Annotated in this window: 22 protein-coding genes; 13 read left to right on the top strand and 9 right to left on the bottom strand. The window is 61.8% G+C overall.

All coding sequences use genetic code 11. The annotated features are described in order from the left end of the window. Positions 1 to 418 precede the first annotated feature (418 nt). A complete protein-coding gene (locus KF708_16290) occupies positions 419 to 1,396 on the top strand; it encodes a hypothetical protein (protein ID MBX3414248.1) in 978 nt (325 codons plus the stop codon). A 33-nt stretch (positions 1,397 to 1,429) separates the two neighbouring features. Here the strand turns inward: KF708_16290 and KF708_16285 are convergent, their stop codons facing one another. From KF708_16285 to KF708_16270, 4 genes are all read right to left on the bottom strand, one after another. Continuing rightward, positions 1,430 to 3,628: a nitrate reductase gene (locus KF708_16285; GenBank protein MBX3414247.1), complete on the bottom strand. Its 2,199-nt coding sequence runs from the start codon at positions 3,626 to 3,628 to the stop codon at positions 1,430 to 1,432. A gap of 33 nt (positions 3,629 to 3,661) precedes the next feature. Beyond that, positions 3,662 to 5,410 (bottom strand): dimethyl sulfoxide reductase anchor subunit, encoded by a 1,749-nt coding sequence (locus KF708_16280; protein ID MBX3414246.1) that lies wholly within the window; start codon positions 5,408 to 5,410, stop codon positions 3,662 to 3,664. Beyond that, positions 5,407 to 8,241: a Rieske 2Fe-2S domain-containing protein gene (locus KF708_16275; GenBank protein MBX3414245.1), complete on the bottom strand. Its 2,835-nt coding sequence runs from the start codon at positions 8,239 to 8,241 to the stop codon at positions 5,407 to 5,409. The genes KF708_16280 and KF708_16275 overlap by 4 nt, the downstream gene beginning before the upstream one ends. Before the next feature lie 117 nt (positions 8,242 to 8,358). Then, positions 8,359 to 9,738: an MFS transporter gene (locus KF708_16270; GenBank protein ID MBX3414244.1), complete on the bottom strand. Its 1,380-nt coding sequence runs from the start codon at positions 9,736 to 9,738 to the stop codon at positions 8,359 to 8,361. 363 nt (positions 9,739 to 10,101) lie between these two features. Here KF708_16270 and KF708_16265 point away from each other — a divergent pair, with 363 nt between their 5' ends. From KF708_16265 to KF708_16245, 5 genes are all read left to right on the top strand, one after another. After that, on the top strand, positions 10,102 to 11,697 hold the full coding sequence (locus tag KF708_16265; protein MBX3414243.1) for a type IV pili methyl-accepting chemotaxis transducer N-terminal domain-containing protein: 1,596 nt from the start codon (positions 10,102 to 10,104) through the stop codon (positions 11,695 to 11,697). A gap of 13 nt (positions 11,698 to 11,710) precedes the next feature. Further along, positions 11,711 to 12,316, top strand: coding sequence for a response regulator transcription factor (locus KF708_16260; protein ID MBX3414242.1), 606 nt, complete (start codon positions 11,711 to 11,713; stop codon positions 12,314 to 12,316). A gap of 359 nt (positions 12,317 to 12,675) precedes the next feature. Next, positions 12,676 to 13,929, top strand: a complete 1,254-nt coding sequence (locus tag KF708_16255; GenBank protein ID MBX3414241.1) for a dicarboxylate/amino acid:cation symporter — start codon at positions 12,676 to 12,678, stop codon at positions 13,927 to 13,929. Positions 13,930 to 14,441: 512 nt separating this feature from the next. Then, on the top strand, positions 14,442 to 15,611 hold the full coding sequence (locus KF708_16250; GenBank protein ID MBX3414240.1) for a DUF1559 domain-containing protein: 1,170 nt from the start codon (positions 14,442 to 14,444) through the stop codon (positions 15,609 to 15,611). A 129-nt stretch (positions 15,612 to 15,740) separates the two neighbouring features. Then, positions 15,741 to 16,457 carry a hypothetical protein gene (locus KF708_16245; GenBank protein ID MBX3414239.1) on the top strand — a complete coding sequence of 239 codons (717 nt, stop codon included), beginning with the start codon at positions 15,741 to 15,743 and terminating at the stop codon, positions 16,455 to 16,457. 58 nt (positions 16,458 to 16,515) lie between these two features. On the opposite strand, the gene KF708_16240 is transcribed toward KF708_16245, so the two are convergent. Beyond that, positions 16,516 to 17,922, bottom strand: a complete 1,407-nt coding sequence (locus KF708_16240) for a sulfatase-like hydrolase/transferase (GenBank protein MBX3414238.1) — start codon at positions 17,920 to 17,922, stop codon at positions 16,516 to 16,518. Positions 17,923 to 18,182: 260 nt separating this feature from the next. Here KF708_16240 and KF708_16235 point away from each other — a divergent pair, with 260 nt between their 5' ends. The 4 genes from KF708_16235 (at position 18,183) to KF708_16220 (ending at position 21,049) form a co-directional block, all read left to right on the top strand. Further along, on the top strand, positions 18,183 to 18,491 hold the full coding sequence (locus tag KF708_16235; GenBank protein MBX3414237.1) for a hypothetical protein: 309 nt from the start codon (positions 18,183 to 18,185) through the stop codon (positions 18,489 to 18,491). A 103-nt stretch (positions 18,492 to 18,594) separates the two neighbouring features. Beyond that, positions 18,595 to 19,842 (top strand): tryptophan synthase subunit beta, encoded by a 1,248-nt coding sequence (gene trpB / locus KF708_16230; GenBank protein MBX3414236.1) that lies wholly within the window; start codon positions 18,595 to 18,597, stop codon positions 19,840 to 19,842. A 12-nt stretch (positions 19,843 to 19,854) separates the two neighbouring features. Continuing rightward, on the top strand, positions 19,855 to 20,661 hold the full coding sequence (gene trpA, locus KF708_16225) for a tryptophan synthase subunit alpha (protein MBX3414235.1): 807 nt from the start codon (positions 19,855 to 19,857) through the stop codon (positions 20,659 to 20,661). A gap of 25 nt (positions 20,662 to 20,686) precedes the next feature. Beyond that, on the top strand, positions 20,687 to 21,049 hold the full coding sequence (locus KF708_16220) for a DUF2185 domain-containing protein (GenBank protein ID MBX3414234.1): 363 nt from the start codon (positions 20,687 to 20,689) through the stop codon (positions 21,047 to 21,049). A 138-nt stretch (positions 21,050 to 21,187) separates the two neighbouring features. Here KF708_16220 and KF708_16215 read toward each other — a convergent pair whose 3' ends face one another. Continuing rightward, positions 21,188 to 21,478 carry a hypothetical protein gene (locus KF708_16215; GenBank protein MBX3414233.1) on the bottom strand — a complete coding sequence of 97 codons (291 nt, stop codon included), beginning with the start codon at positions 21,476 to 21,478 and terminating at the stop codon, positions 21,188 to 21,190. A 309-nt stretch (positions 21,479 to 21,787) separates the two neighbouring features. Between KF708_16215 and KF708_16210 the strand changes: the two genes are divergently transcribed. Together KF708_16210 and KF708_16205 are read left to right on the top strand one after the other, a co-directional pair. Continuing rightward, positions 21,788 to 22,327: a hypothetical protein gene (locus KF708_16210; protein ID MBX3414232.1), complete on the top strand. Its 540-nt coding sequence runs from the start codon at positions 21,788 to 21,790 to the stop codon at positions 22,325 to 22,327. A gap of 58 nt (positions 22,328 to 22,385) precedes the next feature. Further along, on the top strand, positions 22,386 to 22,706 hold the full coding sequence (locus KF708_16205; GenBank protein MBX3414231.1) for a type II toxin-antitoxin system ParD family antitoxin: 321 nt from the start codon (positions 22,386 to 22,388) through the stop codon (positions 22,704 to 22,706). Here the strand turns inward: KF708_16205 and KF708_16200 are convergent. After that, positions 22,703 to 23,917: an argininosuccinate synthase gene (locus KF708_16200; GenBank protein MBX3414230.1), complete on the bottom strand. Its 1,215-nt coding sequence runs from the start codon at positions 23,915 to 23,917 to the stop codon at positions 22,703 to 22,705. The genes KF708_16205 and KF708_16200 overlap by 4 nt on opposite strands. A gap of 311 nt (positions 23,918 to 24,228) precedes the next feature. On the opposite strand from KF708_16200, the gene KF708_16195 reads away from it, so the two are divergent. Continuing rightward, complete coding sequence (locus tag KF708_16195; protein MBX3414229.1) at positions 24,229 to 25,887, top strand: BBP7 family outer membrane beta-barrel protein; 1,659 nt, start codon at positions 24,229 to 24,231, stop codon at positions 25,885 to 25,887. A gap of 26 nt (positions 25,888 to 25,913) precedes the next feature. Here KF708_16195 and KF708_16190 read toward each other — a convergent pair whose 3' ends face one another. Both KF708_16190 and KF708_16185 read right to left on the bottom strand, forming a co-directional pair. Further along, positions 25,914 to 29,174: a hypothetical protein gene (locus KF708_16190; GenBank protein ID MBX3414228.1), complete on the bottom strand. Its 3,261-nt coding sequence runs from the start codon at positions 29,172 to 29,174 to the stop codon at positions 25,914 to 25,916. Positions 29,175 to 29,346: 172 nt separating this feature from the next. Beyond that, positions 29,347 to 40,128: a DVUA0089 family protein gene (locus KF708_16185; protein ID MBX3414227.1), complete on the bottom strand. Its 10,782-nt coding sequence runs from the start codon at positions 40,126 to 40,128 to the stop codon at positions 29,347 to 29,349. Positions 40,129 to 40,646: the final 518 nt, after the last annotated feature.

Raw genomic sequence — 40,646 nt, 5'->3', positions numbered from 1 at the left:
CGCGGGCGGTCACCATCTTGGCTGGTGACCGATGGTCGCCTGCGGTAGGCGAGGGGAGATTAGATGTGCCCGAGTGCGACTCACCTTTGGTATCGTCCATGCGATCTGCTCCGCTCGTCGTTTCGCACCAGGCAAGCTTTGTGTTCTGCATCGGTGATGTGTACCGTGCCATCTGTTATCGTATCGGCCACCATCCAAATCAGGTATCACCAACCGCAACAGAGGCGTGCAAGCGACGACCAGTCGCAGACCGATCGACGTGCCGGCTGGTGACCAGACGATGCTGGTGCTGCGCGTGGGTGAGTTACGAGGGGATGGGCAGAGTGGCGCGGCGCGGAATTGGGTTTGGTACGATTTGCCGTAGATTGAATTCAAGGCACTTTGACGCCTTTCGGCGATCAGCTTTTGAGGATATAGGATGGCGTATTCATTTTTGGAATTGGCGTTGGATGTACTCAGTAAGGCAAATAAGCCGCTGACGTACCAGGAGGTTTGGCAGTCTGCTGAGGAATCAGGTCTAACCGCAAAGCTCGGAACAGTTGGCAAAACGCCCTGGCAAAGCCTTGGTGCTCAGCTTTACGTCGACGTACGCGACAATGATTCATCGAAATTCATCAAAGTTGGAAAGCGTCCCGCCCGCTTTTTCATGAAGGAACGAAGCCAAGAAATCACCGAGGCACTTTTCTCCAAGATCGAGAATGCCGAGAAAAAGCTGGTTAACACCTCGCCTCCGTATAAAGAACGCGATCTTCATCCTGTGTTGACGTACTATGCTTCTGCATATCGGACGCTCAATCGAGGGCGAGAGGTCCTCACAAAAACCATTTACCATGAGAACGCCAAAAAGTCTGGCTATAGCGAGTGGACGTATCCGGATATGGTAGGGTTCTCGATACCACTTGAAGATTGGCAGACCGATGTCATCGCATTCAATGAATTGTCGGATAAAAATGCCCTAACGCTGTTTTCATTTGAATTAAAGCGGGAAATCAACAAGGCAACGTATCGAGAGGCGTACTTTCAAGCTGTTTCAAATTCGTCGTGGGCGCATCAAGGTTACTTGGTCGCAGCAAAAATTTCCCAAGACGATGATCTGCTCGCAGAACTCGAGCGTCTTGCCGCATCGTTCGGAATTGGAATTATTCAGCTCCAGTTGTCAGATTTGAGCGAATCTCAGGTCATCTATCCTGCTCGGGCCAAGGGCAACTTGGATTGGGAGACTATCAACAAGCTGTGTGAAGAGAACAAGGACTTCCAGACTTTTCTCCAAAGCGTAAGAATCGACGTCAATGCCCGTAAGCTGCATCGCACCGAATACGATACGGTGATCAAAGAAATCGATGCTTACCTACAAGAACACTTCCAAGGTTGGAGTTCGTCAACGAAGCCCCAGTGATTAGCAATTGAAGTATTCCATACCGGCGTGGTTTTATCGCACGTCCGCCCCTGTCCTCGCGCGTTCGATTCTTGCCGCACACGCTTTGTAGGCTGGCTGCGAGGAGTACGGATCGAACGCGGCGTCTGTCAGCAGATTCGTCACGTTGTAGTGCATGGGCACGAAGATTTGACCGGGCTGTACCGTGGGCGTGACGACCGCCTTGGCGCTCAAGCTGCCGCGTTGGGTGCTGACTCGGACTGTTTGGCCTGATTTGATGGCGAGGGTCGCCGCGTCGGTGGGGTTGATTTCTACGTAGACGGTTTGTGAGTAGAGCTTGGCCAGCACGGAGGACTTGCCGGTGCGGGTTTGCGTGTGCCACTGCGCGGCCGAGCCGCGGCCGGTGAGCAGCAGCAGCGGGTAGGCGTCGCTCGGTTGCTCGGGGATGGGGCGCGGCGCTTCGAAGCAGAAGCGGGCCTTGCCGTCGGCATGAAAGAAACGCCCGTCGGCGAAGAGGCGACGCTCGCCTGGGATGGCGTCGTTCGAATTAGCGCAGGGCCACTGGATACCCCCCGCGGCGTCGAGCTGCTCGTAGTCGTCGATGGCGGAGAAGTCGCAGGGCTGACCGGTGCTGAGCCGTTTCAGAATTTGGAAGACGGCGGCGGGGGAGGTCCACTCGCGGAACATTTTGCCGCAGCCCCAGGCCTCGGCAATGAGGCGGAAGATAGAAAAATCGGAGAGTGCCTCGCCCGGCGCTCGGGCCACCTTCTTGATGACCCCGATGCGACGCTCGGAGTTGATGAAGGTGCCTTCTTTTTCACCCCAACCCGCCGCCGGCAGAAACAGGTCGGCCAGGCGAGCGGTTTCCGTCGAATGGTACATGTCCTGCACGACGAGAAAATCGAGCCGGTCGAGCACGTCGTGCAACATCGACTGGTTGATCCACGAGTGGGCCGGGTTCGTGCAGACGACCCACAGGCCGCGAATCTGGCCGCGGAGGATGCCTTCGATGATCTGGTGGTAGGGGAGGCTTTTTTCTTGCGGGATGGCGCGCTCGTCGATATCCAGGATCTGCGCGACTTTGCGGCGATGGTCGGGATTGTGGAATTGATGGCCGCCGAGCAGGTTCGTCGTGTTGCTGAAGAGGCGCGAGCCCATCGCGTTGCACTGGCCCGTGATCGAGTTGGCGCCGGTACCGGGCCGCCCGATGTTGCCGGTCATGAGGGCGAGATTGATGATCGCCTGCGCGGTGCGGACCCCCTGGTGACTTTGGTTCACTCCCATCGTCCACCAGAACGAGACGCGCTGGCCTTCGTGTATCGTGCGAGCGAGATTTTCGATGTCGTCGGGGGCGAGGCCGGTGTCGCGAGAGACGCGGGCAAGGGTGTATTCCGCGGCAAACGCGCGAAACTCATCGAAGCCCGAGGTGTGTGCGGCAATGAAGTCGGCGTTGATCCAACCGCGCTCGATGAGCAAGCGCGCGACGCCGTAGAGCAGCGTCAGATCGGATTTCGGAAAACAGGCGAGGTGATGCGTGGCCGACTGCGCGGTCTCGGTGGCCCGGGGGTCGATGACGATGATCCGCGGCCGGTGCGGATTGCGCTGCACGCGTTCCCACATGATGGGATGCGCCAGGCAGGGATTGCTGCCGATGAACACCAGTACGTCCGATTCCTCGAAGTCGGCGTAGGTGTACGGCGGCGCGTCGAAACCGAACGATTCCTGGTAGGCCACGACCGCGGTGGCCATGCACTGCCGGGTATTGCCATCGCCATGCAGCATGCCCAGGCCGAACTTCGAGAGCGCGCCGAGAAAGGCGAGCTCCTCGGTCGGCATCTGGCCCGTGCCGAGAAACGCCACCGAGTGCGGACCGTACTGGCGCTGGATGGCCTTGATGCGACCGGTAAAAATGGCGAGGGCCTGCTTCCAGGTAGCGGGTTGCAGGCGTCCGGTGTCGTTCCGCACCAGCGGTGTCGTGGCACGATCGGAAGAAAGGAGCACGGAGAGAGCCTCCCAGCCTTTGGGACAGGCCATGCCAAGGTTCACGGGATAATCGACCGTGGGCGTGAGGCCGATCGCTTCGCCCCCGCGCAAATGCACGTCGAGCGAACATCCCGTCGAGCAGTATCCGCAGATGGTGCGCGTGGTCGCGTCGGGCTGCGCGCGCTCGGGAAGCAGCCCGAGGCCGAAGCGCGCCGGCTCGAGCAAGAGCTCGCGCGAGAGGGGCCCGTGACGATCGACTAGACGGGACATTTTAGTGGTCAGGGGTTAGTGGTCAGGGGGTAGCTAGCGGATTCTTCCTGGCATGCGGGGTGTGGCTACGGCGGCGAAGAAGAGGTAGCGTTCACACAGTTCGCCCGCGAGGCAGGCGGCGAAGAGCAGAGCGGTGAAGATCGCGATGGTCGCTGGATCGTGCGGGGCATCGGCTCGGTCGACGCGTTCGAGCAGCAGGATCGGCATGACGATTCCGCCGAGCAGGCCGCTGGCCAGACGCATCGTCGTGACGTTGGCCAAGGGCCCCGTCATGAGATAGGTCGAACGCTTGAGGGGCGTCATGGCCGGCGCGAACATGTGCCGCGCGAGGGAAAGTTCCCAGAGCAGCTTTCCGCCGGCGAACAGGATGAGGGCCGGACAGCAGGTCTCGCCGCACCAGGTGACAAGCCGCGCGTTCTCGGCCGAGGGGCGCACGATGGCGAGAATCGCCACGCTGAGCCAGACCGTGGCGGTGCCCAGCAGCGCCGCCGTGAAAAGAAAACGAATGCCGGTGCGCGAAAAACTCCAATATTCGCGGCCGAGCGTGGCGTAGATCATCACCGACGTGAAGATGGCCACGCCTCCCGAACCGACCACCGCCACGGCCAGCAGATCGAGCAGCCCGGGGTGAAATATTGCCTCGCGTTCCGGGAAGAGGGCCAGTCCGGCATAGGCGCAAGCCAACGCGGCAAACAGCCCGAAGGCGAGAATCTCGCGACTCATCCACGAATGTCGCAGGCCCAGCAGGGCGCGATAGGCATATCTTGGCCGGCCGAGATGAAACGTACTGGCGGCCAGCGCCACCAGGCCGAACATCAGCGCCATCGTGCCATGCAGGGGGCGCATTTCATTCGCCAGGGCCGGCTCGATCATCCGCTCGACCACGAGCCCCGCGGCAAAAGCGCCGACGGAAAGCTGCGTCAGCACCAACATCACCACCAGTGGCAGGTGCGGGTGCTGCGGACTGACTTCAAAATAGTCGACCGGCAGCATGTTGCGCGGAAAGGATCGTTTTGTCTTGTAGGTCGTCGTCGGAAAGGTGATCCGTGGGTCTGGCGCGGCGGGCAGAAAGATGGCGGCCTCGGCGTCTTCGCGCGCCGTGGCAACGTCGATCACGCGGATCGAGATCGCCTCGTGGGGGCAGGCCTGCACGCAGGCGGGGGCTTCGCCCACGGCGAGACGATTCGCGCACATGTCGCACTTGCGCACGATGCCTTTACCGGCATGATATTTCGGCACGTCATACGGACAGGCCAGCGTGCAATACTGGCAGCCGAAGCATTGATCGTCGAGGTGCCGCACGATGCCGGTAGCCGCATCCTTCTCGTAAGCGTTGACGGGGCAAGCGTTCAGGCAGGCAGGCGCGAGACAATGGTGACAGGCCGTCGTGACGTGTTGCAGCGCGGAAGCCGTGCGCGTGCCGCCGACGAGCAGGCCGACATCGCGCCAAGTCTCGCCCGGATCGAGGCCATTGCGCGTATGACACGCCGTGACGCAGGCCTGGCAGCCCGAGCAGCGGTCGAGGTCGACTTCGAAGGCATACTGCTGTCCCGGCCCCGGCGGCGCGGCGGGCATCAGCGAGCGGTAGTATTTTTCTGCTGCCGGGGCGCTGCTGGCGGCATGGTGCTGAGCGAAGCGTTCGACAGCCGTGAGTTCTTGTTGCTCGCGCAGAAGCTGATCGAGCAGACTCTCGCTCGCCGGGACCGGTTGCGGGGCACAGCACGTCCGTTCGAGGCCCGCGGCGCACATCGAATCGAGCGAGATGATCGGCAACGAACTCATAACCTGGCCAGCGTGGCGGCGTGAAATTGCTCGGTGTGGATGCGCTCGGGTAGCATGCCGGCAGCGAGCAGCCCGGCGGTCAGACGTTCCATAAAATCGTCGGGACCGCAAAGAAAGAAGCGGCTCGCCGCGGCATCGTGCGCGCAGGCCAGCAGCAGCTCGATATCGACCCGGCCGCAGTTGCCTTGCCAGTCTGCCTCGGGACGCGACAAGGTGACGTAGTATTTAAAGCCGGGCAAGGTCGAGCTCAAGTGGCGGCACTCGCGGTGGAACAAGAGATCCTCGGCCGTGCGCGCGCCGTGAATCAACGTGCAGGGAACCTTCAGCCGCCGGTCGCGTATAAACCGGGCGATGCTCATCATCGGCGTAATGCCGCTACCGGCCGAGACGAGCACCAGCGGCTCCTGGTGTTGCTCGGGATCAAAAAAGAAGCCACCCTGCGCGCCTTGCAACTTGTACTCGGCGCCAGCCTGCGCGTGCGCGAAGAGATGCCGCGACACGAGGCCGTGAGGATTGAGCTTGATCGTGAGTTCCAACTTCTTTGGCAAAGCCGGCGAGGAAGAGATCGTAAAACTGCGCCACGTTTCGCGTCCCTCGATGGGCACGGCAATGCGCACGAACTTGCCGGGCAGATCGAACGGAATCTGCCCCGCTCGATTGTCGAAACAGAAGGTCCGCACGTCGTGCGACTCTTCGCGCACTTCGAGCAGGCGGAGCATGGCCTCGCCATAGCGGGGAGAAGCGACGCGGGGCTCGATCGTCTGATCCGACGGTGTCGCGGGGGCGAGCTTGACGAACACGTTGCCCGCGTCGACGAGCGTCTCGTAGCGAGCCAGGTCGTGATGCTTCGGCGCGAGACTGCAACCCGAGCATGCGTCGAAGGTCCAGCCGTGCCAAGGACAGGTGACGACACCATCGCGAAATTCGCCTTGCGCTAGCGGCGCCCCTTCGTGGGGACAGAGGGCGTCGACGGCGTGAACCTTGTCACCGGCGCGGAAGAGGGCCAGCGGACGACCGCCGACTTCGACTTCGAGACCGGACTCCGGTGGAATCGATGCCACGGCAGCGGCGAACAGGAAACCATCGCTGCGTTGAGGTTTCGCTTGTGGCTCGGCGGCGGGTGCTGGCTTCGTGCCTGCCGGGTCTTGAGCTTCTAAGCGTACGAAGTAGCGACGCAGACCGGCACAGCTCGGGCAGAAAATGGGAGGATCGACCGCTTCGTGCAGGTAGTGACACTTTTCGCATTGCCAGACGGGGGGCCGGAACTCGGCGTCGCCTGTTTTTTCTTCCCGATCTGCGGGTAGCTCCTTGCGCCAATAGTCGCTAAAGCTCTCGCCCGGCTGGTGGTGCAGATAATACTGGGCAACGACCTCTTCGATCAGTGTTGGCAACTGATCGGCATCGACGCCCAGGCGGTAGGTGCGTCCCATCTGGATGCCCTGCGCGACACCGCCCCCCAGAAAGACATCGAACCCCTCGCGCGTGCCGAACAAGCGCCGCACACGGACCCCTTTCAACCCGATATCGGCCGTGAAGTGCTGGGCGCAGCTCGAGGGACATCCGCTCATGTGGATGCGAATGCCTTCAAGGCAGACGGAGCGTTTGCGAAGTTTTTCGAGCAACTGAAACATCTGCCCTTTGGTCTCGGTCACGGCGATGTTGCAGAACTGGCTACCGGTGCAGGCCATCGTGTTGCGATCGAGCGCGTCGGCGTGGATGCTCAGCCCCAGCGCCGCGGCCTCGGTCAGCGCCGCATGGCGGGCCCGCTGCGGCAGATTGACGACCGCGATGCCTTGCTCGTGCGTGACGCGCAGTTGACCGTTGCCCCAACGATCGGCGAGCACGCCCAGCCCTTCGAGTTGTTGCCACGTCAGGCGCCCTAGCGGGACCGACAATCCCATCGTCCACAAATCGAGTTCGGCCTGGCGGAACCAGCCGATGAGCTCGTCGTGGGCCGAAGCCGGAACGGGCACTTCGTCCGTGGGCTCGAGAGAGAAGGGCAGGTGCTCGTGCAGCCAGTCGAGAATCCCCACAGGAGTCATCGCTTCGACCAGGAAGCGAAAGCGGGCCACGTTGCGTTTCTCACGCGAGCCACGTTCGCGGAACAAGTCGAGGATCGCACGCGTGACGTCGATGACCTGCCGGGGCTCGACGAGGGCGGGCAATTGCCAGGCCAGGTGCGGGTTTTGTCCCTGCGTGCCGCCGATGAGCACGAGAAACTTGACACGTCCGTCGGCGGCCCGCGTGGCGAGATAGCTGATGTCTTGCGTCCAGAAGTGAGCCGAGTGATGAGGGGTGCCGTTCAAGCAGATATTCATCTTGCGTGGGAGATCGGCATACTCGCGGCTATCGAGAAAAAGGTTCGTGATCTCGTGGCAGAGCTCGCGCGTGTCGATCAGTTCGTCGGCCATCAATCCGCTGAAGGGATGGGCAAAGACATTGCGGATGTTGTCGTGGCCGGTTTGCTTCGAACTGAGCCCCACGGTCGTCAGACGCTCGTGGACGCGCGGCAGATGTTCGATCGAAAGTCCCTGCACCTGCAGATTGGCGCGGGTCGTGACATCCACGATGCCGTGACCGTATTCATAGGCCAGCCGGGCGATCTCTTTTGCCTGCGCGCCGGACAACTCGCCTGCCGTGATGCGGATGCGATTCATGTAACGGCCGGGCTCATCGCGTTTGCGATAGAAAAAACCGTACCACTTCATCCGTTCGAGATCGGCGGAGTCGATCGCTTTCATCGACGTGCCGGCGGCAGCATAGCGCTCGATGTCGGGCCAGACGTCGAAGCCGTGTTTCTTGGACTTCCAGATTTCGACGGGGTTTGCCATAAGTCTTCTTGTCGCGGGAATCGTGCGTTGGAGTGGAGAAAGAAATTCGTTCCACGGGAGCATGACCTGCGCTGGACTTCGCGTTGGTGTCCGGCGACAGGGGTTACGCCGCCCGGGTCAGGTGTCTTGCAGGGCGGGAATAGATGGTTCGCCCAGGCGGAGCCGCGGTTCGCGAGCGAGGGGGGACGACTCGGCAAGGGCCGAGTTCCAACCCAGGTTGAGTCTAAAGCTGAGAAAGGAGCAGAGCGTGACGGCGGCCCCGAGCAGGAGAAACGCGGTCGACCAGTCGAGGTTTTCGCTCTTGAAAAGAAACCCTGCGCCAACGGCGGCCAGATTACCCCCTGCGCCGACGATGCCCGAGACGGAACCGACCGCACGCGGCAGGACGAAGGGGACGATGGAAAACGTCGCTCCGCACGACATCTGCACGAAGAGGGCGAAAACCACCAGCGCCGGAATCGCCGCCGCGAGCGAGCGGGTCTGCGAGAAGAGGATGAGTATCACTCCTTCGCAGAAAATCGCGACAAAGAGCCAGCGGACGCGGCCATCCCAGCCCCAACGATTGCCGGAGCGATCGCCGATCCACCCACCCAGCGTGCGGGCAAAGAAGTTCATCGAACCGTAGAGACCGACGATCAATCCGGCATAGCGTGCGGCGTCGAGGGGATCGAGCCGGCGGAGGGTCTCGAAGGAGTCGACGAAGTAGAGCGCGGCGACGTTCTTCACCGTCAGCTCGAGCCCGAAACAAGCGCCGTAGAGGGCGGCCAGGATCCACACGCGCGGATCGCGGCAGGCTGCGGCGAACGAACCGGCCGACTTCTTCGACTCGGGTAGCTGGCCGTTTGCTCGCAGATCGCGCAAGTTGCCGGCGGGCGTATCTTGCGTGAGGTAAAAGTAGGCGACGCCCATCGCCATGCACAGCGCGCCGGCCACGACCATCGACAAACGCCAGCCCGCGGCATTCGACAGGCCCAGCACGCCGACGAACGTGGCAAGGATCATCGGCATGGCGAACTGCGTCACGCCGCCGCCGAGATTGCCCCAGCCGGCAGTCGTGGCATTGGCGGTGCCGACGCAGTTGTCGGCGAACATGGCCGAAGTGTGGTACTGCGTGATAACAAAGCTGGCTCCAATCACGCCGATCAACACACGGAAGAACAGAAACGATTCGAAGTCGTTCGCCAGGGCAATGCCGAAGACCGGCAGCGATCCGACGATCAACAAACCGGTGTAGCACAGACGCGGGCCGATGCGATCGCACAGCCAGCCAATGAAGAGCCGGGAGATAATCGTGATGGCCACCGACCCGATCAGGCACCAGCCCACTTGCGACTTGGTGAGTTGCAATTCCTCACGCACGATCGACATCAGCGGAGCGATGCCGAACCAGGCAAAGAAGCAGACGAAGAAGGCCATCCACGCCAGATGAAAGGCACGCATCTGCGGCGTGGAAAAGTTGAACAGATCGATACGGATGGCCTTGGCAGGCTGCGACATGAGGGGCGGTCTCGGAACGTTGGATGGTGGAGGGGCAGCGATGAAACCAGCCCTGGGCAACGTTCGTTCCGAGCGGCCGAAGGGGCGTAGGATTCTTCGGAAAGCCGAAGCTTTCTGCGGCGAACCGAAGCCAATCGGAGGCCGAGCCTGCCCGATCATGCCCTTTCCCCGGGCAGCAGTTGCTGCTTGCGTATGCAGCAACATCGCACAGCGCATGGCAGCCGCGTCTTTCGGCCCGGGAAAACGGGGGCATGCGCCGAGTTCTGGAGTTTTTCCCCGTTTGGAATGCCGTTTTCTAGAGAGGTTCTCGTTGGAGATTACTCGAGACCGGCTAGGCGGCGGACGTGTCGCTTTTTGGAACTCATGCCCCCCAAGTCTTACGCACGCCCGCGAGCGGAATCTGCATACCTGCTGGTACAGAGTTGGTCGCGTCGCTACTGGATGGCCCTGGTGGCGGTGGCGTTCTTGATTGTGCTCCATCAGGCCGTAGTGCAACCGATGCTGCTCGGTCTGAGCATCTATCCCCCCAAGATCAATCTGGCGGGCCGACAGCGCATGCTCTCGCAGAAGATCTCCAAGGAGGCACTCGCCTTGGCGAGCCTTCCGCCCGGCGACACGCATGCCCAACGACGGACCGAGCTGCTCGACGACCTGCAGAACTGGAAAGCGGTCCACTATCAATTGACCGCGGCCGAGGTCGACTTCGGCCACCGAGAGCAGAACGCCATCGCGGCGGCCTTGCACGATCTTGATGCTCCGCTCGAGGACGTCGTGGCCACGGCGACCGTGCTGGCCCTGCGCGAAGCGGGGCAGGTGACCGAACCGCTCGACTTGCAGTATCTGCTCGATCGCGAGGCCGCGTTTCTGGGCGGCATGGAGCAAGTCGTGGCACAGTTGGAGCAGGCCGCAGAACGCGAGTTGGTCTGGCTGCGCGGCATGGGGCTGTCCATCATGGCCGCGGTCGTCGTGATGCTGGCAAGCGTGTATTTTGTGGTCCTGACTCCCGCCACGCGTTTGATTCGCGCACAAGTACAGCAACTGGCCACGAGCGAAGTAGAACAGCGACAGCTTTCGCAGCGACTCGCGCGGGCTCGCGACGAACTGGAAGATCGTGTTGCGGTGCGTACCCGAGAGCTGAGCGCGGCCAATGCCGCGCTAGCGAACGAGATGGCAGAACGAAAGGCATTGGAGCAGCGGACGCTCGAATTGGGCACGCAGCTTGCTCACGCCGCGCGCATTACCGCGTTGGGACAATTGGCCACGGGCCTGGCGCATGAGATCAATCAACCGTTGGCCAGCATCGCCACGTTTGCCGATACTGTCGAGGTGCTGCTGGAGTCGCCATCGAGCGATCGTGGGGCGTTGGAGGGCCCTCTAGCGCAAATCAAGCAGGCCGCCTTGCGAGCTGGCGCGATCGTGCGACGCATGCGCAACTTTGTGCGGCGCGGAGAGCCGTCGTTGACTCGTGTCGACTTGAATGTTCTCGTGCGGGACGTGTGCGAACTGTGTTCGCCGCAGCTCGCCCAGGCCGCCGTCGAACTCTCATTACGAACCAGTGCCACGCCACTCGAGGTCGAGGTCGATGCGATCGAGATCCAACAGGTCGTGGTCAATCTGATCCAGAATGCCCTCCAGGCCCTGGCCGTACTGCCGCGTGGTGATCGCCGCATCTGGTTGACGACGTCGCTCGTCGAGCAGGAGGGGGAGATCGAGATCGTGGACAATGGCCCAGGCTTTTCAGAGTCCGCCTTGGAACGCTCGTTGGCCCCTTACTTCACGACGAAGCAGGATGGACTGGGCATGGGGCTTGCCATCAGTCGCACCCTGCTCGAGCGGTACCAGGGGGGATTACAGATCGAGAACCGGTCCGCCGGGGGCGCCCGTGTCGTGTTGAATCTTCCGCTAGCCACATCGCATGAAATCGAACCTGGCGCTGCCACCCACACTGTTTGTCGTTGACGATGATCGCCAGATGCGAGAGTCGCTCGTGGCGCTGGCGTGCGCCATGAATTATGCCGCGCGCGGCTTCGAGTCGGCGAGGGCGTTCTACGACGTCTACCAGCCCGAGATGCCCGGCTGCCTGCTGCTCGACATCCAGATGCCGGGGCAGACGGGTCTCGAGCTGTACGAGCAACTGATTCGCGAAGGAAAGCGCATCCCGGTCATCTTCATCACGGCGCATGCCGACGTTTCGATGGCCGTCGCGGCGATGAAGACCGGCGCGATCGAGTTTTTGGAAAAGCCATTCGAACGTCACGCGTTGCGGCAACTTCTCGAGGCCGCCTTTGCGCGCGACGCCGAATGGCGCCGCCGCGAGGCAGAGTATCGGCAACTCGACGAGCGCATCGCGCGGCTCACCGAGCGCGACCGCGAGACGCTTGAGTTGTTGCTCGCGGGCATTCCCAACAAGGCGATGGCGGCCAGGCTCTTGATCTCCGAGCGAGCCGTGGAAATGCGCCGCGCTGCCATCATGCGCAAGCTGCAAGTCCGCTCGCTGGCGGAGTTGCTGGAGCTGGCCATCACCCACCGCATCCTGGGAGATATTGCGGGAGCTGCGCAGGAAGCGCGACTGCGCTAGCGCTGCGAACGAGTGCTCCAAATCTCACCACGGCAACTTCCCGGCTTCTCTCCTATCGCCAGGCATCGATTACTGCCTGGCGGCTTCTTCTTGGCCATAATTTCCCCTAGTCAGGGGCGCGCTGATGATACCGCTGGCCAGTTTCCCTGGCCACGATCCGGCAGGAGTCCACGCAATTCAGAACCGGCTTCCAGGAGGCAGCCTCCGTACCTGGAGCGTTCCAATCCATGTATTCAACCGAGCAGCGTCCCTCTACAATCCGGTCCATCACGCTAGGCGTGGAAGCTGCTTGCGAGTGACGTTCGCGTTGGTCGCCGGCTCGTGCTGCCCGTATATGTTGCCCGATGGGAGAAATGCCCGTGACGTCACCGAATGCCCAAGCGACTGGCTGGCTGGCACGCTGGAACGCGATTCCTCTTTATCTGCGGATCCTGGTCGCCATGATCCTGGGGATCGGGACGGGAGTCGCCCTGGGAGATGACGCGCTGATCTTCGACATTCCGAGCAAGATCATCCTGCAGCTTCTCGGGGCGCTGGCGCCCCCCTTGATTCTCGTGGCGGTGACGCACGTGTTGATGACGACGAAGATTCCCGGCCGCACGGCGGGGCGGCTGGCCTTTCTGCTGCTGCTCAACACGACGGTGGCGATCATGATTGGGCTGGCGGTGGCCAACTTGCTGCAGCCGGGTACCTGGTCCGAGTTGGAAAAGCCCCAGGGGCTGGGCGAGAAGCCGGTCACCGAGCGCTCGCCGATCGAATTGCTGGTCGACAACGTGCCGCGGAGCATCCTGGGCCCCTTGGGAGATAAGCAAAACATCATCGGGGTAATCATCATCGCCGTGGCGTTCGGGGTGGCCCTGCGCGGCGTGAAGGAAAAGCCGATCAACGACGTGGAGAACCTGGTCGAGGTAGCCTATCACGTCTTGTTGACCGTGTTGCACTGGATTATCCAGCTCGTGCCGATCGGGGTCTTCGCCGTGGTGGCCAAGGTCGTCGGCACGCAGGGCTTTGGGCCCTTCCAAGCGATGGGGGCGTTCGTCGTGGCGGTGCTGGTGGCGCTGCTGCTGCAAACCACCTGGTACATGCTGCGCATTCGGTTCTTTTCTTGGGTCCAGCCGAAAGATGTCTTTCGCGGCATGCGCGATGCGCTACTCATGGCCTTCTCGACCAGCAGTTCCACGGCCACGATGCCCGTGACGTATGCCTGTCTGACAGAGAAGGTAAAGCTGCGCGAGGAATCGGCCAGCATGGGGGCCCTGGTGGGGGCAAACTTCAACAACGACGGCACCGCCCTCTATGAAGCGATGGCGGCCCTGTTCGTGGCGCAGTTGCTGGGTGAGCATCTTTCGTTTGCCCAGCAGATGACCGTGGTCGTCACGTCGATTTTTGCGTCGGTCGGCGCGGCGGGCATTCCCGAGGCGGGTTTGGTAACGATGACGCTCGTCTTCACCGCGGTGGGTTTGCCTGTGGAGTATATTGGCCTGCTACTGGCGGTCGACTGGTTCTTGGATCGCTGCCGCACGACCATCAACGTGCTGGGAGACGTGAATGTGAGCTGCCTGCTCGATGGAAAAGTTCGAGGCGAACCCGCAACTACTCCTCCCATTACTTGATGCCCTGGCACACGGTATTGATCCAGGCAAACTGTGGCAACTGCGTCATCACACGACGCACTTCTTCGCGTTTCGCGAGACGCGGCAAATGACATTCGCTCGACAGCGATGTCGATACGCTTCACACCGCAGCACGAATAACATCGCGCGCACGATGCTCGTCGAGGCAAGCGAAAGAATTCTTTTACTGCTGTTTTTTTGCGGTGGGCCGCGACCGCGTGGAATGGCTTGTTTCCAGACCTTTCGTGCGCGCATTCCGCATGCCCCCCAAGCAATAAAAACAGTGTGCCGCCGGTGTTGTTGCTTGCGGAATTGTAAGTGTTGGCATTCCGCTTGCTGCTGACGGCGGCGAGCCTGAAATGCCCGTCGAGGCATATCCCCGAAAAACGGCCAACACGCCGTGTGCGCTCGCGTTGCGCGCCGTGCTGGGGCAGGTAAGTGTCGAAACAACGTACACCGAGGAGTCTGGAAAGATGAAAGACGTCGTTGCGTGGCGCGCGCGAAGTGGTGGGATGAGACCGAGGAGCAGGAGCCGCTTGGGGTTCACGCTCATCGAGTTGCTCGTCGTCATGTTGATCATTGCGATCCTGGTCGGGCTGTTGATTCCCGCGGTCAACGCGGCGCGCGAAAGTGCCCGCGCCACCCAATCGCGGAACAACCTCAAGCAGATCGCCTTGGCGATGAACTCGTTCAATTCCGCCAAGACGTACTACCCGCCCACCTGGTTGGCCGGAGAACCGCCGGCGCTGGGCACCGGCTACCCGAACATCGATGGCTGGTCCGTTCACATCCTGCTGTTGCCCTATCTTGAACAGAAGATGATCCACGAGGAGATCGACTTCACGAAGAACTACAACTACTACGTGCAGGCGAACGCGACGGCCGGCACCACCCCGCCGCTGTTCACGCTGGCCGACGGTACGACCGCCGTACTCAGCACGCTGCGCGTGCCGACGTATGTCTCGCCGGCGGAACCGCGGGATGAGATTCGCGAGGACAAGCACTACCCCGTGAATTATGCCATGAACATGGGCACGTGGTTCGTCTACGATCCCGTGACGCGCAAGGGAGGTAACGGTTCGGGCTACCCGAACAGCAAGCTGACCGACGGCGACTTCGGCGATGGCCTGAGCACGACGCTGGCCTTTGCCGAGGTGAAAGCGTGGCAGCCGTACTTCCGCGACTCGAACGAAACGGCGGTCGATCTGGGTGCGTCCGATGCGGCCTTCCCCGAGAACGCGACCGTTCCAGATGACGCAGTCGACCTGGGCGCGCTGATGGGGACGCCCGGCGAGTACAAGGAGACGGGGCACACCGAGTGGTTCAACGGTCACGTACACCATGCCGGCTTCACGACGGTCTTCCGTCCGAACCAGAAGGTCATGTGCGCCAATCGCGTCAGCGCCAGCTCGGCGACGGTGAATGCCACGGCGACCGGCGATACCGACATCGATTGGACGAACTGGCAGGAAGGCAAGAACCGCAATATTGCCACCGCGTCGACGACGCCCACCTACGCGGCGATCACCGCGCGGAGCTATTTCTCGAACGCCGTGAACGTGGCGATGATGGATGGCTCGGTCCGCACAATCGAGGACAAGATCCACCTCGGCGTGTGGCGTGCCATCTCGACGCGCAACGGTCGCGAAAAGCTGCCGAACAGTTTTAATCAAGCGAACTAGCGCTACGCATTCGCCGCGAGAGCAAGCTATTGAACGAGTAAGGCCGAGTCGCGCGCTGTGGCGCGCGGCTCGGCCTGCACGTATTGCTACGCCGCGCGAGGTTTCTTTCCCGCCTTCGAACGGAATCCCATGGCCAGGAGCAGCAACCGGCGACTCTCGATCGTCGAGGCGACGCGACTACTGTATCGCACCGATGCTCCCAGCGATCAGCAGATCGGCCGCGTCTACGAACGGATGAAGGCGGGCCTGATCCGCGTACACGATCGCGCCGCGACGCCCCGCGACTGGACGACCACCGAGCAGGATCTGGCCGACTACGTGGCCGCCGAGATGATGAAGCGGCAAAGCCATGCGCCCTCGATATCGGTCGCTACGACCGCCAAGCCACCCGCTACGAAGCGCACCGCCGAGAAGCCGTCCATGACGGCCAGGCCTCAGGTCCGCGACGCCCAGCATCTGAAGCAGGTCTATCACAACATCTGGCGCGATGCCTTTCTGGCGGTCTTGCTGCGCCGACGCATCGCCCATCGTTCGGCGACCTTTCACCGCTGTGCGCTGGCCGGACAGGTCCTGCTGCTCGTGACACTCGTCGGCACGGCCGCGGCCTTGACCGGTTTCACAATGGAACGCACTCCGCCCGAGCACACCGCGATTGAACGCTGGATCGATGAAAACACCGACTTCTTCGAAGTGGTAAAGTGGTACCCGGTGCAAACTTCGCCCGACGGCGCCGGATCGATGGTCGAGGTGGAGTATCGCTACACGAAAGACTCGCGTCGCGTCATCACGACGCGGCGAACGCTGTTGGTGCAGGGAGAGGATGTCCGCGAAATGGCGGACGAGTAACTGACGTGGCGCGGCGTTTTGTCCTCTCGGGCGATGCCAAGGCACCACCACAGCGCACTTATCCGGCGGAGCCTGGTTGCCGCTGACGACTTTGCTGATTCGGGCGGCCGGGCGGGGCATTGTTGTTCCGGCGGCGACCGGCGTCGTTCGGGACAGAGGCCTCGGCCTGCTCCGCGTTCCAGGCGTCCCACTTTGCTTTTAGTTCTTTAACCTTGTCGGGATGGGTGGCGGCGAGATCGTGCTTTTCGCCGATGTCGTCGGCCAGGTTGAAGAGCCCCGGCTGCGGGCCGCCGTCGCGGCCTTGCACCAGCTTCCAATCGCCGTCGCGGATGGCCCATTGCGGCGTGAAGCGCCAGTAAAGCGTTTGATGGGGGCGATCTTTGTTCTCGCCGGTGAGGTAGGGGAGCAGGTTCACGCCGTCGAGTGGTTTCGGAGAAGTCGGATCGACCGCCAAACCAGTCGCGGCCAAGGCGGTGGGCAAGATATCGAGTTGGATCACGGGGTTCTCATAGGTTTGGCCGGCGGGCACTTTCCCTTTCCACTGCATACAGAACGGAACGCGGACGCCTCCTTCCCATGTGGTGGCCTTGAAACCTCGCAACGGACCATTGCGCGACGTGGTGACCCCGGTCGGGCCGCCATTGTCGGAGAGGAAGAAGATCAAAGTATTCTCTTCTTGCCCGAGATCCCGAACTTTCGCGAGCACGCGACCGACGGCGTCGTCCATCGCGGACATCATGGCACAGAAGAGTTGCCGCTTGTCGTCCTTCACCTCGGGGAAGCGATCGAGATACTTTTGCGGAGCCTGCAGCGGCGCGTGCTGCGCGTTGAAGGGAACGTAGAGGAACCAGGGCTTATCCTTGTTCTTCTCGAGCCAATCGACGCAACGCTCGGCGTAGGCGTCGGTGGTGTAGAAGCTATCATCGGAAATCTCCTCGACGGCTGGCGAGACGCGCGAGTCGACGAGCTGCGTCGGATGGAAGAAGGGAGTGTTCGTCAACGTGCCGAAAAACTCGTCGAAGCCACGCTTCAAGGGATGGTACTCGGGCTTTTGGCCCAGATGCCACTTGCCGACGGCGCACGTGGCATAGCCCAGCGATTGGAAACGATCGGCAAACGTGGTTTCCTCGAGCGACAGCCCACTCACGCGAGCGGTGCTGTTGAATTCGTGTCCAAAGCGGGTCTGGTAGCGGCCCGTCATCAGACCGGCGCGCGTCGGGCTGCAGTAGGTGCCGGAGACATAGCCCTGGGTGAAGCGGACACCACCGGCGGCGATGGAGTCGATGTGGGGGGTGGGAATATCGTTGGCCCCCTGGAAGCCGAACTCGCCGTAGCCGGTGTCGTCGCAGAGGAAGACGAGCACGTTCGGTTTGTGCTCGTCGCTGCCAGCGTGTACGGACACCGCAAGACTCGACATGGCAACAGCAAAGTGTGCTATGGCGAGCGGGGCGAGGCGATATTTCATGGCAAATATCTCTGAAGGAGTGGCAAGGGGCGATGCAATCGCGAAGCCGGCAACGATTCCTCTGCAGCGACATGGTAAGCGGCCACCAGTGGGCAAGCAAACTTGCCAGACCGCCAATCGCACTATGCACAACATGCACAATCCGTAAAACACCGGGCGAACTCTTTGGTGTCGCTGGTGTCTTGGTGAACGACGCGGCCGGTGGCTCCCCATCCAGCGTTGACGAGGTTGTCCCGCTGCCATTTTCACAGGCAAATCGCGTGGCTAGCTACCTGGCGAATTACCAAAAAAAGATCCGCATCCTTGCAAAGCAAGAGCAGAAACTACGCTGTCTCATTCAGCAGCAGGCCGAAAAAGGAAGACTATGGATGCTGTCCGCCGTGGTGAAAGAGGCCAGAATCCGCGTGTTAAACGCCCAAAAGGCAAGATTTTCGCCTCGCGATACGTCAGAACGCACGTCGCGCCTGGCGAACCTCGATCGACAAATCGCGGCTGTCCGTGGGATGACTCTGGAATCGATCCTGGCGGAGTTCGAGGGGAGTGGCCCCACTGTGACGAATGGAGACTGACGATCCCTCATTCCGGCCCACTTGACCCGCGCGGGGTGGGGGTTGAGAATCGACCGTTTAGATCTGGCGGGTGGCCCTCGTTTAGGAGTCAATCGCCAGACGGATGCACGAACACACAACCACGAGTCAGTCGCGCGCGATGCCCGCTTCCCGGATGGTCCCCGACGCTGCCGGTCGCTTTGGCGATTTCGGCGGCCGCTATGTACCCGAGACGCTGACCAAGGCGCTCGATGAGCTGCTCGTGGAGTATGAAAAGGCCTGCCACGACGCCAAGTTTCAGGCCGAACTGGACGACCTGTGGCGGAACTACGTTGGGCGACCATCGCCTCTTTATCACGCGCGGCGGTTGAGTGAGTTGGCCGGGGGGGCTCAGATCTATCTCAAGCGCGAGGATCTGAATCACACGGGAGCCCACAAGATCAACAATACGCTCGGCCAAGCGCTACTCACCAAGCGGATGGGCAAACAGCGCGTGATCGCCGAGACGGGGGCCGGCCAGCATGGCGTGGCCACGGCCACGGCCTGTGCGCGGTTCGGCTTCGAGTGTGTCGTCTATATGGGCGAAGAGGACATTCGCCGGCAGAAATTGAACGTGTTCAGCATGCGGCTCATGGGGGCCGAAGTGCGCCCCGTGACCACGGGCTCGCGAACGCTGCGCGATGCCATCAACGAGGCCATGCGCGACTGGATGTCGTCGGTCGAAACGACCCACTACATCCTGGGCTCGGTCGTGGGGCCGCATCCGTTTCCGCTTATCGTGCGGGACTTTCAAGCGGTGATCGGTCGCGAGACGATCGAGCAATGCCAGAAGCAGATTGGACGGCTGCCCGACGCGGTGGTGGCGGCGGTAGGTGGCGGCAGCAATTCGGCCGGCATGTTTTATCCGTTCGTCGAGCATGCCTCGGTGAAGCTGGTGGGTGTGGAAGCGGGTGGTCGTTCGGCGGATCCTGGTCAACATGCGGCGCCCCTGTCGCACGGACGGCCGGGCGTGCTGCACGGTAGCTTCAGCTACGTGATGCAGGACGACGACGGACAGACGAGCGACGTGCATTCCGTATCGGCGGGGCTCGATTATCCGGGCGTGGGGCCGGAGCACAGCTATTGGAAGGATACGGGGCGCGTCGAATATGTCGCCTGCCGCGACGATCAGGCGCTGGCTGCGTTCGATAAGCTGGCGCGGTCGGAAGGGATTTTGCCGGCACTCGAAAGCTCGCACGCCATTTCCGAAGGACTGGCGCAGGCGGCCAAGATGAAGCGGGACGAAGTGGTGGTGGTGTGCCTCTCGGGTCGTGGCGACAAAGATGCGTTCGAAGTCGCGCGGCTGCGAGGCGAGACGTTAGAGACGCCTTGAGTTGGGAGCCGCATGTCCGCCGTCGATACGATGTTTGCCGAGCTTCGCGCCGCGGGACGCAAGGCGTTCATGCCGTTCGTCACGGCCGGGGATCCCGACCTGGACTTCACGGCCGACGTGCTGCGCGAGCTGATCGCGCGCGGCAGCCACATGTGCGAGATCGGTGTCCCCTATAGCGACCCGATCGCCGACGGGCCGGTGATTCAAGCCTCGTACACGCGGGCACTCGGTAAAGGGGTGCGCGTGGGGGGCATTCTCGACATGCTGGCCGGTGTCGCGCCCAAATCAAAAGCGCCGCTGGTAACGATGGTGAGCTATGCCATCGTGCATCGCTACGGGCCAGAACGGTTCATCGCCGAGGCGAAGAAGGCGGGCGTCGCCGGAGCGATCATTCCGGATCTGCTGGTCGAAGAAGCGGACGACATGGCGAAGCTATGCCGCGCGGCCGACTTCAGTCTGATTCAACTGGTCACGCCGACCACGCCGCGCGAGCGGGCGATCAGGATCGCGAACTCTTCGAGCGGGTTCATCTATTACGTCTCGGTGACTGGGATCACCGGCGAGCGCACGGCACTGCCCGACGACCTGCTGCAAAGCGTGACTTGGCTGCGTGGGCAGACGAAGCTGCCGATCTGCATCGGTTTTGGCGTGAGCACGCCGGAACACGTCAAGCTGCTGGCACCGTCTTGCGATGGATTGATCGTCGGGTCGGCCATCGTGCGGCGGATTGCGCAGGCGGCCGAACGGCCACGAGCCGAGGTGATTCGCGACGTGGGAGAGTATGTCGCGGGGTTGCTGGGGGCGATTGAGGGGAAGTAAGGCGCGATCAAGGGCAGGTGAAGTGATGACAGATCCGCGTAGCAAGAAATTCAAGCTTTCCGCCGATCAAATTAAGCCCTTGGCATGCGGTCGCGGCGCCTGCATTGCGACGGATATGATCACCGTCGACGGGCGTAAGGTTGCCTTCATGTATCGCGAGCAGCCGGATAATGACGTCGACAGTGGTTGGCGATTCATGTCGGGACTCGAGTCGAACGAATATATGGACGACGCGAAGAATCACGCCGTCTATGACGTGAATACCGTCGCCAACTACGATCCGGACATTATCCCGTTTCTCGATGCCCCCATCGGCTCGGCCTTCGAGAGAAATGGTGGAGTCGGACCTCTCGCCGAGGTGGACGACTTCGCACCGCCGACCGACTAGGTTGAGTCGCTCTACATGGCACGCTGAGTCGCCGTCGATTAAGTGATGGAGCGGGCAGTTCAATCGACTTCCCAGCCAAGAACTCCCTCGCTCACGCTTCGGGTTGGGATTGTGGGCACGTCAGTCGCTCGCTGGTTTTTACCGTTCTGCGTTGTCGAGCGCTGCCCGTAATTCGCCATCGTACAGCTCGGTCTGGTCATCGAGTTGATGCTCCAAACGACGCCTTGCTTCCTCGGCGACAGGTCCGACTGCGATGCTCTGGCGCAAGTAGGTGGCGAGCATCTGATTGGGCAGTTCGCCGATCGGTGTCGACCAATACCGCCGACACCGTTGGATCAGGCCGGACTCAAAATCTGGATCGACCCAGGGGCCGGCTATGTCCGCCACGCTCTTTTGCGTAGGTGGCTGGTACTGCGGAGAGCCCGTCATGGCAGTTCACTTCCGAGAAACGAAACTTCGTTGATGCAGCAACAGTAGAGTCAACCTAGCCATCTCTGCCTCACGATTGTAACCGGACGAATTCTGTGTTCCCCAGGCTCGCCTTGACCCGTTGAAAAACTGGAGGGTAAAATTGAGCTGGTAGAGGAGACGAAACGCCGGAACAGCCTTGTCCAACCGCGTCTCCACGACCCTTAGCCGCGCGATTTTTTAGCCGACTGCGAGCCGATTTACGGCCCGTGCTGTCGGCGAGGCCAGCCGGGCCCCTTCGGCTCGGCGACGTGTAGCGAGGTCGTTCTTATGTATCCGAGTCGCACGCAGAAGCCGCTCGAACGCTTCTTTGCCGGGCTGGCTGAGCATACTTTTCATGGTCGGCTGGGCGTGGCCGATACCAAGCTGGTGGACTATATCGCCAGCCTGCTGGTCCGGTTTGCCGATAGCGACGCCCATCTGGTGCGGAACATCTCGGGCAAGCGGGTGGACGAAGTGGCCGAGATGATGGTCGAGGCCCAGGTTCGCGTGGGAGATGCCCGGCGCCAGGTTTATCGCCAGATTGGCGACTTCACCCTGTTCTGGACGGGAGTGTTTCCCGAGGCGCTGACGCGGCTGCAGCATCCCGACCGCAAAGATCACCTGCTCGACTATAGCGATCAGGGGAAGCGATCGTATTACATGGCCAGCCGCATTCGCAGCCAGGGGAGCGCCGAGGAATGCGAGGTGCTCGAACGACTGGCGCACGAGTTCGATCTGTGCGTTCACGGGTTGGGCGAAGTACGCCGCGAGTGGGAACGCCGCGACGCGGATGGGACGGGGCCGGGAGGTAAGATCTGGGTGAACTGAGTGGGGGACGGCGGCATGACTCTCGGCGCGCCGACTGCGATTCTGGCTCGGAGAAGGAGTGCCTGAGGCTATGCCAAGTCACCAGATCGAATTGACCGATCACTTCGATGAATTCGTCGCGACTCAAATCGCGACGGGACGATTTCGCGATGCCAGCGAGGTATTGCGCGCCGGTCTCTCGTTGCTCGAGCTACAAGCGCGCGAAGACGAGGAGAGGCTGGCCGAACTGCGCCGACTGGCCGAGGAAGGATTCAAGGACATTGAGGAAGGGCGCGGCATTGAATTCGATAGTCCGGAAGAACTAAGAGAGTTCATTTCTGAAATCGGACGACGCGCAAGACGTAAAGCAGCAGGATTTGAACGAACGGCTGGACTTTAGTACTTCCGCGGCGTGACGCGGCCTTGGACCCGTAGCGGCAGGCCTTGGATGCGTAGAAATCCTTCGGCATCGGTTTGGTTGTAGGAGCCGCCCCCCTCCATGCTGGCGATGCCTTCGTCGTAAAGGCTGTTCTGGCTCTGGCGGCTGTCGATGGCGATGTTGCCTTTGTAGAGGGCCAGGCCGACTTCGCCCGTGACGTTCTTTTGTGCTTCGCGAATGAAGGCCATCAGGGCGTCCATCTTGGCGTGGTACCAGAAGCCGTAGTAGACCATCTCGGCGACTTCGGGGGCGAGGCGATCGCGCAGGTGCGTGAGGTCGCGGTCGAGGGTGATCTGCTCGATCGCGCGGTGCGCGTCGTAGAGGACCGTCATGCCGGGGGATTCGTAGACGCCGCGGCTCTTCATGCCGACGAAGCGGTTCTCGACCATGTCGATGCGGCCGATACCGTTGCGACCGCCGATCTTGTTTAGGGCCTCGACCATCTGGAAGGGCGAGAGCCGTTTGCCGTCGAGCGTGACGGGAATCCCCTGCTCGAAACCGAGCTTGATCTTCTCGACCTTGTCCGGTGCGTCCTGCGGCGAGGTGGTCATGCCGAATTCGACCAACTCGACGCCGTTGACGCCCAGGTCTTCGAGCTTGCCTGCCTCGTAGCTGATGTGCAGGCAGTTCTCGTCCGAGCTGTAAGGCTTGGAGACCGAAGCCTTGACCGGGATCTTCTTCTCGTCACAGTAGGCAATCATCTCCGTGCGGCCGGGAAAGAGCTTGCGGAAGCGCTCGATGCGCCACGGGGCGATGATCTGGACCGAGGGATCGAGCGCCTCGGCGGCAAGCTGGAAGCGGCACTGGTCGTTCCCCTTGCCCGTGGCGCCGTGGGCATAGGCATCGGCCTTCACTTCGCGGGCCACTTCGAGACAGACCTTGGAGATCAACGGCCGTGCGATCGAGGTGCCCAGCAGATAGCTGCCTTCGTACTTGGCCTGCCACTGCAGCACGGGAAAGGCAAAGTCGCGGCAAAGGTCTTCGCGCACGTCGACGATGCGGGCCGACTTGGCGCCACAGGTGCGGGCCTTGGCGAGCGTCGCCTCGCGGTCTTCGCACGGCTGCCCGAGATCGACGTACACGGCATGCACGTCGTATCCCTCGTCGCACAGCCAGCCTAGGATGACCGAAGTATCGAGACCGCCCGAATACGCCAAGACACATGCAGGCATGACAGCAAAAACCTTTCAGCAGTGGACGGGCGACTTGACCTGCGGCAGATAGGTGCTGCCTGGCCAATAAGATATGACCGGACGCAAAACGTTCGCGCGGCGTGCGCCAGAGCCGCATTTTGAGAAGATCAGTCGACCTGGACAAGTGGGTCAATTGGGCTCCCAACCTGGGGAAGGCAGAAAAACTTTGCCATCTGTAGCGGTTTTTCTGGAAATGCCGGCGCAGGTGGTCGAATCGATACATGATGTCCAATCGTTACAACCGGACTATCGGCACAGCTTGCCAGATCGTCTTGCCGGGGGAGAGAGCCTTGAAGGCGTTCGTCATCCACTCAATCGTGCCCATGCTTGTCTTGCTGGCCGCTTCGTCGCCTTTGGCGCTGGGCGCCGAGCAGGCGCCGTCGCCAGGTAGCACGGCGTCCACTCCATCGGCGGCCAAGAAGACGGCCGTCGAAGACAACTACTACGCGCGGCGAGCTGCCAAGCAGGCCGAGCGATCGTCGTCGGAGATGGGGGGCGCCATGATGCCGGACGTGATGCCCACGGCCGGACTCGTGCCGCACGGCGCCGGACAGGGATATGGCGTGATGGTGCCGGAAGACTCAGGCATGGACTATGCCCAGGCGCGGCGCGCGGCGCCGAGAATGCGTCACGCCAACTACTCGACCGACGGGAGTGTCGTTGGGGGGGGCACGTACGAAGACGTGGGCACCATCTACCCCGATGGTGGCATGAGCTACGGCGGAGGGGGCGAATTCTATGGTGATGGCTATGTCGGCGATTGTGCGTCGTGCGGCGATGGCGCCTGCGCAGGAGACTGCGGGGACAACTGTGGCCCGCGTTGCGGTAATCTCTGGTCGCAAGTCTGCCCCGGTGCAACCATCTGGGTCGGCATCGACTATCTGAGTTGGTGGGGCAGCCAGGCGAATATGCCCCCGCTCGTGACGGCGAGCCCTCCCGGCACGCCGCAGAACCTGGCCGGCGAGCTGGGCGAGCCGACGACCGAGATCCTCTTCGGTGGTCGAAAAATCGGCGGCGAGCAATTGAACGGTGGCCGCATACAAGCACGGTATTGGCTGGTACCCGGCGAATTCGTCGCCCTCGAAGGCGACTTCTTCATGCTTGAGAACAGCGTGACGCAGTTCGGCCAGCAGTCGGTGTTCAATAACGTTCCGCAGGCGAATTCGATCCTGGCACGTCCCTTCTTCGATGCGGTCGACGGCCAGTGGATCGCCGCGTTGCTCGCCTTCCCCGACTTCGTCGACGAGTTCGGCAACGTGATCGACCTGAGCGGCGGCGTCAACATCGTGTCGCGCAGCGAGACACAGGGGACGGGCGTCGGCGGGCGGCACCTGATGTGGGTCAACTTCGATCAATGCAAACGCGTCTTTGGCGTGGGCGGATTCCGCTATTACCGCTTCGTCGATCGACTGAGCATCGGGGACAGCGTCGAGCCGGTGGGCGGGTTCTTCGCCCCGGGGACGCGCATCGACACGAACGACTTCTTCGGAGTCGAAAACGATTTCTACGGGGGCGAAGTCGGACTCAACTTCCAAACCAGGCACGATTGCTGGACTCTCGACATCCTGGGTCGCGTGGCGCTGGGCAATAACCACCAGGTCGTGACCGTGGATGGCTCGACGGTCGTCTCCGATGGCACGGACGCCTTTGTGACAGGCGAAGGCCTGTTGGCGCAACCGAGCAACATCGGCGTACACCGCCGAGATCGCTTCGCGGTGATTCCCGAGGTGCAGGTGAATCTCGGCTACCAGATTACGCCCAACGTCAAAGCGAGGTTGGGCTATACGATGATCTACTGGTTCGACACGTTGCGCGCGGGAGACCAGGTGGATCTCAACGTGAACCTGATCCAGGGCATTCAGCCCGATCCTGCCGTGCCGACGGTACCCTTCAAAACCGCCGATTGGTGGCTGCAGGGCATCAACGCCGGCATGGAGTTGCAGTTCTAACGAGCGAAACGAGAGACCCCGTGGGCCTAAAGACCGCGGGCAAAAATCTCGTCCAGCGCATCGAGTTCGTTGCCGTTCGAGCTCGCGCCGTTCGAGTAACTCTGGCTGGCATACCAGGCCCAGGCCTGGGTCGACGCGCTCGATGTCTGTGCCGAGAATCCGGCCCCCTGCACCAACTGCAGCGTGGAGACCGAGCCCCCCCCGACCTTCAAGAAATAGGGCTGCCCGAGCGTACCGCTGTACGTGAGCTGCGCGGTGGCGCCTGGGGCGGGAGCGGAAGTGGCCAACTGCGACAGGTTGACGTCGTAGAGGGTCAACGTGGCACGGCCACCGTTCGAGGGCGCGGCGAGGAATGTCAGGGGACCCGACCAGCCGCTGCTGAACGAGAAGTACAGATCGCCGGCGCGGGTATCGACGATATAGCTGCCGCTCAACAAAACGCCGGGCTGCGTCGAGGTGAGGAACAACCGCTTGCCGATGAAGTTTGAGCGAAGTCCCAACTCGCCGAAGTTATACTCCGTGGCGTGTGTGTCGGGACCGAGCGTGATGTCGAAACGATCGTTCTGCATCGATCCACCGACGCTGCCCAATTGCTCGTTGCCATCGCGGAAGAATGCGGGGTGGATCTCCTGCACGGTGTACTGGCCGGGGCGGACATCGGCGAAGTGGTAGTAGCCGGCGTCGTTCGTAACGGCCGTGCGGTTGACCGTCTGGCCACGATCGTTCACGCCGGTGAGGACGATCGCCGTGCCGGCGATGCCTGTCTCGCCCGGATCGCGACGATTGTTATTCGAGGCATTGTCGACGAAGACGTAGCCAGAGATGCTCGACAGCGGTGCATCGTCGTTCAGCACGATACCCTGCCCCGTTCCGCGACCGATCGTGGCGTTCGTGGGAGACGACAAGGTTATGCCGAAGATTTCGTTCGGCTCCGGAGTTTCGTCGCCGAACACCGGCACGCTAAAGGTGGTCGCGGTGACACCCGGCGCGAACGTCACCGTGCCGGAAGCGGGGAAGAAATCGAGCACGCTCTCGGCCGTGATGCCGTAGGTCGAGACGAAGACCGTGATCGGCTTGTCGCTGGGGGCCGAGAGCGAAACGGTAAAGACAAAATTGGTCGTGCCTGCGTTCCCCTCGAACTGCGACACATCGTTGATCGACACGGCCGGTGGCGCGTCGTCGTCGACGATCGTACCGGTCGCCTGAGCACCGCCAATCGACGCGCCCGAGGCATTCGACAAGACGACCGACACGGTCTCGTCGAACTCATCGCGCAGGTCGCCGATGATGTTGATGGAAATGGTCTGCTGGACCTGTCCCGGGGCGAACGTCACCGTGCCCGAGGCGGCCTGATAATCGACTCCCTCCGACGCCGAACCGGCGCCGGTCGCGTACTGCACGGTGATGGGCGTGCTGCTGGGATTCGACAGCGTGACGGTGAAGGACAACGGCGAGGTGCCGAAGTTTCCTTCGCTGGCGCTACCCCCTTGGATCGTGATCGTCGGCGTGGGATCGTTGTCGATAATCGTGCCCGTGGCGCGATCGTCCCCCAAAACGGCTCCGCTCGGGCTCGAAAGGACGACCTCGAACGTCTCGTTCGGCTCGCGAATCAAATCGCCGATGATGGGTACCGATATCGTGCGCTGCGATTGACCGGCCGAAAAGACCAGCGTGTTCGAGACGGGCTGGAAGTCGACGCCGGCCGTAGCCGTGCCCGACACGGTCGTGTAATTGACGCTGACCGTGCCTTGAGCGGGCGTGGTCAGCGTGACCGTGAATTGCATCGCCAGCGTGCCGCTGTCGCCTTCAACCAGAGAAGCATCGGCAATGGTCATCGTGGGCAGATCGTCGTCGATAATCGTACCCGTGGCGGTAGCGTCTTCGAGCGTCGCATTCTCGGGACTTGTCAGGGTCACAAAGAAGGTCTCATCGGGCTCGTCGACCGTGTCGCCCAGAACGGGAATGAGAATCGCCTTTGAAGTCTCGCCCGGGGCAAACACGACGACTCCCGAGGTCGCGGTATAGTCCGACCCCGCGAGGGCGGTGCCGTCGGACGTGGAATACGAGACCGAGATCGTCTTGCCGCTCGGTGAAGAAAGGTTGACAAAGAATTGTGCGTTCGTGGTGCCGACATTGCCCTCGATCACCGACGTATCTTCGATCGAGATGCTGGGAGCGTCGTCGTTATCGACGATCGTGGCGACGGCTTGCACGCCATCGCCTTCGGCATGAGAGGGGTTGGAGAGGACGATGGCAAACTGCTCATCGTCTTCATCCAGGAAATCATCGAGGACGACCACGGGGAAGAACTTCGACACCTCGCCCGGCTGGAAGGTGAGCGTTCCGGCGGTGGCCTGGAAGTCGAGCCCCGACGTGGCCGTCAGGCCCAGCGTGCTGACGTCGACCGTGACCACTTCGCTCGAGGGATGCGAAAGCTTCACTTCGAAGTTCGCGATCGAATTGCCCACTGCTTCGGTGACGGTCACGTTGCCCACCGAAAGCTTGGGAAGCAATACGACGTCGAGCGAGATGGAACCGTAGGCCACGTTCTCGGGCGGCACACCGGTCGGCGAGCCGCCGCTGAGCAGGATGCGGTGGAAGGGGAGATCGTCGGCCGGGTTGGTCTCGAACGTCACGGTGCCAGCGGCGGTAGCCGTGTAGGGCAGACTGAAGAGCAGGAATTCACCCGGCCCCAGCGGCGAGCCGGCTATCGTACCGCCGACTTCGTCGACTTCGCCCGCGATGGCCGTGCTGCCACTCTGCACGTTGGGGAAACTGGCGCCGAACGTAATGCTGCCGTCGACCGCCACGAGCGAGGAATCGTAGGTGACGTCCATATAGGCGGAGAACACTCCGCCCGAGGATCCGGCGGCATTGGGATCTTGAACGAAGGCGCGCAGCAGGAAATCCTCACCCACCAGCGCTGCCGTAATGGGATTGCCGAGCAGATCGGTCGTCTCGAGTCGGATCACGACCAGCGGCTCGACCGCATTCAACTGATTGAACACGATCAGGGCGTCGGACGGCGTAAGAAACCCATCGCTGTCGACGTCGACCATGGCCAACATCGTGCTGGCGGCGGCAAAGCTGCCAAACGAGGACCTCATGCCGATGGCTTCGGGCGGATTCGCCTCAAGCGAACGCGAACCGCCGCGATTCAACTCGTTGAAGATCGCCAGTGCGTCGGACGGAGCGACGTAACCGTCGCCGTCGACATCGGCGGGATTGAGCACGTTGTGCCACGGGGTGACCGTGGTGGCCGCAAATCCGCCGTCGGCCGCCAACATGGCGCGAACTTCAAGACGTTCCGCACCGAGCGTGCCAAGGGGAGCGACCGACCGACGTCGACCGCTGACGCGGGATGAACGTCGCGGATGGTGGCGAAGCTGGAATGACTCGCTTTTCATGATCGTGGCGTATCTGGGGTGTGCATCCGTGGTGTCATAATTCGGTCGCGCTCTAACGCCGGCGGACAAGCCGGGGCGCCAGAAATGCTTCGTCGCCAGACGAAGCTCGCTGCTGCTCGATCGCCAGATCGAACAAGATGGCATCGAGATCCTTGTTGAATTGCCAGGCCGGCTTCACGCGAGCGGCTTGACTGTCGCCCGCGAGCGAATCGAGTCCTTCGTCCACGAGCGCTGCCAGAGTAATTGGCGACGTGGGAGAAGTCTCGTTCGTTTTTGCCAGGGCGGGCAGATTCGCCGGGAACTCGAGGTTGTCGCTCGCCGCGACTTTGCTCTGCTCGACCGCGACGCTGAAGATCGTCTCGGCCAGTGCGGCCTCGACCGCCTCGAAGGCCGCCGCCACGCGCACTTCGGCCGAGGGGGCCGCCGCGTCCGGGGCTGCCACCGCTGGAGAAGTCTCGGCCTCCGAGAGCTCGGACGCGACGATGAAGGAATATGTCGCGAACGTCTCGACCGCGGGCGGGTCCGCTTGAAGGGGCGCCTCATCGCCGGCAGCGGCCTCGGCCACTTCCAGCGATTGAGAACTCGTCTCGCTCGAAAGCGTGACCATCATCATCGACGAAAGCGAGTTGAGATAGTTGTACAGCTCCAACGCGTCGGACGACGTTACGTAACCGTCGCCGTCGACGTCGTAGTAGTACTCGGGATCGGGGGGCACCGGCGGCGTGGGCAACAGACGCGGCCCATGCGGCTTCGGCGGATTCTCTCCCGGGGGTGCCGGGTTGAGCGTGTTCCACAGCGCCAGGGCATCGCTCGGAGCGACGAACCCATCGTTATCGACGTCAAAGCGATTGAACGGATTCTGCCACGGCCGGGCGGAATTGGCCGATGCCAACTGCACCGTGAACTCCGTCTTGCCGCTGAGCTGATTCGCCTTGAGCTGATTGCCGGCCAGATCGAGGATGCCATTCGCCGAGTTGTCGATCTCGATCTTATACACGTGGTTGGTCAGCCACACACCAGCCACGGGCACGAAACGCGCCGTGCGGGTGCTGAGATCGTACGTGTAGACGAAATCGACACCCAGGACCAACTCCACGTTGTCGCGCAATAGCCGGAAGCGCGACAGAGTCGCCGTCGATGGATCGACGCCGGTTCCGCCGGTCGACTCCGACGCCGTCAGACCGTCGAGAAACTGCACGGCAAACTCGGGCAGCGTGCCGAACATCCGCACGTGCGTCGCTACCGGATCGAGGTCGAGTCCGGCCAGATCGTTATCCTCGGGCGCGACCAACTTGGCCGTGGGGCCTGTGAAGTCGACGCGATCCATCGCGCCGCGATCCTTAAACACATTCGAGCCGAGACCGGCAGGAGGAGTGACCGCCGGGTCGTCCGCGCGCGCTTGCCCCAGCAAATCGGTTTGTGGAGCAAGAATCGGCGACTGCGAGATGCCGACCGCCGCCGTCACGTTCACCAGATTCGGGCGATCCACCAGCGAATTCAACGAGCTATCGATCGCCTTCGAGCCGGGCGCCAGATAGAAGTTGTTCGCGCTGGGGTTGACGAACAACGGCTCATCCGCGGTCAGGGCAATGGCAAATTGACCCAACCCGAGGAAGCCCGTGTCGGTATTCGTCGAATTGCTCTTATAGATGGTCGTGCCGATCACCGTGGTCGGGCGCGAGCTGGCATCGACGACGATACCGGTCGCGAACCCGGAGACGATGTTGTTGAGCAACGTCGGCCCGGCACTGTTGACGACGTTGATGCCGATTCCGGTCGGGTTCGCGTTGCCGTAAACGGTGTTATTGACGATGCGACCGAAGGGAACGGCCGCCAGTGGCACCGTGGGCGAATTCGCTCCGTCGCCGGCAAATTGAATCCCGCCTTCGCCACTGCGCACGACGAGATTGTTCACGATGGTGATGCCGGGGACGAGTCCCTGCTGGTTGAGTTGTCGCAACACGCGTGGAGATTGCGTGTGCGAGAACCCCGTTTCCGCGTCGCGCTCAGCAGCCGTGACCGAAATGCCCCAGGCGAGCGAGTCGGAAATGCGGTTCGCTTCGATGATCGTTTGCCCCTGATCGCGGAACAGGTTGCGATCGCCGACGCGACTGATGGCCTGAATGCTGAACGACGAACCGGCTGGTGCGACGGCGAGCGCGGACGTCACGCTCACCCCCGTGCTGAAGATGTAGTCGTGTGTCCAGCCGCTGTCGAATTCGAGCTCGATGTAGAAGGCGGTCACGCCGAAAAAAGGATTGATGTCTGGAATAGTAAACTGGCTGCCCAAGAGGCCGAGATCGAGTGGCGTGCTGATCCAATCGACCTGGTTGCCTTGCGTATGACGCAGATCGCGATTTTCGAAATTGACAGCGCGCCAGACTCGAGCGGCGATGGGCGTGGTGGTTGCATCGACCGAGATCGAACCATCCGCATTGATCTGCCACGAATACTGCGGCAGGGGAGCATCGGTAATTACGGCGTTGTAGAAGGCACTGGCTGCCTCTTGAACTCGATCGCCGCCGTCCAGCCCGTGGCCCGTATTGGGCACATAGCGGAGGTACGTGGGGCCTTGCAGATCGTCGTAATAGAACTGCGACGAATCGGTGACAAAGAATTCGTCCCCCGCCGAGTTGACGAGATACTTCGGCATCTTGAGCTTCTCGCCGTAGAAGCCCGGGTCTGTCACGTACTCGTAAGGATCGACGATCTTCAACAGTGCCTGCCCCTCGGGCGTGAGCAACCGCACCGGGTCGAGCACGCCGAGTTCCCAATAGGGGTAAATCGCGATCGCGTAGCCGCCGATCGTGTCTTGCTGCACGCCCTGGTAGACGAACTTGTGATGCACCATCTGCTCGTCGAGATTCAGCGCATCGAAAACGAGCGGTATCATGCCTTTGACCCGGGGATCGACGGCCGACGTGAGCCAGGTGGTCCAACCGCGTTTGGAGCCGCCGCTCACCACAAAGTCGTTGACCGTGATGGATTGGGTCGCCAGGAAATCCTGCGTGGTATCCATGGCTCGCACGGCGCTCTTCACCATCGGCAGCAGCAGGGGCCAGTTGCTATCGAGCGTGTCGAGGAACTTGTCGAACGTGTAGGCGATGATCAGGTCTTCCGTGCGGCTCAAGCGATAATCGCCGGTGAAGCTGAGGGGCTGGTTGGGCACGATTTCCAAGCGCACCATCACCGATTGCGTTTCGAGAGCGCGGTCGATCAGGCTCTGTTCAAGCGGATCCGGACTGTCGTTCAGCGAGCCCCCCGTGATGAACAACAGCGCGGAATCGTGCAAGACGACGTCCGGCACGACCAGCGTGACCCAATGCCGCCAGACGGTGTGGTCCACTTCGCTCGGATCGCGCCATGTCTGCGACGTCATGTCGATCGTGTACTGCGTATAGCCTGCCGGAAAATGCTGCTGAGACACCAGCGTGTAGCTGTAGACGGGATCAGCCAGACTCACGTAGTCGGCCAGGGCCGAAGATGGTCCCGTCGCCGGTCCGGGCGTCTCTTGCCCTTCGGTAACTTCCTCCGCGCCGTACAGATCGACGAACAAGACGGTGGCATTCGGCGCCGAAGCCGTAACCTTGAACAGACCGGCCTGCTTCGCGCTGTTCACCGCCGCGGCAAACGCGTTGGCAATCTGGCCGGCGCTACTGGTGTTCGTGTAGTTGACCGGGATGTGCCCAGGCGCCACGCCCCCCGCCTTGTCGAACTCGAACGTCAGTTGCTTCACTCCGTCGTGGATCGTCACCGTCTTGCCATCGGTGAAATCGAAGCCGTTCGGAATGTTGATGCGGAATCCTTCGGAGAGGCGATCGTTCGTGTCGATCTCGGTGAAGTAGGCGACGACCGACGCCTTGGGCAGCGGATTGCCAGCCACTTCGAAGCCACGTCGTATCTCGAGCTGATAGGGCCCGACCAGCACCTGGCTTGGCGCGACCGGATCGGGATTCCTTGGCACGGGGAACATCTCGGAGTTGATCGGCGCGCCCGTCACCATTTCACCGCGTTCGGCAAAGCCGATGATCACATCGTCGACGAAGAAGCCCCCGTGATTGTTGTTCTGGCCACGTCGCTCGTCGCGGATGTTTCCGTAGATGTCGCCCGGCAAGTCTCCCGTGTAACGCGGGCTGCTCGGATCGGCAATCGCTCCCGCCGTCGCAAACTCGAAACGCAAGATCAGATTGCCCTGTCCGGCGAAGTCGCCGAGATCGATGCGGGCCTGCGACCACTGATCCGTACCGCCGTTGTCGTACAACTCTTGAACGCGTTGCTGCCCCGTGCCCGAGTGGCTGGCGTAGGAGGGCAATTCACCTTCGAACACACCCACGAGCGAGCGGATGGAATTGTTCGTGGCGAGCATCTGCCATGAATTGCCGTTATCGGCGGAGATATACACCCGCGCGCTGTCGCGCATCTCGCGAGTCAGGACGTTGTTTTGACCTTCCGTGTCGAGGAAGTAGTTGAAATACAAGGTGGGCTTGTCGGTGGCCGAATAGCCCACCAGGCTGAACGAGTTGGTTTGTAACACGCCATGGGCGCCGCCCGGCAGATTGTAATTGCCGCCGATATTCGGGTTCGTCGTCAGGGCCCGATGCGCTTCGGGGCTCACGCCAAACTGAGCATTCCCTAGCGAGACCATGTAGGAATTAACGGGGTTGATCACCCATTGGTCCAAACCGAAATAAAAGCTTGCGCCACCTTCCCCTTCGTTCGTCAAACGACCGTTGGCATCGACGAAGAGGAAGCCCTGGGGACGCAAACGACTCAAATCCTCGGAAGGATTGATGCCGTGCCCGGGATCGTCGCGGCGCGTGTAGGTCGGATGCCACAGGTTGAAGTCGACCGGCGAAAAAGCCAACCCCGTGATGCCACTCAACCCCGTCTCGACGCGATCCACGCCGTTGGCAAAGACATCCGTGCGCAATTGATCGTTGGCCGTATTGAATGCGAACAGCGTACCGCTGTCGGAGATGATGAAGAGCGTGTTGGCCAGGCTCCCCGGATTTCCGGTACGCGCGTGATCGAGGTGCTGCGGCCCGATCGCGATGCCGGCGAGCCCGGATCCACCCAGGCCGGTGATCGTACCGCGAATGGTGACGAAGCCGGAGCCGGTGTCGACCGTGAACACGTTCCCCGCCTGATTGACACCCCACAAGGTCCCATTGAGGAAGGTCAATCCCGTGACTACTCCGATAGGCGCGCCGGCCGGGGTACCGTCATTGATGCGAAACACCCCCCGCAGTCCGAACACGTTGTCGGCCGTCTGGGCAGCGCTGCCCGTATCGGGATTCGCCCGGAACAGCCACGACTCGCTGCCGTTGCGTACCGAATAATACAGCAAGCGGTTCGTGCCATCGGGCGCCATGGCGACGGCCAGGGCATCAACCTGGCTGGTCGTCAGCACGGTATTCGGAATGTTGTCGTTGCCGATGACGGTAGAGGCGGCGTTCCCCGTGTTGACTTCGACGAGGCGTCCGGCGGTATTGTCCGTGCCAGCAATCGCCTGGTACCCATAGAGCCGGCCGTCCGACCGCATCGAGATATCGCGCAACGAGAAGTCGCCGGAGGCAGGTTCGCCGATGTTCGTTTCGGTAAAGCCCGTGCGCGGGTCGACCGTTCGCAGTCGACTGCCCTGCGATACGAAAAGGACCACATCACTGAGATCGAAGGGCACCACATTCGTCAGCAACGCGATCGGATCGCTGGTATTGAAGAGCGGAGTAACCGGCTCGATGCGCGCCCCGCCGATCACGGCATCGCCCGTCGAGTGCCCCTGAAAACTGATGTGATCTTCGGCGATGCGTTTGACGCCCACGACCGGCTCGAGCCGCGTGAGTCGCGCAGCAACGTCATTGTTGAAAGGTGACTGCAAGACCGAGGGCAACACGGCGTCGGAATGCACGGCCACGTAAAACGCGCGCGGCGGCCCCGTCGGCGGGCCCACGCCCACGGGCAGTTGGGCATGAATGTAGGGATCGAGCTTGCCGAAGCTGCCGCGCAGAATATCGGACGTGCTGGGGACTTCCGTGGGACCGATCTGATCGTCGGCGATATCGGAGTTGCGTCCGATGTAGAGCAATTGCCCGGTCTCGTCGAAGACCGAGATGGTCGTATCGGGACGGGCCATGCCGTCGGCATAGTCGATGTCGAACACGGTCGCCCACGACTGACCGCCATCGGTATAGCCGGTGATGACCTGGATGTTCTGATAGTCGATGGTGAACTTGTACCAGTCGACATCGAGGGGCGAATCGAGCATGCCCCCGACGGCCAAGGCGTTGCGATCGCTGTCGAGTAGATTGCCCAACGGCTGCGCCTGATCGAAGGTGTCGTTGTCGCCCGAGTTGAACTCGACGTCGAGCGACTCGCCCAACAGCGGCGAGTGCGAGGGGAGGCCGACCACTTCGATGCCGTTCGTGGCAAAGCGGATCACCGCTTGCCGGATGGTCGAACCCGGCACCTCGTCGACATTGCGCAGGCGGATCTGCAGTTGGTAAATGCCCGTGCTGACGCCGCCGTTGAGATTGTTGAGATTCGAACTGTTCGCTCGCACGCGCACGTAATAGGTATTCGTCGAACCAGGCGTCCCCGGCAAGACGACGAGCATGCCCGCGTCTCGCGGATTCGTGGTATAGAGATCGCCGAACCCGAACGGTCCGGTGCTCATCCGATACGCTGAGCCGAACAACGATTCGCCCCCGTCTTGCTCAGCGGGAGAATTATTCGAGCGCGCGATGACGGTGCCCGCCGCATTGACCAATTCGACCACCGTATCGAGCGCATGGGTGGTGCGATCGATATCGAACCACACTTCGGTGCCGGCCGTGCCGCTGAAGCTGTAGACATCGACGTCGCCCGGCCCCAGATAGCCGTGGATCTCGAAGCCGAGACGCAGCACGTCATCGCCGCCGTACTCGTGCGGCGCGAGCGATCCGATCGAACGGGCCTGTGCCGTCGTGCCGTTCGTGTCGCCGCCGGCACGGAGCGGATCCTCGGCCTCGAGCACGATCGCGACGTTACGGTCGTTGCTGAGTTGATCGAGCCTGAGGCTGCGCCAATCGCCGGGCTGCGGCGCGCGGCTGATGTTGTCGGTGTTGACTTGCGTCAAGCCGGCCAGATTGAGGCCCGCTCCCACGGAGTCATCGTGAAACGACGTCACGATCACCGGGTGGGTGGCCGAGCCGATGAGGTGGAAGGTCCCGCCAATGCGGTCGTCGATATCCAGAGTCGTGCCGATCGCGGTCACGCCCGCGTTCGCCCCCGACAGCTTGACCACGAGGCTGGCCGTCGGGCTGCTTTGCCAGCGCAGCCCACCGTAGGTATGAAAGTTTGGAATCGAGATCTGATTGAACAGGACGTGGACGATGTCCGTGTCGTCCCAGATCGACTGCGTGGTCAAGGTACCGCCGCGCACCACCATGCCATTGACGGCGTTATTGCCGGTGCGATTCAGACGCACGAGCGGGCCAAAATTATCGACGAACTGCGTGAAGGCGTCGGCACGTCCGGTGCTGCGTCCCCAGTCGTGTACCTCGTACCAGTTCAACGCGTTGACGTTGACATTAATGGCGGGTCCGAAGCCGTCGCGGATAACGTTGTTGACGATGATCGGCTGGGCTCCGCGGACGAAGATCGTGGCCGCGGCATTGGCCTGGCGTCCATTGCGCCCCGTGGCCGATTGTCCGCCGGCGTTGAACATGAAGACCGAGTTGGTGACTCGGACATCGGCCCGATGAATCTCCAGGGCGTTGAAGGCGTCGAAGTTTCCTTCGATGGTGGTCACGCCGCCGGCAAAGGCCACCTGTACGTGATCGAAGCTGGCACTGGAGGTCGGCCCGGCGAAAATCCCACCCCAATCGCCAGGAGCCGGCAGTCGGTTGAGCCCGTTGTTGGTTGTATCGAACGTGCCCCCCGCGCCATAGCTGTCGTCGTGGATCGAGGTGAAGATGACACGATTGCGCGGTTGTCCTTCCGCGATCAATTGACCTCCGAACAACATCTCGATGCGCGCGCCGTTGATCTTGACGACCACGCTGGGATCGATCGTCAGCCTCGCGTCGAGTCGTGCGTGCAGACCGGTGCTGTCGACGAGGTAGCCACCTGGTGTCCCGTGGATGACCAGGTTCTCCGACAAAACGTGGACGATGTCCTTGTCGTCGAATCGCGCCGCGACCTCGAGCACGTCGAGCGGACTGCCGGCGTTCGTGCGAATGCGCACGAAAAGCGCGTTGAGCGAGTTGTTGACGAGCGTATTGCCGTAAATCTCTGGCCCGACGCGCCACGATTCCAGCGTGATCGTATCCGAGCCGAAGCGGGTTTCCTCGAAACTGTTCGGATCGGCCGAAATCGCGGCATCGGCACTGAGCGTGATGCGATTGTGGACGATCGTGGGCCGTGCTTCGATGAGATGGATCGAGCTGTAGGCCTGCTCGTTGGAATCCACCACCGACGTACCGCCGCCGTAGCGCATATCGGCGAACCCGACATAATTCAGGAAGACACCCTGCGCTTCGCGATCTGAATCTTCGCGAAAGACGATGCCCGCCCAATCGCCTGGAATGGGAGTCGTGACCAAGGGGTTCGTGTCGACGCCGATCGATTCGTCGTGCCACGAAGTAAAAACTACGCGATCAACGGGGGTGCCTAGCACCTGCAGCGCGCCGGCGGTGCGCAGCAATCCCAATTCAGACGTGCCGACGTCGATGCCGGTGCGCCGCAGTTTGAAGACGGCGCCGGCGTCGATCACCACCGTGACTCCCGCCGGGACCTGCAACTGCGACCCGTCACTGAGCGCCTGTCCGAACGTATTCACGCCGATTTCGTAGGCCAGGTTGTCGCCCAGCGTCGCGAGATTGCCATCCGCGCCGCCATTGCCGACGATGCGCACGACATCGCCCGCCGAGGCCGCCGCAAGCGCTGCCGGAATATTGTTGAAGGGCGCCGCCAGCGTGCCCGTGCCACCGATCGGCGCGGACTTGTCGACAATGATCGTGTCGGAGGGGGCGGCCACCTGGAACCAGAAGTTGTAGATTCCGCCCGGCCGCCCATCGGCGTCGCCATCGAACGCCGTGCCGGTGGCGTCGAGGAGCTGCGCGCCGGTGGTCGGCACAAAATCGAGTCGCAATTGATAGGCGCCTTGCGACGTTCCGCCCATTCCACTGTCTTCGATGTTGGGATCGAAGGCGATATTGCCGGTGCTCGTGACGGCGATGTAATACGTGCCGGCCGCCAACTCGAGGTCGAGGAACGAGTCGCGACTGAAATAGTCGTCGTTGCGGGCAATGAGGTTGCGTTGCCCGTCGTAGAGCGTGATCACGCCATCCAGCAGGCTGGGAACGGCGAGACGCTCGGCGAACAACTCGGCCGTCAAGCGCCCCTGCGAGGGGAGATCGAAACGGAACAGGTCGATGTCTTTCACGTCGGGGCGGTAGAGGTGCCGCATGTGGACGATGTCGGCGTCGCCGGGAATCAACGGTTCGACCTGACTGCCGAAGGTGAGGAATCCGTCCGATCCCATGGCGTTGGGGGCCGGCAAGTCGTACGAATGATTGAGACCGAGCAAGTGGCCGATCTCGTGCGTCATCGTATTGAAATAGGCGCCGCCCGCCTCGCTGTCGCCCCAGTTCTCCGCGGCCTCGAGGATGGCAATGTTGCCGCCGGCGATGCCGGCAATATTGCCCGGTCCCGTGGGCACTTTCGGATCGACGGCGCGCAGATCGCCCGTGACAAGCGTCCAACCGCTCGACGGCGTCTCGATGAACTGCATGCCCAGGTAGTAGCTGAAGAGTTCGAAGATTTCGCGGACGCGATTCTTCTGATTCTCTGTGATCTGGTTGTGCAGGATGTTTCCGTCGGGGTCGGTGCCGTAGACGTCCTGGAAGTTGTAAGAGATCGTGACGATGCCGCCGGTGGTATCCGTGCCGCCGCCAAAGACGTGTTCCTCGGCGGGAATATCGCGGTGGCCTGGCTCGTCTTGAAAACCGGGCCAAGGCAGCGTGTAGGGCTGCGGATCGATGGCGGCGTTCAGGATCAGGCTTTGCGTGCCGAGCACCCCCAGGTTGTCCAACCCGGGCGAAAAGAAGCTCGACGCCGAATCGGTTCCAAAAAACAACGGTACCGGCGCCATGCGGGGCGCCGCGGCGTCGCCGATCCGCAGGCGATAGCTGCCGGGTCCCGTGGAGAGAGCATCGAGCGACGACGCGAAGGTGAGAGTCGCCTTGTCGGTGACGGGATCGTACACCACCGACGTGGGGATATGGACGTCGCTGGGCGCGATCGGTCCGCCATCGGTGTAGATGAGCTGATAGAAGTTGGGGTTCTGCGCGCTGGCGCCCAAATCGTCGTTGTTGAAGTAGACGACGATTTGATTCGACGCTTGGACCAGCGTGCCACCAGGACCGCGCGTGATCGGTTGGGGTACGACCGAGACGACCTGCGCACCGAGATCCAACTCGAAATCGACCACCTGATTCACGCCGTTATTGAACGGCTCGGCGGCGATATTTTGTAGCGGCGTGGCGCCGGCCCCGAAGATCGTAATGCGATAGCGGTCGTCGGGCAGATTCTCAACAAAGCGGTAGACCACTTCGTTCGACTGCTCGCCCAGGCCGACGAAGCCCGGCGTGAGCAGAACGTCGTCCCCCGTGCCGAGATTGTTGTCGTTCCCCGCGCGGACAATCTGGATTCCGGCCAGAGAATTGGGGTCGATGACCTGTCCGACGTCGAAACGGAAGATCAACTCGCGGGGCGCTTCATCGCGCACTTGCCCTGCCTGCAAGACATCGCCGGCATTGGGCACGATGGCAATCAGTTGCGGCGACGCCAGCATGGCGCGCGGTTCGAAGCGTTCCAGCGAGAGGGGACGCTTCCATTTCCCTAAATCCAGCGCTGGGCGATGTTTCTTTCGCCGTGCCGCCCGCAAGCCAGCCCTATTTGCGCAGCGTTTCCCCATTCCCACGTCTCCCTCGGGATCTGTTCCTGTCTGCCCCGGTAATCTGGGCAGTGAATGGGGATTATTATTGGAGGTTCAATTGGAATCAACTTTCTGATTCTATCGATTTTACTCATTTTACTTATTTTTCCTTAAATTTCTATTTTCATGATTGCCAGGGCAGGGAGAGAACAGACCGAAAGAGCGCGTTCAGGGGGGGCTCGGACCGACCTCCTGAGCCAAACTGGCGGTCATCCGCCAACGTTTCCTGCTGACGCAAACAAAAAAGGCATGGCCTTCGCAGAGAAGGCCATGCCTTGGGTTTTCTTCTGGGAACGAACGGGCGAGCTTGTCGCCAGGCTATCAGCCTATTGCATCCCTGCGATGTAGCAAGTCCGTTGAGTTTTTCAACGGGA

Source organism: Pirellulales bacterium, from assembly GCA_019636335.1.
GTDB lineage: Bacteria > Planctomycetota > Planctomycetia > Pirellulales > JAEUIK01 > JAHBXR01.
The sequence above is the reverse complement of the archived record's forward strand: the minus strand, read 5'-3'. Positions and strand labels throughout refer to the sequence as shown.

Excerpts from the sequence above, each read along its gene's own strand:
- KF708_16290 (MBX3414248.1), top strand. The coding sequence starts at position 419 with ATGGCGTATTCATTTTTGGAATTGGCGTTGGATGTACTCAGTAAGGCA.
- KF708_16285 (MBX3414247.1), bottom strand. The coding sequence starts at position 3,628 with ATGTCCCGTCTAGTCGATCGTCACGGGCCCCTCTCGCGCGAGCTCTTG.
- KF708_16280 (MBX3414246.1), bottom strand. The coding sequence starts at position 5,410 with ATGAGTTCGTTGCCGATCATCTCGCTCGATTCGATGTGCGCCGCGGGC.
- KF708_16275 (MBX3414245.1), bottom strand. The coding sequence starts at position 8,241 with ATGGCAAACCCCGTCGAAATCTGGAAGTCCAAGAAACACGGCTTCGAC.
- KF708_16270 (MBX3414244.1), bottom strand. The coding sequence starts at position 9,738 with ATGTCGCAGCCTGCCAAGGCCATCCGTATCGATCTGTTCAACTTTTCC.
- KF708_16265 (MBX3414243.1), top strand. The coding sequence starts at position 10,102 with ATGCCCCCCAAGTCTTACGCACGCCCGCGAGCGGAATCTGCATACCTG.
- KF708_16260 (MBX3414242.1), top strand. The coding sequence starts at position 11,711 with ATGCGAGAGTCGCTCGTGGCGCTGGCGTGCGCCATGAATTATGCCGCG.
- KF708_16250 (MBX3414240.1), top strand. The coding sequence starts at position 14,442 with ATGAGACCGAGGAGCAGGAGCCGCTTGGGGTTCACGCTCATCGAGTTG.
- KF708_16245 (MBX3414239.1), top strand. The coding sequence starts at position 15,741 with ATGGCCAGGAGCAGCAACCGGCGACTCTCGATCGTCGAGGCGACGCGA.
- KF708_16240 (MBX3414238.1), bottom strand. The coding sequence starts at position 17,922 with ATGAAATATCGCCTCGCCCCGCTCGCCATAGCACACTTTGCTGTTGCC.
- trpB (MBX3414236.1), top strand. The coding sequence starts at position 18,595 with ATGCACGAACACACAACCACGAGTCAGTCGCGCGCGATGCCCGCTTCC.
- trpA (MBX3414235.1), top strand. The coding sequence starts at position 19,855 with ATGTCCGCCGTCGATACGATGTTTGCCGAGCTTCGCGCCGCGGGACGC.
- KF708_16220 (MBX3414234.1), top strand. The coding sequence starts at position 20,687 with ATGACAGATCCGCGTAGCAAGAAATTCAAGCTTTCCGCCGATCAAATT.
- KF708_16215 (MBX3414233.1), bottom strand. The coding sequence starts at position 21,478 with ATGACGGGCTCTCCGCAGTACCAGCCACCTACGCAAAAGAGCGTGGCG.
- KF708_16210 (MBX3414232.1), top strand. The coding sequence starts at position 21,788 with ATGTATCCGAGTCGCACGCAGAAGCCGCTCGAACGCTTCTTTGCCGGG.
- KF708_16200 (MBX3414230.1), bottom strand. The coding sequence starts at position 23,917 with ATGCCTGCATGTGTCTTGGCGTATTCGGGCGGTCTCGATACTTCGGTC.
- KF708_16190 (MBX3414228.1), bottom strand. The coding sequence starts at position 29,174 with ATGTTGGCGGCCGACGGCGGATTTGCGGCCACCACGGTCACCCCGTGG.
- KF708_16185 (MBX3414227.1), bottom strand. The coding sequence starts at position 40,128 with ATGCTGGCGTCGCCGCAACTGATTGCCATCGTGCCCAATGCCGGCGAT.